Annotated in this window: 57 protein-coding genes (1 of these 57 running past the window's edge); 34 read left to right on the top strand and 23 right to left on the bottom strand. The window is 32.5% G+C overall.

The genetic code is table 11. The features are described 5' to 3' along the window. The 4 genes in view from QZU75_RS01415 to QZU75_RS01400 are tightly spaced (at most 41 nt apart) and all read left to right on the top strand, a layout consistent with a single transcriptional unit that may run on beyond the window. On the top strand, positions 1–411 hold the end of the coding sequence (locus QZU75_RS01415; RefSeq protein WP_296881163.1) for an amidohydrolase family protein. The gene continues 744 nt to the left of window position 1, outside the view; 411 of the gene's 1155 nt are visible here — the last part of the coding sequence; the start codon falls outside the window, past its left edge; its stop codon occupies positions 409–411. Positions 412–452: 41 nt separating this feature from the next. After that, positions 453–875, top strand: coding sequence for a universal stress protein (locus tag QZU75_RS01410; protein WP_296881195.1), 423 nt, complete (start codon positions 453–455; stop codon positions 873–875). Between the two features lie 41 nt (positions 876–916). After that, positions 917–1756, top strand: a complete 840-nt coding sequence (locus QZU75_RS01405; RefSeq protein ID WP_296881162.1) for a CBS domain-containing protein — start codon at positions 917–919, stop codon at positions 1754–1756. A 10-nt stretch (positions 1757–1766) separates the two neighbouring features. Then, positions 1767–2225, top strand: coding sequence for a hypothetical protein (locus QZU75_RS01400; protein ID WP_296881161.1), 459 nt, complete (start codon positions 1767–1769; stop codon positions 2223–2225). A gap of 139 nt (positions 2226–2364) precedes the next feature. Here QZU75_RS01400 and QZU75_RS01395 read toward each other — a convergent pair whose 3' ends face one another. Genes QZU75_RS01395 through QZU75_RS01385 form a run of 3 tightly spaced genes read right to left on the bottom strand, consistent with a single transcriptional unit; the run spans position 2365 to position 4876 of the window. Beyond that, positions 2365–3024: a TfuA-related McrA-glycine thioamidation protein gene (locus tag QZU75_RS01395; RefSeq protein ID WP_296881160.1), complete on the bottom strand. Its 660-nt coding sequence runs from the start codon at positions 3022–3024 to the stop codon at positions 2365–2367. Positions 3025–3028: 4 nt separating this feature from the next. After that, entirely contained in the window at positions 3029–4234 is a 1206-nt protein-coding gene (locus QZU75_RS01390) for a YcaO-related McrA-glycine thioamidation protein (protein WP_296881194.1), read from the bottom strand. Further along, complete coding sequence (locus tag QZU75_RS01385) at positions 4235–4876, bottom strand: site-2 protease family protein (protein ID WP_296881159.1); 642 nt, start codon at positions 4874–4876, stop codon at positions 4235–4237. It lies immediately after the preceding gene. Between the two features lie 116 nt (positions 4877–4992). On the opposite strand from QZU75_RS01385, the gene QZU75_RS01380 reads away from it, so the two are divergent. Beyond that, positions 4993–6009 (top strand): aminopeptidase P family protein, encoded by a 1017-nt coding sequence (locus QZU75_RS01380; RefSeq protein ID WP_296881158.1) that lies wholly within the window; start codon positions 4993–4995, stop codon positions 6007–6009. A 24-nt stretch (positions 6010–6033) separates the two neighbouring features. Here QZU75_RS01380 and QZU75_RS01375 read toward each other — a convergent pair whose 3' ends face one another. Continuing rightward, a complete protein-coding gene (locus QZU75_RS01375; protein ID WP_296881157.1) occupies positions 6034–6405 on the bottom strand; it encodes an ATP-binding protein in 372 nt (123 codons plus the stop codon). A gap of 144 nt (positions 6406–6549) precedes the next feature. Then, entirely contained in the window at positions 6550–6849 is a 300-nt protein-coding gene (locus QZU75_RS01370; protein WP_296881156.1) for an STAS domain-containing protein, read from the bottom strand. 89 nt (positions 6850–6938) lie between these two features. On the opposite strand from QZU75_RS01370, the gene QZU75_RS01365 reads away from it, so the two are divergent. Both QZU75_RS01365 and QZU75_RS01360 read left to right on the top strand, forming a co-directional pair. Further along, positions 6939–14759, top strand: a complete 7821-nt coding sequence (locus tag QZU75_RS01365; RefSeq protein WP_296881155.1) for a non-ribosomal peptide synthetase — start codon at positions 6939–6941, stop codon at positions 14757–14759. 11 nt (positions 14760–14770) lie between these two features. After that, entirely contained in the window at positions 14771–16501 is a 1731-nt protein-coding gene (locus QZU75_RS01360; protein WP_296881154.1) for an MATE family efflux transporter, read from the top strand. Between the two features lie 103 nt (positions 16502–16604). Here the strand turns inward: QZU75_RS01360 and QZU75_RS01355 are convergent, their stop codons facing one another. The 10 genes from QZU75_RS01355 to feoB form a co-directional block, all read right to left on the bottom strand. Beyond that, complete coding sequence (locus QZU75_RS01355; RefSeq protein WP_296881153.1) at positions 16605–17288, bottom strand: TIGR00266 family protein; 684 nt, start codon at positions 17286–17288, stop codon at positions 16605–16607. A 45-nt stretch (positions 17289–17333) separates the two neighbouring features. Further along, a complete protein-coding gene (locus QZU75_RS01350) occupies positions 17334–18137 on the bottom strand; it encodes a hypothetical protein (RefSeq protein ID WP_296881152.1) in 804 nt (267 codons plus the stop codon). Positions 18138–18150: 13 nt separating this feature from the next. Beyond that, positions 18151–18333 (bottom strand): hypothetical protein, encoded by a 183-nt coding sequence (locus QZU75_RS01345; protein ID WP_296881151.1) that lies wholly within the window; start codon positions 18331–18333, stop codon positions 18151–18153. Positions 18334–18942: 609 nt separating this feature from the next. Further along, positions 18943–21213 (bottom strand): ABC transporter permease, encoded by a 2271-nt coding sequence (locus QZU75_RS01340; protein WP_296881150.1) that lies wholly within the window; start codon positions 21211–21213, stop codon positions 18943–18945. A gap of 4 nt (positions 21214–21217) precedes the next feature. Beyond that, the gene (locus QZU75_RS01335) at positions 21218–21922 is read right to left on the bottom strand and encodes an ABC transporter ATP-binding protein (RefSeq protein WP_296881149.1); all 705 of its coding nucleotides are present in this window, start codon (positions 21920–21922) and stop codon (positions 21218–21220) included. Between the two features lie 109 nt (positions 21923–22031). Further along, positions 22032–24179 carry a heavy metal translocating P-type ATPase gene (locus QZU75_RS01330; protein ID WP_296881148.1) on the bottom strand — a complete coding sequence of 716 codons (2148 nt, stop codon included), beginning with the start codon at positions 24177–24179 and terminating at the stop codon, positions 22032–22034. A 24-nt stretch (positions 24180–24203) separates the two neighbouring features. Further along, on the bottom strand, positions 24204–24470 hold the full coding sequence (locus QZU75_RS01325; RefSeq protein ID WP_296881147.1) for a DUF6110 family protein: 267 nt from the start codon (positions 24468–24470) through the stop codon (positions 24204–24206). A 15-nt stretch (positions 24471–24485) separates the two neighbouring features. After that, positions 24486–24695 (bottom strand): hypothetical protein, encoded by a 210-nt coding sequence (locus tag QZU75_RS01320; protein ID WP_296881146.1) that lies wholly within the window; start codon positions 24693–24695, stop codon positions 24486–24488. Positions 24696–24735: 40 nt separating this feature from the next. Continuing rightward, positions 24736–24966, bottom strand: coding sequence for a FeoA family protein (locus QZU75_RS01315; protein WP_296881145.1), 231 nt, complete (start codon positions 24964–24966; stop codon positions 24736–24738). A 20-nt stretch (positions 24967–24986) separates the two neighbouring features. Beyond that, positions 24987–27005 carry a ferrous iron transport protein B gene (gene feoB, locus QZU75_RS01310; RefSeq protein WP_296881144.1) on the bottom strand — a complete coding sequence of 673 codons (2019 nt, stop codon included), beginning with the start codon at positions 27003–27005 and terminating at the stop codon, positions 24987–24989. 555 nt (positions 27006–27560) lie between these two features. Here feoB and QZU75_RS01305 point away from each other — a divergent pair. From QZU75_RS01305 to QZU75_RS01290, 4 genes are all read left to right on the top strand, one after another. Beyond that, positions 27561–28991, top strand: coding sequence for a TrkH family potassium uptake protein (locus tag QZU75_RS01305; protein WP_296881143.1), 1431 nt, complete (start codon positions 27561–27563; stop codon positions 28989–28991). A 123-nt stretch (positions 28992–29114) separates the two neighbouring features. Then, entirely contained in the window at positions 29115–29873 is a 759-nt protein-coding gene (locus QZU75_RS01300) for a DUF4013 domain-containing protein (RefSeq protein WP_296881142.1), read from the top strand. Positions 29874–30056: 183 nt separating this feature from the next. Beyond that, positions 30057–30983, top strand: coding sequence for a type II secretion system F family protein (locus QZU75_RS01295; protein WP_296881141.1), 927 nt, complete (start codon positions 30057–30059; stop codon positions 30981–30983). Continuing rightward, positions 30983–31165 (top strand): class III signal peptide-containing protein, encoded by a 183-nt coding sequence (locus tag QZU75_RS01290; RefSeq protein ID WP_296881140.1) that lies wholly within the window; start codon positions 30983–30985, stop codon positions 31163–31165. Before QZU75_RS01295 ends, QZU75_RS01290 begins: the two co-directional genes overlap by 1 nt. Before the next feature lie 276 nt (positions 31166–31441). Here QZU75_RS01290 and QZU75_RS01285 read toward each other — a convergent pair whose 3' ends face one another. After that, positions 31442–32485 carry an acyltransferase gene (locus QZU75_RS01285; protein WP_296881139.1) on the bottom strand — a complete coding sequence of 348 codons (1044 nt, stop codon included), beginning with the start codon at positions 32483–32485 and terminating at the stop codon, positions 31442–31444. Between the two features lie 192 nt (positions 32486–32677). On the opposite strand from QZU75_RS01285, the gene QZU75_RS01280 reads away from it, so the two are divergent. Next, the gene (locus tag QZU75_RS01280) at positions 32678–33388 is read left to right on the top strand and encodes a DUF4013 domain-containing protein (RefSeq protein WP_296881138.1); all 711 of its coding nucleotides are present in this window, start codon (positions 32678–32680) and stop codon (positions 33386–33388) included. A 465-nt stretch (positions 33389–33853) separates the two neighbouring features. Here the strand turns inward: QZU75_RS01280 and QZU75_RS01275 are convergent, their stop codons facing one another. Both QZU75_RS01275 and QZU75_RS01270 read right to left on the bottom strand, forming a co-directional pair. Further along, positions 33854–34423: a TMEM175 family protein gene (locus tag QZU75_RS01275; RefSeq protein WP_296881137.1), complete on the bottom strand. Its 570-nt coding sequence runs from the start codon at positions 34421–34423 to the stop codon at positions 33854–33856. Next, the gene (locus QZU75_RS01270; RefSeq protein ID WP_296881136.1) at positions 34413–34994 is read right to left on the bottom strand and encodes a TMEM175 family protein; all 582 of its coding nucleotides are present in this window, start codon (positions 34992–34994) and stop codon (positions 34413–34415) included. The genes QZU75_RS01275 and QZU75_RS01270 overlap by 11 nt, the downstream gene beginning before the upstream one ends. Before the next feature lie 51 nt (positions 34995–35045). On the opposite strand from QZU75_RS01270, the gene QZU75_RS01265 reads away from it, so the two are divergent. Continuing rightward, the gene (locus tag QZU75_RS01265) at positions 35046–36458 is read left to right on the top strand and encodes a lactaldehyde dehydrogenase (protein WP_296881135.1); all 1413 of its coding nucleotides are present in this window, start codon (positions 35046–35048) and stop codon (positions 36456–36458) included. 147 nt (positions 36459–36605) lie between these two features. On the opposite strand, the gene QZU75_RS01260 is transcribed toward QZU75_RS01265, so the two are convergent. After that, a complete protein-coding gene (locus tag QZU75_RS01260; RefSeq protein WP_296881134.1) occupies positions 36606–37328 on the bottom strand; it encodes a tRNA-binding protein in 723 nt (240 codons plus the stop codon). Between the two features lie 153 nt (positions 37329–37481). Here QZU75_RS01260 and QZU75_RS01255 point away from each other — a divergent pair, with 153 nt between their 5' ends. The 4 genes from QZU75_RS01255 (at position 37482) to QZU75_RS01240 (ending at position 40125) form a co-directional block, all read left to right on the top strand. Then, complete coding sequence (locus QZU75_RS01255) at positions 37482–37874, top strand: PRC-barrel domain-containing protein (RefSeq protein ID WP_296881133.1); 393 nt, start codon at positions 37482–37484, stop codon at positions 37872–37874. A 70-nt stretch (positions 37875–37944) separates the two neighbouring features. Next, entirely contained in the window at positions 37945–38709 is a 765-nt protein-coding gene (locus QZU75_RS01250; protein ID WP_296881132.1) for an aspartate dehydrogenase, read from the top strand. Continuing rightward, positions 38709–39422 (top strand): tRNA(His) guanylyltransferase Thg1 family protein, encoded by a 714-nt coding sequence (locus QZU75_RS01245; RefSeq protein ID WP_296881131.1) that lies wholly within the window; start codon positions 38709–38711, stop codon positions 39420–39422. Before QZU75_RS01250 ends, QZU75_RS01245 begins: the two co-directional genes overlap by 1 nt. Positions 39423–39426: 4 nt before the next feature. Further along, a complete protein-coding gene (locus QZU75_RS01240) occupies positions 39427–40125 on the top strand; it encodes a Mov34/MPN/PAD-1 family protein (RefSeq protein WP_296881130.1) in 699 nt (232 codons plus the stop codon). A 55-nt stretch (positions 40126–40180) separates the two neighbouring features. Here the strand turns inward: QZU75_RS01240 and serA are convergent, their stop codons facing one another. Next, positions 40181–41755: a phosphoglycerate dehydrogenase gene (gene serA, locus QZU75_RS01235; protein WP_296881129.1), complete on the bottom strand. Its 1575-nt coding sequence runs from the start codon at positions 41753–41755 to the stop codon at positions 40181–40183. Positions 41756–41933: 178 nt separating this feature from the next. On the opposite strand from serA, the gene QZU75_RS01230 reads away from it, so the two are divergent. Beyond that, positions 41934–42272: a heavy metal-binding domain-containing protein gene (locus QZU75_RS01230; RefSeq protein ID WP_296881128.1), complete on the top strand. Its 339-nt coding sequence runs from the start codon at positions 41934–41936 to the stop codon at positions 42270–42272. Beyond that, entirely contained in the window at positions 42259–43074 is an 816-nt protein-coding gene (locus QZU75_RS01225; protein ID WP_296881127.1) for a hypothetical protein, read from the top strand. The genes QZU75_RS01230 and QZU75_RS01225 overlap by 14 nt, the downstream gene beginning before the upstream one ends. Here QZU75_RS01225 and QZU75_RS01220 read toward each other — a convergent pair. Both QZU75_RS01220 and QZU75_RS01215 read right to left on the bottom strand, forming a co-directional pair. After that, on the bottom strand, positions 43071–43457 hold the full coding sequence (locus tag QZU75_RS01220; protein WP_296881126.1) for a hypothetical protein: 387 nt from the start codon (positions 43455–43457) through the stop codon (positions 43071–43073). The genes QZU75_RS01225 and QZU75_RS01220 overlap by 4 nt on opposite strands. 9 nt (positions 43458–43466) lie before the next feature. After that, positions 43467–44399 (bottom strand): transcriptional regulator, encoded by a 933-nt coding sequence (locus QZU75_RS01215; protein ID WP_296881125.1) that lies wholly within the window; start codon positions 44397–44399, stop codon positions 43467–43469. A gap of 72 nt (positions 44400–44471) precedes the next feature. Here QZU75_RS01215 and QZU75_RS01210 point away from each other — a divergent pair, with 72 nt between their 5' ends. The 11 genes from QZU75_RS01210 to QZU75_RS01160 all read left to right on the top strand — a co-directional run bounded on the left by QZU75_RS01210 (position 44472) and on the right by QZU75_RS01160 (position 53870). Next, entirely contained in the window at positions 44472–45731 is a 1260-nt protein-coding gene (locus QZU75_RS01210) for a DUF1743 domain-containing protein (protein WP_394350223.1), read from the top strand. A gap of 216 nt (positions 45732–45947) precedes the next feature. Then, the gene (locus QZU75_RS01205; RefSeq protein ID WP_363139628.1) at positions 45948–46862 is read left to right on the top strand and encodes a DUF3100 domain-containing protein; all 915 of its coding nucleotides are present in this window, start codon (positions 45948–45950) and stop codon (positions 46860–46862) included. After that, positions 46863–47354 (top strand): hypothetical protein, encoded by a 492-nt coding sequence (locus QZU75_RS01200; protein ID WP_296881123.1) that lies wholly within the window; start codon positions 46863–46865, stop codon positions 47352–47354. Positions 47355–47506: 152 nt separating this feature from the next. After that, positions 47507–48403: a DUF3100 domain-containing protein gene (locus tag QZU75_RS01195; RefSeq protein WP_296881122.1), complete on the top strand. Its 897-nt coding sequence runs from the start codon at positions 47507–47509 to the stop codon at positions 48401–48403. Continuing rightward, positions 48403–48894: a hypothetical protein gene (locus tag QZU75_RS01190; RefSeq protein WP_296881121.1), complete on the top strand. Its 492-nt coding sequence runs from the start codon at positions 48403–48405 to the stop codon at positions 48892–48894. The genes QZU75_RS01195 and QZU75_RS01190 overlap by 1 nt, the downstream gene beginning before the upstream one ends. Before the next feature lie 89 nt (positions 48895–48983). Beyond that, positions 48984–50390, top strand: a complete 1407-nt coding sequence (locus QZU75_RS01185) for an MmgE/PrpD family protein (protein ID WP_296881120.1) — start codon at positions 48984–48986, stop codon at positions 50388–50390. A gap of 5 nt (positions 50391–50395) precedes the next feature. Continuing rightward, positions 50396–51298, top strand: a complete 903-nt coding sequence (locus QZU75_RS01180; RefSeq protein ID WP_296881119.1) for a peptidase — start codon at positions 50396–50398, stop codon at positions 51296–51298. A 4-nt stretch (positions 51299–51302) separates the two neighbouring features. Next, positions 51303–52175: a fumarate hydratase gene (locus QZU75_RS01175; RefSeq protein ID WP_296881118.1), complete on the top strand. Its 873-nt coding sequence runs from the start codon at positions 51303–51305 to the stop codon at positions 52173–52175. A gap of 43 nt (positions 52176–52218) precedes the next feature. Then, positions 52219–53019 carry a citryl-CoA lyase gene (locus tag QZU75_RS01170; protein WP_296881117.1) on the top strand — a complete coding sequence of 267 codons (801 nt, stop codon included), beginning with the start codon at positions 52219–52221 and terminating at the stop codon, positions 53017–53019. A 1-nt stretch (position 53020) separates the two neighbouring features. Further along, entirely contained in the window at positions 53021–53530 is a 510-nt protein-coding gene (locus QZU75_RS01165) for a nitroreductase family protein (protein ID WP_296881192.1), read from the top strand. Positions 53531–53570: 40 nt separating this feature from the next. Continuing rightward, complete coding sequence (locus tag QZU75_RS01160; RefSeq protein WP_296881116.1) at positions 53571–53870, top strand: hypothetical protein; 300 nt, start codon at positions 53571–53573, stop codon at positions 53868–53870. Here QZU75_RS01160 and QZU75_RS01155 read toward each other — a convergent pair. Then, entirely contained in the window at positions 53860–54189 is a 330-nt protein-coding gene (locus tag QZU75_RS01155; RefSeq protein WP_296881115.1) for a hypothetical protein, read from the bottom strand. The two genes, QZU75_RS01160 and QZU75_RS01155, sit on opposite strands and share 11 nt — an antisense overlap. A 64-nt stretch (positions 54190–54253) precedes the next feature. Between QZU75_RS01155 and QZU75_RS01150 the strand changes: the two genes are divergently transcribed. The 4 genes from QZU75_RS01150 to QZU75_RS01135 form a co-directional block, all read left to right on the top strand. Further along, positions 54254–54604, top strand: a complete 351-nt coding sequence (locus QZU75_RS01150; RefSeq protein WP_296881114.1) for a hypothetical protein — start codon at positions 54254–54256, stop codon at positions 54602–54604. 165 nt (positions 54605–54769) lie between these two features. Then, the gene (gene ahaH / locus QZU75_RS01145) at positions 54770–55084 is read left to right on the top strand and encodes an ATP synthase archaeal subunit H (protein ID WP_296881113.1); all 315 of its coding nucleotides are present in this window, start codon (positions 54770–54772) and stop codon (positions 55082–55084) included. A gap of 12 nt (positions 55085–55096) precedes the next feature. Further along, the gene (locus QZU75_RS01140; protein WP_296881112.1) at positions 55097–57124 is read left to right on the top strand and encodes a V-type ATP synthase subunit I; all 2028 of its coding nucleotides are present in this window, start codon (positions 55097–55099) and stop codon (positions 57122–57124) included. Between the two features lie 64 nt (positions 57125–57188). Then, positions 57189–57671 (top strand): V-type ATP synthase subunit K (locus QZU75_RS01135; protein ID WP_296881111.1); only part of this gene is annotated, 483 nt, incomplete at its 3' end.

Below are 57671 nucleotides of genomic sequence, written 5' to 3'. Positions count from 1 at the left end.
ATTTTGAAATCTAATTCAAACGTTGTTGTCTGCCCTAGAGCCAATGCAACATTGAATGTCGGTGTTTGCAGGTTAAATGAAATGTTAAAGCTTGGCATAAAGCCATTGCTTGGAACTGATAATGTAATGCTCAACTCTCCAAATATGCTTAGGGAATTGGAATTTACTTTAAAATTAATGTCTGTATATTATAGGGATTATATTAGTCCAAAAGACCTATTAAAAATGGCTACTACAAATGTGTGCAGTTTTAATGTGAATAATATCATACAAAAAACCTCTATAAGTGAGGGTAATTTTGCTGAATTTGTTATTTTCAAATCTTTTTCTAAAAATCCATATCTTAATATATGTAATCGTTGTGAAACGAAAAATATATTATATATCATTAATAAAAAATGTATTGTATAATATCATGGATATAAATCTATATATTATGGGAGATGTTAATGATGTATAAAAAAATATTGGTCCCCACTGATGGATCAGAATTCGCAAAAAAAGCTCAAAAACATGCACTGTTTCTTGCAAATGTTACTGGAGCTGAATTAATTGCTGTGAGTGTCACAGAAAATAATTTTGTTAACGGGCTTCCATTGGATGATGAAGTATACCAGTTAAATCAATTATTAAAAGAAAGATCTGAAGAAAATCTTGAAGAGTTCGATAAATTAAATGAAAATGATTTAAAGATAACTCATATAATTAAAGAAGGTTCTCCTGCTAGTTGTATTTTGGAAGTTGCAGCAGAAGAAGATGTTGATTTAATAGTTATGGGTAGTTCTGGTAAATCTGGTTTTGATAGATTTATAATGGGTAGTGTAGCAGATAAAGTTGTAAACTCAGCTAAATGTGCAGTACTCGTAATTCATTAAATATTATCATTTAATTATTATATTTGTTATAAGGTGTTTATATGTTAGTTAAAAGAACAATGTCTAAAAATGTAGTTAGTGTTTCCGTTCCTGGGAACAGGGAAAAAGTTTTAGACTTAATGAGAAAAGAAAATAAGGCAGTACTTCCTGTTGTTAAAGAAGATACTGATATTTTAGTAGGACTAGTAACTCGTTCTGATTTAATTAATAATCCTGATGAAGAACAAATTGCAATGTTGATGAGCAGAGATTTAGTTACTGTTAATCCTGGTGATGATGTAGTTGTTGCCGCTCGCAAAATGATGGAAAATAATGTGAGAAGGGTTCCTGTCGTTAATGATGATGGTGAATTAGTAGGTATTATTACTTCATTTGATTTAGTATCCAAAGCTTTAACAAAAATTGAAATAAACGATGCTGTTGAAGAATATATGATTACTACTGTTCCAACTACTTGGGAAAAAGCTCCTTTAAATGTTGCTTTCGAATCTATGAATCAATTTGGTTTAAAATCAATTTTAGCTTTAGATGATGATGCTAAACTTTCAGGTATTTTAACTGAAACTGATTTCATTTCTGAAATTGAAATTATTTCTGAAAGAAGTGAACACAGTTCCACTGTTGGTACTGAAGGTGATAAATGGTCATGGGATAGTACTTCTGTACTGTACATCGAGAAGAACTTAATAAAATTCACAGACAAAGTAGTAAGTGATGTTGCAGTTGGAAATGTTGAAGTAGCTAACTCCAAAACTAAAGTTTCAGACTGCGCTAAAAAAATGAAATCCTTAAACATTGAACAAATTCCAGTAATTGGTGTTGAAGGAGATTTAGTGGGTCTTGTCAGAGCTAGTGATTTAATTAAAGCATTAGTGGACTAATTGTGATATAATGGCTGTTAGTCCGGTATTAGTAATTAAAGTAGATGATAGTACGGTTTGTGTTCGTGCAAGATTATATGATGATTTTTCAGAACATGTAATTGTCCTAAACTCTGTTATTACTTACTGGTGGGCTAATAACCTGCCCCCAGCTACTAAATTTTTAGAACTTTTTGATTCAGTAATCAAAAGAACTATCAATGAAATAATGCCTCATAAGTCCCTTGAATTAAAATATGATGTTCGAGCCAATCATGTTCTTGATGAGGCTTCTGAAATTGAAATTACTCTGAATAGTGTTGTAGCTGATGATACTGGCTTTAAAATCGATGGAGATACAATTTCTTTAACTGGAATTCGAAAAGTTGATAGTGATTTTGAAGAAAATGAATTTACAACCAGTTTTGATTTGAAACTTGAAACTCCTGATATTGTTTTGAAAAAATATCTTGAAATGAAGGATGATTAAACCTTCATTATTCTAATTTTATGATTATTTAAAATGATGGTTAATCTAAAAACTATTATTTTAATTTATCATTACTTTATTTTAATAACATTTAACACTTAATTCTTTGTTTAATTTTCGATTAGTGTATATGAATTTCTTAAGATTTGATAAGTTCATCTTGTATGAAGTGAAGCAGCTCTTTTGCATCTTCTTTTTTAATGTCCGGTGATGTGCGAATAAAATCAATGAGTTTGTCTTTTTTATCGGGACTTAAACTGGATTGTGCTAAAGTTTGAGAATAGTTTCTGTGAGGATAATATGTCTTTTTGGCAATTTCACGCAGTTCTGCTTTTTCTTCTGTGGTGATGATGTTTTTATCTGCTGCATTTTCAAAAACATAATTCATGTTAATTAGTGGTTCTGATAATGCTTCCAATGTTTCGCAATCAAGCATCACAGCAACATCATCATCGGAATCAACTTTTCCGCTTGCATATTGTTCATAAACATAGCCTATTCCAACCATACCTAAACTGTCAAGCTCTGATGCTCTAAGTGCTCCCATACTTGATGCACCATAAACTTTAATTCCTCTTTTTAAGACATTTAAAATTTCCTTATGTCCTACAGCAGAGTTTTGGTGAAAAACTCCGTCGATTATTGCAATGATATCTGGATTTTCTTTTAAAGCTAAACTTAATTCTCCTCTTTTAATAGGTCTTTTGTAAATTACTTCAATGTCCTCGTGTGAATCTAAAATTTCTTTTGCTTCGCTGAAAGGAAGTGATAATCCTGTATAAACAATAATCTTTATCATTTTATCATATTTTTAAAAATCTGTATCCTGCTCTTGACTGGTCAATAGCATAAATTTCCATTTCAGGAATTATGACTCTAACAACACTGATGTCCAATTCAGGTCTTGTCAAATCAGTGTAGAGAATCTTTTCAATGTCATTTGCCATCAGTTCATCTTTAACAATTTCAATGTCTTCAGTAATTGATGTTGTTGATTTGTTTTCGATATCTGATAGATTTATTTTATCCTCTTCCTGCCTGAAATAATATTTATTGATGCGCTTCATTCGTTCATAACCGGCTTCACGTGCAAAATCAGCTCTAACGGTATCTTCTCTGGCTCCGTTGATTTGTGTTGCTCTGCTTTGTGCAACTTCAGTAAGCGCCCTTAAAATTGCAACTTCAGGATCAAGATGTGTTCCCATTCCCAATGTGAGAAGTCCTGCATCTTTAGTCACGGTGTCATCGGCAGAAGCAGCTATTGTTGGAACATTAATGTCAGCAGTAAAATCCATTAATTTGATTTTAATTCCTTTACTTTCAAATTTATCAAGAGTATCATTAACAACATTGCTTTCAATACTGTTTAAATCAATTTGAGCATAGTTTTTATGGGTTAACTCAAAAATGCTCCATGCGTCCCTTTCAATAACTTCAAATATTCCATGTAAAATGGCTTCTTCCAAAATGTTTCCGGATGCCAGACCATTGGTATTTGATTTGAATAGGCTCCGGGTGGATGCATCGTTAATGTATGGATGATAAATTGCATTGGTTGGAATAAAATAATCTTTATCTGAAATTATATCATGTGAAATGCTCCATTCCAAATTCAAATTAGAGAGGTCTTCCTTTTCAAATTCTTTGGGAAGATTCAGGGATTTGGGATCAATATATTCTCCTTTTTCAGAAATTTCTTCTATGGTTGCATTCACAGTTTCGTCGGATTCCTGCCTTTCGGCGGAATATCTCTCAAAACCTTCCATCATTGCTGATGCTTTAGCATGGTCTTTTGAAATTCCTTTCCCTCCATAAATACTGACTGCACCATCTTCGGCAGTAGGTCTGATAGCAGTATATATGGGAAGTCCAATCCTGTCCAAATCTGTAATATCTGCAATACGGGTAATTCCTGCTATTTTTAATTTATCTTCTGTATTTTCAATGGTTTTTTTGGGAGCAATTACTCTGTGAGTTCCCTTAAAGTATGTAAGTTCTTCATTCATAATTTAGAATCCTATAATTAATCTAATAATATTTTCAACACCTATTGTCATTGACATATATGTCATTATTCCTGCAATAGCGATTGTAATAAGCCAAATTCCGATATTCCATCGCAATACTTTTGATCCATCAAGGTTTCCAATTGGAAGCAAGTTAAATACCGCAAGAAAACTGTTGATGTTGAAACCTAAAGCACAAATATTTAAGATTAACACTGAAGTCTGTGAGTGAAATGCGGACGGGTAAACTGCAATGCATATTGCTAAAAATATTATTGCAAGAATTATATTGACAACCGGACCTGCAACGGATATTTTACCGTTAATCTCATCAGTCATGTAATTTGCATATGTGTAAACTGCACCTGGTGCTGCAAAAACAAATCCGAAAAATGATGTGATGAGCGCAAAAATTAACCCTTGAGGCCATAATTTAAATTCAGCCCAATAACCATATTTCATTGACACAAATTTATGTCCTAGCTCGTGCAATATGAAACCTGCACCTACACCAACCATAATCATAGGCAATAAGTGAAGTATTGCATTCACATTTCTTCCAGCATTCGCTATTGCAAAACAAAGTGAAATAACAATAAATGCAATTATTAAATCTCTTACTTCGCTACTAGTAAATTTAATCATAATGTTAAAATATCTAATTTGACTTTAATAAAATTATCTTTTTTGAATAATATTTTGTATTTGAACTTTCATGATATTGCTTATTTTTTTATAATACTTTTTCTAAATATTTAAACATGGATTTGCATATTAATAATATTTTAAAAGATTTGGAAAAAGATGATTTTCAAGCTTATCTGCTTACAAAATTTACAAATGTTGAATATATTTCAGGGTATCGACCTACCAGTTTTGCTTTTTGTATTATAAAAGAAAATCCAATAATTTATGCATCCGGAATGGATATGGAACTGGCAGAAAAAAATTCATCGATTGAAGTAAAGGAATATGAGTCTTTTGAAGTTATTGTTAATGAACTAAAAAAAGAAGGAATCAAAAGCTTAGCTATCGAGCCTAGTCTGCCGTTCAGCACATATGTTAGATTTAGGGATGATTTTGATGTAGATTCCAAAACATACATAGACAAACAAAGAATGATTAAAACACCTTACGAGATTGAAAAAATCACAAAAGCAACTGAAATTGCTCAAAAATCATTCCTGCAACTTGACATTTTAAACAATAACTGCACTGAAAAAGAGGTAGCATTTGACCTTGTAAGACATATGATTGAAAATGGTGCTTCAAAGGAATCATTTGACACAATTGTTACAAGTGGTGCTAATTCAAGTCTTCCTCATGCGGTTCCTCAGGATAAAAAATTGTCACAGCCAATTTTAATTGATTGGGGTGCTATTTTTGAAGGTTATTGTTCAGATAATACTCGTACAATAGTGTATACGGAACGCCAGCATGAAATTTGGAACATTGTTGCTGAAGCTCATGACAAAGCAATAAAAGCAGTTAAACCTGGCCTTAAATGTTGTCAAATCGATAAAGTTGCACGTGACATTATTAAGGATTATGGTTATGCAGATAAATTTATCCATTCAACAGGTCACAGTTTAGGTTTGGATATTCATGAAACTCCTGGATTTTCTCTACGCGATGAAACAATAATTGAAAAGGGCATGGTCATTACTGTTGAACCCGGAATCTATCTGGAAGGGGAATTCGGAGTTCGTCTTGAAGACACGGTGGAAGTTTCTAGCAAAGCTAATGTGATTGGAAATCTTCCTTTGAGAATAGATTAAGCAAACTGTTAAGCTATACGGTGTTTATGAATCCACTTTTTTGATAATTTTTAAATGATTTTCACCGTTTATATACTGATAATCAATATTGTCCGCCAGTTCTTTTGTTAAAAAAATTCCCAGTCCTCCAATTTGGGCTTCTTCAACAGTATTTGGAAGTTCAGGATCTTCTTTTAATAGAGGATTGAAAGGAATTCCGTTGTCGATAAATTTCACTGTTAATATTGAATCATTAAATTCAGCATTAACAATTATAAATTCGCTATTGGAATATTCGACAATATTTGCAAAGACTTCTTCAATTATTAGGTTTACTTGGAGATCTTCTTTTTGAATTACTCCAATTATATAATCATTCAAATTATATAATTCGTTGATATCTCGATTTAATTTCATTGATTTCATCTCTATTTGGCAAAATCTTTGACTTCTTTAGGTCTAAAATGAATTGTCATATTAATGCATTAATTAATTTTTTTACTCCATTAATAGTGTTTATGGAAATTCTATAAATTCATGGCTTCTACGAGTCAGAATAGTTTATTCTATGTTAAGGATTTTATCAAAACCTGACATTTTAAATATTCCTTTAACAGTTTCATTGGTATTTTTAATGACAAGAGGAATATTGTTTGGCTTTAATTTTTTTTGAGTTGCAATTACTACTCTTAATCCTGCACTTGAGATATATTCTAAATCCGCAAAATCCAATATTAATGAATCAAAATTTCCCATTTCCTCATTGATTGTATTATCTAAATCTTTTGAAGTTATTGTGTCTATACGTCCTTCAATAGACAATGTTAATTCTTTTCCATTATAATTTTTTTCAATATTCATAATAATCCCTTACAATTAATATTAAATAATACATTTTTATATATTTTGGGTTACATATATTTTACTAATATAAATATTTTGGTGAACTTATGGTATTATTTGATTTATCTTCTAGTCAGAAAATGTTATTATTTTCTGAAATGAACAATCCTCAAAATGATTCATTCTATCTAAAATTCAGAAAGGATTATGATTTAAATGATTTTGAGTATGTAAAATCTTCAATTGAAATTATTTCGCGGAATTATCTTAATTTACAGATAAAATTTGATGAAAGCGGCGATTTCAAGCAATATTATGAAGATGTTGTTGAAACAAATGTTGAAAGTTTTGAAGTGACTGAAGACATCGGTGAATTTATTAAGGATTATCTGGAAGATCCTTTTGATGATATTTTCGATGCTCCTTTATATAAATGGGCAGTTTTAAAAACCGATTCCTCAACTGTTCTCATTGGTGTTGTTCAGCATATTTTGCTTGATGGAACTTCCTTGTTTTCAGTTGTTCCGCAGGAAATTGAAAAATGTATGAATTGCCTTAAGAATAATGAGCAGTACATTCCAATTGATTATTCATATGAGACTTATGTAAATGCTGAAAAGGATTATCTTGAATCTGCTGAAGCTGATGACGATAAAAAATATTGGTTGGATTCATTAAAAGATTATTCTCAGGACTGGTATTCATTCGATGAATCTCAATTTGGGTTCTTTGAGGTGCTTCTTGAAAAGATTCCAGAATTTGATTATTCCCCATTTGTTACTGCACTGGCACTGAATTTCTTATACATTGCAAAATCCAAAAAAGATAATGCACAGTTTGCTGATATGGTTTTCAACACTTCAGTTCATGGCAGATACTTTGGTCAGGAAGAAGCATTGGGAATGTTTGTAAATACTATTCCTTTAAGGTTAAAATATGATGAAGAATTGACCTTTGATGAATTGCTTGCTTATTCCAAATCAGTTTTAAAAGAAGGTTTGGGACATGCAAAATTACAATTCAGTGAATATACAACCGATTTAAGAAATGAGGGTATTGATCCTGATTGTATTTCAATGATTTCAATCGTTTCAAACTCAACCAATTTCGACTCAAAATTCCTGACACTTCAAAAAGATATCAAATTCCCATTGCATTTTAGAATAAATAAAAATTATTCTGATAAAGATGGTTTGCAGTCTATATTCATAGAATATGATAAATCTTGTTTTGTAGAAATGGAAATACGCGAAATTGCAAGTGGCCTTAATGATTTGGCAAAACAGGTCAGTGAAGATTCTTCTATAAAATGTAAAGATTATCATGTCAATGTAATTGACTTTTTCAAAGGAGAAAATTACTATAATAATTTAATTAATTCCTTTGATAATCCAACTGCAATTTCTCCTGATGTTAATGATGATGAAGTAATTTTCAATAAAATTTCCAAAGCAATTGATATTGAAAAATTAAAGGACCTGGCTAATAAATATCATTTATCAAAAGATAAAGTGCTGCTGGCAACTTTCTTGTATAATTTAACTAAATTTTCATTTTCAAAAGACATTCTGATTGCTTTTAATCGTACTGCTGCAGGATATCATTTCAACACAGATTTGACTGTTAAAGAATATTTTGAAGATTTCAAAACTTATTTCAAAAATTACAGTAATTATCCATTATTGAATAATAAAAAACTGAACTTTGAAAGCGAAATTTTATTCTTTGTTGATGATTATTCCAAATCCAGAGATTATAAATTAATCTTTAATTTTGAAAGCGGAAAAATCAATATCCGCTATGATGAATCATTTTATTCAAAAGAATTAATGGAAGCATTCCTTGATGCAATGGATGTTTTAATCGACAGATTTGCTTTCACAGATTCATTGCTTAAAAACATTTCTATTAAAAGAGAACTTGAATTGGATGAAGGATTTGAAATTGAGCTTGCAAATGAAGGAATTGTAAATAAGGTATTTGAAAATATCGCAGCTGAAAATCCTCAAAAGACAATCCTTTATGCTGAAGACTGCGAACTCACATATGATGAATTAAATAAAAAAGCCAATAAAATCGCCAATGCTTTAATCAAAAGAGGAGTTAACATTGAAGACAGAGTAATGTTCATGATGAGGAGGAACAGTGATTTGATTGCTGCAGTTTTAGGTATTGTTAAAGCGGGAGCAGCATTCATTCCGATTGATCCGAATTATCCAAAAAACAGGATTGAACAAATTCTTGACGACAGTGACTCCAAATTTGTCATAACCAGTTCTGAAATTGACTATGAAGGTGAAAATCGGATAGATGTTGATGAACTCCTCAAAGAAGATGATGATTCCAATCCTCAAATTGAATTAACTCCTGATAATTTATGTTTCCTGATTTATACTTCAGGTTCAACAGGAAAACCAAAAGGGGTAATGATTACTCACAGAGGAATTACAAACTATGTTGCCAATGTTGAGGAAAATGTTCCGATTTATGAGCTGAATCACAAATGCAGTAAGTTCATATCCATTTCCACAGTTTCATTTATCGTATTCCTAAGGGAAATATTCGGTACAATTTTAAATGGTCTGCCTGTTGTATTTGCTAATGATGAACAGGCAATGGATCCGTTGGAATTAGTTGAATTATTCAATGCAACTGATGCTGAAGGATTCGGTTCCACACCTACCAGATTACTTGAATATCTTCAAATTGAAGAAATCCAGGATGTTGTTGGAAAATGTAATGTGATTATTGTAGGTGGGGAAGGATTCCCTCCAGTGTTATATGACAGACTTACAAAATACACTGATGCGGATATTTACAATTCATACGGACCAACTGAAGTTACAATTGCATCACATTATAAGCTGATGGATTCCAATAAGGTCACTGCAGGTTGGAAAATGCTTAATGTAGTTGATAAGATAATGGATATCGATGGAAATCAATTGCCTGCTCATGTGACTGGAGAAATTTATGTTGGTGGAGCTGGAATTGCAAGAGGCTATTTGGGCAATGATGAACAGACTCAAAAGGTCTTTTTAACCTTAAATGATATTCCATATTATAATACTGGAGATTTAGGTAAACGGGATGATAATGGAGAATTGTATGTTTCAGGACGTAATGATACTCAAATTAAACTTAGAGGTTTGAGAATTGAGCTGTCTGAAATCGAAGGAGCTATTGCGAATTATGAAAATGTCACTCTTTCAAAAGTTGTTGTTAAAAAGATTAATTCTATTGAACATCTCTGTGCTTATTTCACAGCTTCATGTGATATTGACATTGATGATTTAAAACAGCATTTAATAGATTCTTTACCTGAATACATGGTTCCGTCATATTTCACACAGCTTGAAGCGTTTCCTAAAACACCTAATGGTAAAACTGACTTTAAGAATTTACCTGACCCTGAAATTAATGTTGATGAATTCATAAAACCTAGAACAGATATAGAAAAAGAATTATTTGATATTGTCTCTGAAATTTTAGGAATTGATGAATTTGGTGTAAACACTGATTTATTTAACATAGGTCTGACTTCTTTATCTGTAATTAAATTAACTTCTGCAATTTATAACAATTTCAATGCACAGTTGAATGTTACAGAAATATTGAGATACAAAACCATCGAAAAAATTGCATCTGAAATTAAAATTGAAGATGACGTTGCTGGTGAAGTTCAGGAATTGTATCCGTTAACTTCAAATCAGCTTGGTGTTTACTTTGACTGTATTAAAGATCCTGAAAATACTGCTTACAACCTTCCAAAGAAAATGGAATTCAGTGAAGGTATTGACGTGGATAAACTCAAATCTTCAATAGTCAAAGCTATTGAAAATCACCCATACTTAAAAACAAGGATAGTAATGGAGAAAGGTGAAGTTTATCAGCAAAGAAGAGATAATCTCAAAGTCGATGATTTAATTGAAACAGTCGATGAAATTAATTTGGATGAATTTGTCACCCCATTTAAACTTGATGAGGGACCATTATTCAGATTCAAGATAGTTGGAAATTCAATGCTGCTTGCTGATTTCCACCATATTATTGTTGATGGAACATCTCTCAATATTTTGTTCGATGAAATATCCAAAATATATGATGGAAAAGACTATGATTTAGAAGAACTTGACGGATTTGAATATTCATTAAATGAGATAAAAACAGAACAGTCCAGTTTATATGAGGAAGCAAAATTGTTCTTTTCAAATAAAATTAAAGAGTTTGATGATGCAACAGTAATTACACAGGACATTAACGGTGATGAATCACAGGGTAAGGCTGCAATGAAAGATATTTTCCTTGATAAACAGTCCATTGATGAATTCTGTTCTGAGTCAAACATGAGTCAGAATAATTTATTCCTGGCAGCAACCTCCTTTGTTTTAAACAAGTTTGTTTATAACCGTAATGTATTGATTGCAACTATTACTAATGGTAGATTCAATCCGAACCAGCAAAAAACCTTGGCCATGATGGTTAAAACATTACCTTTAGCATTAAAATTAAATTCTGATTCAAGTCTTAGGGAATACATGGAATATATTAATGGAGAATGGTTAAATGTATTAACTTATTCTTCATATCCTTTAACAGAAATTTCAAATGAATTCGATATCACTCCTGAAATATTATATGCATATCATGGAAAAATCATTGAAGACATTGAAATCGGGGGGATGAAGGTTGAAAGAGAATCTTTGGATTACGAAGGCTTGAAATTCAAAATAAATATTAATGTGGTTGAAGTTGATGGCCAATACAGAATTTTCTGTGAATACAATGACCAGTTATACTCTGAAACCTTAATTAATACATTCCTCGATTGTATTAGAATTGTTTTAAATAAATTCCAAACATTCGATAAAAATACATTAATGAAAGATATTTCCATCATTGAAAATGATGATTGGGGTGTAGATGATTTGGAATATGATGAAATTCCTGAAGAGAGGTTGAATAAGATATTTGAAAAACAAGTTGAACTGCATCCTGATAGAGTAATATTATATGCTACCGACGGTGAATTTACTTACTCTCAATTAAATGAAAAAGCTAATAGAATTGCTCACAGTCTTATTAAAAAGGGTGTTGGTCCTGAAGACAGGATAATGTTTATCTTAAATAGAGATAGTAATGTAATGGCATCAGTATTTGGTATTTTAAAATCAGGTGCTGCCTTTATTCCTGTTGATTCAGAATATCCTTCTGAAAGAATTGAGCATGTTCTAACTGACAGTGAATCTAAATTCATCATTGTTGATGATGTAATTGACAGAAAAGGCATTGATTTAAGCGATTACAGTGAAAACTTATTGGATATTAATGAATTGCTTAAAGAGGCGGATATTTCCAATCCTGATCCTGATGTGCATCCAAACAATATGGCATATCTTATTTACACTTCCGGTTCAACAGGACTTCCAAAAGGAGTTATTCTGGAACATGGAAATATTGCAAACTTTGCATATCCTGATCCGAGAAATGTATGTACATATGAATTGGTGCACAATCTTGAAAAAGAGGATTATAAAGTATTGTCCACAACAACTGTTGCTTTCGATGTATTCCAGCAAGAGTTAATGGGATCTCTTTTAAATGGAGTTCCTATGGTATTTGCAAATGATACTGAATACAAAGATCCAATTGAGATGATGGATTTAATCAACAGGACTGGAGCAAATGTTTATGTTGCTACTCCTTCACGTTTACTCCAATATTTGGATATTGAAGCAATGCAGGAAACTATGTATGGATTTAAAGTTTATATTCATGCGGGAGAACCGTTCTCACCAAGATTATATGATTTGCTTTCCAAAAATTCCAATGGTAAAATCTTTAATATGTATGGTCCAACTGAAACAACAGTTTACTGTAACGGTCAGTTGCTTGAAAGCTCAGACATCCACATTGGAAAAGAATTATTTAATGTTCATGAAATGGTTATGGACTTCGACTCCAATCCATTACCTCCAAATGTTATTGGAGAATTGTATATTGGTGGAAAAGGAGTTTCAAGAGAGTACTTGAACCGTCCTGAGAAAAATGCTGAAAGTTATGAAGTGATTAATGGAATACGGTTTTATCATTCCGGAGACTTTGTTAAAGTCACTGAAAATGGGGATTATTATGTATTCGGAAGAATGGATAATCAGATTAAACTCAGAGGATTAAGAATCGAAATAGGTGAAATTGAAGTGGGACTTTCAAAATATCCTGGAATTAAATCTGTTGCAGTTGTTGTAAAGAAAATTAAAGGCAATGACCACTTATGTGCTTATTTCACAGTTCATGATGATATTAAAGATGAAAATCGTGAAGAAAACGAATATTCCATTGATATTGATGATTTAAAAGCTTCACTTGCTGAAAAACTGGTATATTATATGGTTCCTACTGTCTATATGGAGCTTGATGAAATGCCTCAGACGGTTAATGGTAAAACAGACTTGAGAAACTTGCCTGAGCCTGTCTTAATAACTGAGTATGTTGCTCCTGAAAATGAAATTGAAGCATTCTTTGCTGAGTTATTTGCAGAAATTTTAGGACTTGATGAAGTAAGTGTCACTGACAGCTTCTTTGAGATAGGTGGAACATCACTTTTAGTAACTAAAATCACTATGGAAGCATTAAACAGGAATTATAATCTAAATTATGGGGATGTTTTCTCAAATCCTACTCCAAGAGCATTGTCTGAATTCATCTTATCTGATGAGACAGTTGAGAAAAAATCAGAAATGTCTTATGATTACACTAAAATCAATAATTTGCTTAAGAAAAACAACATTGAATCATTAGTCAATGGTGAATTTGAAGATGATTTGGGCAATATTTTGCTTACAGGTGCTACTGGATTTTTAGGAATACATGTGCTGCATGAAATTTTAGAAAATGAAACTGATGAGATTTACTGTTTCATAAGGGCAAATAAAGTTCTTAGTGGTGCAGAAAGGTTAAAATCATTACTATTCTATTACTTCTCCGATGAATATGCAGAATTATTCGATGAGAGGTTACATGTTATTGAGGGGGACATTACAAGCTTTGAAGACTTTGAAAAGCTTATGCCTGAAAGAATAGATACAATTATAAACTGTGCGGCTAATGTAAAACATTTCTCATCAGGAACAGATATAGAAGACATTAACTTCGGAGGAGTTATCAACGGATTGAAATTTGCGAAAATGAAAAATGCTAAATATGTCCAAGTATCCACATACAGTATTGCTGGTGAAAGTGTTAATAACTATCCTCCTGTTGATGTTAAATTTAAAGAAGATGATTTGTTTATTGGCCAAAAAGTAGATAACCAATATCTCAGCAGTAAATTTTTAGCTGAACGTGCTGTTTTAGAAGCTGCTGTTGATGATGATTTAGATGTTAAAATCATGAGGGTGGGTAACCTGATGGCCAGAAGTTCAGACAGTGAGTTCCAGATTAACTTTGAGTCAAATGGTTTCATCAATCGTTTAAAAGCATTTGTAACCATTGGTAAAATGCCTTATTCAATGTTGATGAATAACGTTGAATTCTCACCAATTGATACAACTGCAAAAGCTATTTTGAATCTGTCCAAAACTCCAAAGGACTGTAGAGTATTCCATCCATATGATTATCATAGTGTAAGCTTCGGTGATATTATTGAAATTATCAGACCTTTAGGATTGGATATTCAGCCTGTTGAGGATGATGAATATCAAAAAGCTTTGGATGAAGCTCTTGCGGATAAAACAAAACAGGAAGGAGTCTCCGGTCTTATTACTTCGATAGGTTCCGGAAAGGTTAAAAAGATTTGGCTTCCTGTTGATAATGTTTATACTATACAGTCTATGTATCGTTTAGGCATTAAATGGCCATTTGTTTCTGAGGAATATATCTATAATTTCATTAAATATCTGGTTGACTTGGATTTCTTCAGTGTTTAGGAGTATAAACGATGTATGAGAGAAATTATAATTTATTGAGAAGTAAATTTTCAGAATTTTTCCTGCCGACTTTATTCACATCAATGGCAGGAAACATCTGTCTTTTTGTTGACGGATTGATTGTTAGTTTTTTAATCGGTGCAGGAAATCTGTCAGCAATTCAAAGTGTGGCTCCGGTAATTACATTTGTTAATTTAATTTATTGGATGATTGGGTTGGGAGGCAGTGTACTGTGTTCTGTTGCAAAAGCGGAATTTGATGAAGAAGGATCCAACAGTTACTTTTCGGTTTCAATTATTTCACTTTTAACTATTGGAATTCTAATCATGATTGTAGGATTGCTGTTTTCAGGACCTATCTCTCAAATGCTATGTGCTTCACAGCCAGAGTTAGTTCCGGATGTAAATCTGTTTTTCAAAGCATTAATCATAGGTATGCCTTTCTTATGTTATATGATGAGTTTATCTTATTTTATAAGGGCGGATGGTATTCCTTCTTTACCATTCAGGGCAATACTATTAGCAAATATTGTTAATATTTGTTTTGACTTTGTTTATATTAAATTTTTAAATTTTGGTCTGTCTGGTGCTGCACTTGCAACTTCAACAGGGTATATTGTGGGTTCTATCATTATATCCTATTATTTCTTTAAACCAGAGCGCACACTGCAATTTATCAAATTGAAAGTTAAACCATTATTAAGTTATCTTAAAAAGATTGTAACATCAGGATTTTCATCCGCATCAACACAATTATATTTGACATTAAAATTGTACATCATAAACTTTTTATTAGGTCTTTATTTTGGGAAATTCGGTTTGGTAGCTTTTGGAATTTGTTATAACAGTTTATTTATATTATACATTTTCTTAATTGGAACGGCACAGACCATGTCTCCGATTGTATCTGTTTACTTCAAGGAAGAGGATTATTCAGGAGTTAATTATGTTATCCACAGAGCATTGAAGATTGTTTTAATTTCAAGTTTGGCATTGTCAGTTTTATTCATTGTTTATCCTCAATCATTATTGTTGTTGTATAGTGTTAAAGACTCTGCACAGGTTCCTGTTGTTTTAAATGCGCTTAGAATATTTGCAATATCTTATGTTGGTACTGCAATTACATTTTTATATACTTTCTACTCTCAGGCAATACAAAAGAATCAGTTGTCAACAATAATCTCATTACTTGAGGGGCTTGTGTTGCCGATTTCTCTTGCAATAATACTTGCATTAGCAATAGGTGGTGATGGAATTTGGATTTCATTTGCAATAGCGGAAGCCATAACAATAATGTTCATCTTTGTTTATTCAAGATACATCAGTAAAAAAACTGATGGTGAGTATTCAGGATTCTTTATCAATAAACATAATGATGACCAATCAGTATTTGAGCATACTATTAGTGGGGATGTTAAAGAAGCTGTTGAATTATCTAGCGATGTTCAAAACTATTTGTCTGAGAACAAATCTGCCACTTTGGTCAGTATGGCTATTGAGGAAATGCTTGTCAATATAATTAACACTAATGAAACTGTAGAAAATATTGACGTAATTGTTAGAGATAATGATGAAAATATTCTAATTTCTATTAAGGACACAGGTGTTGAATTCAATCCGGTTGTTGAAAATGAAGATTTGAAATTTGACAATATCAGCATTTTAAATAAAATATCTGACAATATTGATTACTCGAGAGTACTGGGATTAAACAGTACTGTAATTACAATTAAGAATAATTAATTTTATTCTTTTTTCTTTTTTTAAAATTATTTAGTAAAAAAAGTTTATAAAAGATTTATTTTTAAAATAAACCTTTAATAATTAATATTTGGACTAATATGTCTTATTTACTGTCTGGTTTTGGTAAATAAGGTATCAATGATTCAGCTAATCTGCTGATTGGCATGGTTTGTATCCATACTTTTCCAGGACCTTGTATTCTTGCAAAAAAGAGTCCTTCACCGAACATTATATTTTTGGCTCCTTTAACTCTTTCAATGTCAAAATCAACGCTTTCTTCCATTGCTGCAATGTGTCCAGGGTCAACTAATAATTTTTCTCCAGGTTGCAGGTCATGCTCTATTACTTCTCCGTCAATTTCTAAAAATACTATTCCTGTGTTGCTGAACTTTTGGAGAATGAATCCTTCACCACCAAATATTCCTGCTCCGAGTCTGGTTCTTATATGAATGTCAATGTCCACACTTTTTTCTGCTGCCAAAAATGCATTTTTCTGGCCTATGATTGTATTGGTTCCATCTAATTTGATTGCCATGATTTTTCCAGGGGTACAGGATGAAAATCCAATCTGCTGGTTATCTGATTGTGCTGTGAAAAAATTAAAAAACAATGTATCTCCGGATAGTGCTCTTCCAAGTCCTTTTAAAAGCCCTCCATCGGTATTTGTATCCATTTCCATATCGGAGGTCATAAAAGCCATAGCTCCAGTTTCATTTTTCATTGTTTCTCCTTTTTGTAATGTGCATATTACCATAGGGAATGCTCCGCCGCGTATTTCATATTCCATTTTATATCACCTTTTTTTTAATAACTATTATTGTAGTGGTGGAGATTATCCTCCACCGGGAATGGTATATTTATCATTTACTCCGTAAAATATCCCATCTCCTCGTCTTTTTTCAGTCACATTTAATAATGCATTATTGAAAATTATGTTCAATAATTTATACCCGTCCTTATCAACAAAATTGGTTAAAGAAGTGTTATTTTCCCTTATTTTCAATGTATCTTTTTCAATGTCAAAACATGCACCGTAAAGGATTTGCATTGAATTTTCTTCTGCTGATTGCGGAGGGTATTTTTCAGTTAAATTCTGTGATTTTAAGTAATTTTGGTAATTTTGCCATTCTTTTTTAAGTTCTTTTCCTTTTTTTGTTAATTTGCCGTTTTCCAGTATGTCCTTGTAGTTTTTGCCATCATAATTATTTTCATTTTCAATGGCTTTGACATATTCGGCAAGGTCTTTTTCAAATTTGTTGGCATTTGCAGCATTATGGGTTTGTTTTGCCATTGCCTTCAAGTTGAATTTTTTATTTTTATTCAAATTTTTAAGTAAGTTAATTGCTAGGGTTTCTGATGTTTTTAATTCTCCTTTATTTGCAATTCTAAGTGTTATTTTTTTCATGACTTCCATGTCTTCAGGGGTTAATTTTTTACCTACTTCATATGTATCATCCAAATCAATATCGCATTTGATTTGATCTTTGTTAATTAAATCGAGTATTGTGAGTGATAATGTTTTGATGCTTATTTCATTGTTTTTTGCAAATATGGTGGAAATCATAGAATATGAATCGCTGCTTGGAGGTTTTATGATTGCTTCATTTTCCTGATTTCTATTATTTAATCCTAACATATTTCTCACGTCCTTATTCTTTGTCTTTTAAAGATTCTAAGTATGCTTCATGGATTTCCTCTGCAAGTTCATCATTTCCTTCAATGATTGGTCCTGTGTAGTCACAGTCCTTACAACAGCATTGTGACCAGTTTTGAGGGATAATCCAGTCAACATTTTTAGATCCGCATCTTGGACAAATTTTATGCATTTTCATTTTAATTCCTCGTTAGTTTTTTTGTAGTCTTTTTAGATATTAAACTTAATAATTTGTTTCTAATAAATAATATATAAAATTTTTTGAATGTAAGTACAATCTTACATGTTTATATCTTTTTTAAAGTATTATTTGCTGATTAAATTAATAAATTGAAATTTTTGATGATTTGTCGGTAATTAGTGTTTAACATTTATATTCTACAAGTCTTATTTTGACCTATAAAATAATTAATTTCAACGTTAATTAAATGAAGTAATATCTTTTTTCTTTCAATATTATGAGTCAACTTTTACATTAACAGCAAATGTATTAAAAATCAATTCTATTTCGACTATTTGATGTATAAGCAAACATTTATAAGTTATCAAGTTAAATATATTAACATAAAATATTTAGGTTTTCCTAAAAATTTAATTTAAAAAGTGGAGGGATTTTATGGCAAACACTGCAGATTGTTGTTCTGTTGAAAAAAGTAAAGATTCCAAAAAGAAAAAAGGAATCTTGCAAAAGCTCTGGTGTTTCTTTTTTGGCTGCAATTGCCATTAAACACCTTTTAATAAAATAATTCTTTTTTTTTTAAATCACAAATATATGGGAATAGTTTAACTATTCGCCACTTTTAAGTGATTCCACCATGTCTAATTTTTTAATTTTACGTGAAAACATCAGATTTACAAGTATGGATAATGTAAATGTTATTATTGCAGTAAGTATTAAATTTGTAAGTGATATGGAAGGCAGAATATAAAATGAATCTCCTGAAGACTCCCACATGACTTTTAATATGTAATAACCTACTGGAATGCCTAATATAAATCCGATAGTTGTAAACCATAGATTTTGTGTTAAAAGTAATTTTCTCAAAGCCTTTGTTTTAAAACCTAAAACTTTAAGTGTTGCTATTTCACGTTCGATTTCTGTAAATGACAACAATCCTAAATTATATAATACTACAACTGCTAAAAGTGATGCAAAGAATATTAAAATGTATATTAATAGCCACATCGCTTCTGTAAGTTCATCCCAACTGGAAGTTATATCGTTCATTGAATTTGCTGTTTTGATAGCAGTATAGTTTTTGTCAACATGTTCAGTTGTTAAAATACTTGTCGGTGTGTAATTCAAATCCAAATCTTCAAGTTTGTCTGTTGACATGATGAATCCTTGTGAAGTTGGATCTGCATGGATTTTGTTAATTTTTGTATTAATCCATTTGTCTGAACCCATAATATGCCATTTTACACTGTCCCCTACATTAACACCAAGCATATCAGCCATTTTTTGTGAAATTGAAATCTCGTCATCCTCAATCTTGATTTTATTCCAGTTATAATCTGTTGGAGTTACCAAATCTGTATGGTTTAAAACCAGCAGTGAACCAGACTTCTTGGCCGAATCGGATTCAATTTCAATGGCGGATTCCATTATTTTATCTCCATTGACTTCATCAGCCACATCATCAATCTCTGATGTGCTTGCATTATCGTCAATTACTAATTTTGAATCATAGTGGTTAATTTGATTGAATTCCCATTCTTTCAGGTCATTCATTCCATCATACATTCCGAATGCAGATACCAGAAGTGCTGTACATCCTATAACTCCTACAATTGTCATCAATGCTCTAAACTTATTTCTTTTTGCATCTCTGTAATTCCATCGGGTATTGAATGATAAGTGTTTGAAAAATCCCAATTTTTCAATCAGGCCTGATGAAGAAACTTTAGGAACTTTTGGTCTTATTGTGTCTGCAGGATTTTCATTAAAAATGCTTTTAACCGCATAATATGAAACCAGAACTGACATTGCAACCATGGCTAATGCAACGTAGACAAAATCCATGCTCCATTTTGGGTCCCATGAAGGCAATATGTATGTGGAGCTCATTGATGGATAGAATAGCTGCGGCAGTGTCATAGGACCTATGATTAAACCTAAAATGGAACCGACCAGTACCAGCCAGAACCCGTAGGATATGTAGTGAAACATTATTGACTTGTCTTTAAATCCGCATGCTTTTAAAATACCAATTTGTGTTCTCTGATGTGTAATTATCCTTGTCATTGTTGTTAAAAGAATTAACATTGCAATTAAAATGAAGACTACTGGAAAAATTCCTGCCATCATTTGATGCTGGTCCATTTCTTCTGAAAACTGACTTACGCTTGTGTGTTCTGATCTTTCAACAAATGAATTATATTTTCCGTCCATTTTCTCAGACAGTAAGCTGTTGAAAGTTTCAGCAGTTTCATCGAATTTCACATTTAAAACATTATAAGGGACAATTTGTGAGGGGAATGCCTTATAGCTCATATATGCAAAACCTATTTTGGAAAAATCAGGAATTACAGATGATTTTGAAGCGTGATAAACATATTCTGGTGAATAACCTGTCCCCTTGACTTCTTTTTCTATTTTCATTCCGTTAAACTCAAAAGTTATATTGTCTCCAACATTAACGTTTTTTGCATCTGCAAAACTTTTATCAAGCCATACGCCTTCACTGTCATTAATGTCCAATGCTTTTCCTTCAACTAAATAGAATTTTGATATTGTATTGTTTTCTACAAAATGCAGAGTAATCTCGGGGTCATTCGAATAATCTGCAACCGAATCAACAACCAGCTGCCTTTCCATTTGGGTTGTCGGACCTAAACAGTATATCTGGTCCAAAAATCTTTCATTTAGATTAGCTGAGTAAATCCAACCGTCCGCCAGATTAGTATTGCTGTAATAGTCATTGCTGTTAACTTCAAGACCTACAGATTCACCTCCAACACCTGCAAAGACAAATACTCCTAAAAATGCCATTAAAAAAATAGATATAAATTGGGCTTTGTGTTTAAGTATGTCTCTTAACATCTTTTTAAAAAGCATTGAATCACCATTCTAAATCTGTAATGTTTTTGGGATTTTCATTAACAACAATGCTTTCTATCTGACCGTTTTTAATTCTGATTACTTTGTCTGCGGCTTCTGCTAAAATTGCATTGTGTGTTACAATAACGACGGTGGTTCCTTTGTTGTTGCTCATATCCTGAAGCAAATTCAGAATCAAAACGCCTGTTTTAGAGTCAAGCGCTCCTGTTGGCTCATCACATAAAAGCATTGTAGGTTGTTTAGCTACTGCTCTTGCAATGGATACTCTTTGCTGTTCTCCACCGGATAACTGTGCAGGAAATTGATTGGCATGATCTTTAAGCCCTACTGAATCTAGAACTTCCATGCCGTTTATATTCACCTTGACAATGTCCTTCATAAGTTCTACATTTTCAAGAGCGGTTAAATTTGGTATGAGATTATAAAACTGAAAAATAAAGCCCACATTTTCTGCCCGGTAGGATGTAAGCTGATTATCTGAAAAATTTTCTATATGATTTCCATTAACGATAATTTCGCCGGATGTAAGTGTATCAAGACCGCCTAAAAGGTTCAGTAATGTTGATTTACCTGCGCCTGAAGGTCCTAAAATAATAACAAATTCACCTTCATCGATTGTAAAATTGACATTGTCCATAGCTTTTAAAATATGCTCTCCGGACTTATAAATCTTGTTAACATTTTTAAATTCAATAATTGTACTCATGAACAGTACCTTCCTAAATAATTGATTTAAATAGTCATATATAAGAGATATTTTTTACTAAATATTCTTATACTCGCAGATGTACTCTTAATTTAAAAAAAAGAAAAGATTAAGAAATATCAGCTACTTCAATAGCTTCTACTTCTATATCTCTTGAAAAATCTTTATCAGTTAAAACTGATTTAGTGCTCATTACTCCAAACAACATGGTAGATAGGTTATGTATCATTGATGAAGTTGATGGAGGAATTATGCCTAAAACACCTAAAACAAGAAGGCTGCCATTTACTGCAACAATATTGTGGTAATTTTTGTTGATTTTATCCAACATTCCAACACTTAGTTTCCTGAGTGTTACGAGGTCATATAAATCGTCGGACAGTAATGATATGTCTGCTACTTCACGTGCAATATCTGATGAATGTTTCATTGAAACAGATACATCAGCTGCTGCAAGTGCCGGGGAATCATTGATTCCGTCTCCGACCATAATGACGGTTTTTCCGTCTTGTTTTAACTCTTCTACAATTCTTGATTTATCTTCTGGAAGAACTTGTGATTTATAATCTGTGATGCCTAATGCTTTAGCACTAGCTTTTGCACCGCTTTCACTGTCTCCTGTAAGCATTATGACATTTTCAATGCCTAACTCTTTTAGTTCTTCTATTACATATTTTGCTTCTTCACGTACGGGATCATCAATGCAGATTAAGCCTTCAAGTTTTCCGTCTATGCCCAGATAAACTACAGAGTGTTCTGCTGCTTTTTTAGCCATTTTCTTTTCCTGGGCTTTGGTTGCTTTCACTTTCTCATCATCAAATAAGAAGTGTTTTGATCCTATTACTGCACGTTTTCCGTCATATTCGGTTACAATGCCATGTGCTACAATGTATTCCACTTCACTGTGGTCTTCTTCATGTTTGAGGCCTTCCTTCTCAGCCTGTTTTACTATGGCAGTTGCAATACTGTGTGCGAAATGCTCTTCAATACATGCGGCCATTCTTAGAATGTCATCACGTTTGTATCGTCTGGACATAGGAACTACTTCAACAACCTTTGGAGTTGCTTTTGTTAGTGTTCCTGTTTTATCGAATATGATGGTGTCTGCATTTGCATAGTTTTCTAAAAATTTACCTCCTTTTACCATCATTCTATTGTCTGATGCTTCTCGCATTGCAGATATGATGGATAATGGGGTTGTTAGCTTAATGGCACATGAAAAATCAACCATCAATACGGATAATGCTTTTGTTGAATTTCCGGTAATTAAGTAGGTTAAAGCTGTTGCAAGGAAACTGTATGGAACAATTGAATCGGCAAGTTTTTCAGCTTTGCTTTGTGTATCTGCCTTCAACTCTTCTGAATTTTCAATTAAATCGATTATTTTATTTAAACGGGTTTCCTTGTTCATTGAATAAACTTCAACTATCAGATTACCTTCTTCTATAACAGTTCCTGCATGAACTGTTTTTCCAGGTCTTTTATGGGTTGCTAATGGCTCTCCAGTCATGGAAGCTTCATTAACCATTGCTTCTCCTTCAATTACTTTTCCATCAACCGGTATCACATCGCCCATGTGGACTTTAATTTTATCTCCCTTATCTATATCAACAGCAGGGCATTGTTTTTCTTCACCGTCTTCTCCTACTACCCATACAGTATCTATATTTAAAGCCAAACTGTCTTTAAGTGTACTTTTAGCTTTTTGTATTGTGTAGTCTTCAAGCGCATCGGAGATTGACAATAAGAACATCATTGAACTTGCTGGTTTGTACTGTTTTTGCAGTAGTGCTCCGGTTACTGCCGCACCGTCGAGAAGTGCAACATCAACTCTAAAGCTGGTCAAACTGTCCAAACCATTCCAGATATATTCTGCTGCATTATAAATTGTCAATGCATTTCTAATAGGCATCGGTAGGAATATTCTATAAAGAACTCTATTAAAAATCATTTTGGATAATTTGAGATAAAACTCGTCGGTGATTTCCCTTGAAGTTTGAGCTTGAGTCGGCTCTGCTTCAAACAAATCATCTAATGTAATACCATCAAGGATATTGAAAATCTTCTTTTTGCTTTCAATATCTCCGTCGTAGTATATTAAAATACTTCCGTTTCTATGGGAAGTGTATACTTCATGGATAAAACTTTGATTTAAAAGTAATGAAGCGAGGCCATAACCTTCTTCTTTGGTGAAAGCCCATTGGCCTGAACGAACTCTTAATCGAGTTTTGTTATCATACATTACTTTGTATTTCATTTCTTTATACCTGAAAAAATAAGCTTATTCTTTTGCTTCTATATAAATCTCTTTTTTAGTTTCTGCGTTTGCATCAACCACAATGTCTTCTGCATTTTCTTTCATGTCTTGGAAACATTCTTCAGCATCTTTTTTAGCAGACATTACGGATGCCATGCCTTGTGTTGCAGCATCTTTCACGGTTTTTGATTCTAATATTTTTTTACCGACAATTGCAGTAGCGATTCCTGCTGCAAAAATTAACGCATGTTTGTGCTCATAACATTTATTAATAATTTCATCACGATTCATTTTAACAATCTCCCTTTAAAAAAATGATTTGTTTTCTTTTTTTCTATTTATTTTATTTTTCAATTTGTTAATAAATTCAAATTCTTCTTCAAGTTCCGGATGGTTTCCAAATCCGCAATTTGGACAATGAACCTGTTTGCATCCGGAATGTTTTCCACAGCCAACGCACCCACGGTTTTTCAATTTTTTCTCATCAAATTCAAAACCACAAATACGACATTTCATATTTTACCTCATAATAAAAAAAATATTGAAATATTGAAGTTTATTCCACTTCAATATTTTTTGCTTCATCTTTTCGAAGACAAACATCATATCCTTTGATGTTCATTTCAATGGGATCGCCTAAGGTAGCAACTTTTTTAACAGTAATTTTTGCTCCTTTAACAAAACCCATTCCCAGCAGGTGTCTTCTTAAATCCACATCTCCGTCATTATGGTATTTTACCAATGTGACTGTTTCACCAGGTTTTACATCCTTTAAAGTTTTTGTCATTTATATCACCTTACCAATGTTTATCCGAATCCTGCAAGTAAACCAACATTGTAGATTAGGAATGCTACAATATAAGCAGTCACTAATGTAATGGCTGACATTGTCAATGGCCATTTCCAGCTGTTGGTTTCTTGTTTGATTGCTCCAATAGCTGCAAAACAAGGCACGTATAATAAACAGAATGCCATGAATGAATATGCAGATAGTGGTGTGAACAAGTCTTGAACTAATGCGACAGTTCCTTCCTCATCATCTTCTTCAAGTCCACCTAATGTGGTAAATGTTGATACTACAACTTCTTTTGCAACTAAACCTGTAAGGATTGCAATACCTGCTTGCCAGGTTGAAAAACCAAGCGGAGCAAAAATAGGGGCTATTGCACTACCTATCATACCAAGTATACTTTCCTGTGATCCGTATTCCACACCAAATGGCAAGTAACTTAAAATCCAGATTATGATTGCAGAAACAAGAATGATAGTACCTGCTTTTCTTAAGAAACCTTTAGTTTTATCCCAAGTGTGTAATAAAACACCTTTTAGAGATGGGATCTTGTATGTTGGAAGTTCCATAACAAATGGTGCGGACATTCCTTTAAACATTGTTCTTTTAAGGATACCTGCAACAATAAGTGCCACAACTATACCTAATATATAGATTGATAATAAAATTAGACTTTTGTTTGCTGTAAAGAATGCTGCGATAAAAATTGAGTAAATTGGCAGTCTTGCTGTACATGACATGAATGGAATAAGCATCATTGCAAGCAGACGGTCAGATTCATTTTCCATGGTTCTTGTTGCCATAACTGCAGGCACTCCACAACCGAATCCTAAAATCATTGGAATGAAAGCTTTTCCGTGAAGACCTACAATTGCGTGCATGACTTTATCTAAAGTGAAAGCGGCTCTTGCTAGATAACCACTGTCTTCCAGTATGCTTAAGAATAAAAACATAAGAATAATTTGCGGTAAGAATACAAGAACTCCTCCTACACCTCCGATAAGTCCGTTTTGGAGGAATGAACCTAACATTTCATTTCCAACAGAGGCTACCAGATATTCTCCTAACCATCCAAACCATTCATCAATAAAATCACAAAATGGTGTTGCTATTGTAAATGTCAAATGGAATAAGAGAAACATTACTCCTAAGAATATAAATGGGGCGAGAAGCCTATTTGTTACAATTTTATCTATTCTGTCAGTTACGGTTTCTTTTTCAACACTCGGTTTTTTTACAGCTTCGGCCATCAAACCGTCGATAAATGCATATCTTGCATTTGCAATAACTTCCTCTGCACCTTCATTATATACTGATTGGAGGTGGCCTGCTACACGGTCTGTTTCAGCCATTATAGCGGAACTTTGAGGAGAGCTTTGAACTTTTTGGATAACTATTGAATCCCTTTCAAGTAACTTTATTGCAGTCCAGACTGAAGGCACATCCAACAGATTTTTATCTTTTTCAATTAATTCCTGTAATTCACCAAGATGCTCTCTTAGTTCATCACCATAGGATAATTTTTCACTGGAATTGATTGGATTTTTGGATTGTTTTTCAACGGTGTTTAACAGTTCGTCAAATCCGTCTCCAGTTTTAGCATTGATTTCAATTACTGGAAATCCTAAAAGTTCACTCATCAAATCAATGTCTATGATATGATCTTTTTTCTTTGCAAAATCGTTCATGTTAAGGGCTAATACAAGGTTAGCACCTAATTCCATCATTTGTACTGTTAAATATAAATTTCGTTCTAAATTAGCAGCATCTACTACATTCACGATTGCATCTGAGGAGTCATCTACGATGAAATCTCTTGATACGATTTCTTCCATAGAATGTGCGCTCAATGCGTAATTTCCCGGCAAATCTATAACGTCATAGTTATAGTTTCCGTGGGAAAAGTGACCCTCTGCTTTTTCCACGGTTTTTCCGGGCCAGTTACCTACATGCTGGCGCATTCCAGTCAATCGATTGAAGACAGTAGTTTTACCCACATTGGGGTTTCCTGCTAATCCTACAATTAATTCTGTCATTAACCATTCTCCCGTTTTAATTAAAAAATTTGGAATAATATTTTTTTGAAATATTATATTCCTCGAAAATTTAGCCATATTCGTTCGTTAAAAATACATGACTATAATTTAGGTAAACCTAAACATTTATATAATTGTCTTTAATACTATTTAAATTTTTAGGCATTCCTAATATATTTCAATCAACAACTGTTTTTGGTAATTTTAAATGGATATTGTTATAATTTTAATAATTATGCTGGTTAAAAATGTTATTCGAAAGTAAAATAATTTGTTTTTAGTATAATAATTAATATTTTCATAGATTGCTTTTAAAAAATACTTAAAAAATATGTTTAAATCTTTTGATGTAATTTCAAATTTTAATTATAGTTTCTGGCAATAGTTAATTGAGGGTTTGGTTTTTTGGTTTTTTAGATTCAATATTATATGGGGGTTTTACTCTAAAAATTAATTGATGAAATTTTTTTTTAGCCAATTGTTTTTTCATCATCATTAAAATTCATTGTTTAAAATTTATATAGTAATTTGTTTAATATTTTAAGTGGGAAGCATATGAGGTTTGTAAATAAAAGTGATATGTTTATCATCGCTAGGAATTCCGGAATGATAATGATTGGAATAGGGCTGATGTGTCTGGTTCCGATTATTGTCGATTTTGTATTTCTTGAATTCAATGTAATGGGATATGTTATACCTGCATTAATATCGATTGTTGCGGGTTTAATCTGCATAAAAGTTTTTGATAAATATTCTACAAGTAAAACTCGTCTAAAACATGGAATGATTACGTCAGCTTTAGTTTGGCTCTGGGCATCCATTATTTGTGGGCTGGTGTTTTATTTTGTAACTGGTATAAACTTCATAGACTGTATTTTTGAAAGCATGTCTGCTTTAACTGGAAGTGGAATTACAATTTATAGTGATGTTGAAGTATTACCTTATAGTATATTGTTTTTCAGAGCATTTCAGCAATGGATTGGTGGTTTGGGAATCATTGTTTTGATAATTTCTTTTTTATCAAAACCGGGAACTACATCATCCAGATTATATCAGTCTGAAGCCCGTGAAGACCGTATTAAACCATCTATCAAAGCCACTATCCAGGAAACCTTAAAAATATATGCGATTTATACTGTTGCCGGAATTATATTATATGTATATGCGGGGATGCCTGTTTTTGATTCGATTTGCCATACATTCAGTACTATTTCGACAGGAGGTATGAGCGTAAAAAATGCCAACATTGGATTTTACCACAGTGATTTGATTTATTTTATTACAATCATTTTAATGATACTGGGGGCAACAAGCTTTCTGGTGCAATATAAAGTTATTAAAACACGGGGAAAATCATTAATTAGGGATTTGCAATTTCAGGTATTGATTTCAATCATTGCTGGAGTCTCTTTATTGATATATTTCATATCCAATATAGTTCCTATGGAGGTTTTATTCCATGTTGTCTCTGCAATAACAACAACGGGTGCAAGCATTCAAAGTGCTACTGTAATGGCGGGCTGGCCGTCAAATGTAATTATCATTATAATGACATTAATGCTTATTGGAGGTTCTAATGGATCTACTGTAGGTGCTCTTAAGTTAATGAGGGTTATTACCTTTTTTAAGGGAATATATAAGAATTTACGTGGAATATTGTCTCCAAATAGTGTTATCAATCTTGAAATTTCAGGTAAAAAAATCACTGATGAACTGGTTGCGGAAAGCGGAAACTACATAACTCTCTATTTAATCTGCATTCTTATTACATGGATATTGATGTGTTCATATGGTCATGACCCGTTCCAGTCATTATTCTTTACTATTTCAATGCAGGGCAATGTCGGTCTGGAAATCGGACAGATGTCCCAGGCAATAGAATTGCCGCTAAAAGCCGTTGGTATATTTAACATGTGGATTGGAAGACTGGAAATTTATCCTGTTCTGATTACATTTAGGGCATTTTTTGAAATATTTAAAAGATAGTTATTGTTTAATTCAATTGAGATGGTTGAATACTATCTGAATAGCATTGACAAAATTAAATCATATTTAATATCGTTAACTTTATTTGTAATTTTTCTTAAATATTAATATTGAGGAGTATTCATGCCACTGTTTAAAATGAAAAAAGTATGGGATTATTGCACATATGATAAAGCATTCTTTTTTGTTATTCTATTATTATTTTGTGTATGGAATGCTCTTCAGCAATATGCATCTTCGAAAAATATAGTAATATATTTATTTATTTTTTTAATTAATTGTATGGTATTAGGTTATGGATTGACAATTACTCGTGATGTGATAAATGGAGGTATCAGATTACCTAAAATAATGATTAAAAATGTTGTAGTTTTGGGAATCAAATCAATTATTGTTTATCTTATTTATTTTTTTGTTCAGGCAATAATTTTAGGGGTCATATCTAATCCGCTAAATTTTCCTGAGTTTGATTTGGAGGATTTGTTATTGCAACTTCCAGAAACAATTAAGTTATTTTTTTCACATAGTCCTGCAGATGCATTTATATTTATTGTTCTAGGTGCAATTGTATTTTATATTACTACATTTTTCATGGAAATCGCACTGGCCAGACTTGCTGATACAGGTGATGTCAAATCTGCTTTTAATCTGAAGGGTATAAAAAGAGATATAGATTTGCTTGGATGGAAGCATTATGTAAAAGACTTTACTTTAATCATTTTAGCAATAGTTATTTTTTCATATTTCACAGCTCTCTATTTTGAAATTGATATTATAAATTATATATGGGATGTTTTTTGGATGGTATTAGTTTTTGTAACTCAATACTGGGGTATTGGTGTGATTTATAGGGAAATTAAAGAAAAAAAATCATTTAGTTGAATCCTAATTTTTAAATCAGGAACCATAGATAATATTTCTTAATTGTCTGTGTAACTTAATATTTTAATGCATTGTATTGCAGGTGTAATTTTGTTTACTGCAAAATCAAAATTGTTTTCACATTTTAAAATTGATTTAAACCAAAACCATTCATTTATATGTTATAATATTCTATATTAATTTATGAAATTTAAAATAATAAATGATTTGGCGTCAGTTATTGACAATATTGTTTCTGAAAAGTATTTATCTAAATTCCAGGAATTTTTATTAAGTGGAGCCATTTTTACAGAAGCGAGTAAAGTTTTAGCTATTATAATAATTTTCATTTTAGTAGCTGAAATTGTTTTGGCATTAACAGTTACAATTTTTGCACTGCAGGTATCTGTATTGATTTTACCATTTTTTGTAGTTCCTGGTCTTTTCACATATGTTGTGGTTCAACAGGAAAAGAGGGCACAGGAAATAGAACGAACGGCCCCGGACTTTTTAAGACAGCTTTCAAGTATGCTTCAGGTCGGACTCAGTTTTGAAAACGCAATGGAAGACATGTCACAGTATGGTGAAGGTCCGCTCTACGATGAAATGAGGAGGACAATCATTGAGATTCGTATGGGTCGTAATTTTGATGATGCCTGGAGAGCAATGTCTAAACGCTTGAAATCCAGGGAATTGGAAAGAATTTTCGGAATTATTCTTGATGGGCGTAAATCTGGATCCAGTATTTCAACAGTATTGTCTGATGTTTCAGATGATTTACGGGATTTGATGGCTCTTAAACGTGAGAGAAAATCTGCAGTTATGATGTCTGTAATGTTTCTGTTAATTTCAGCGATAATTGCAACCCCATTTGCTGTTGGTATGGTTGGCGTTTATTCGGAATTTATGCAAAACTATGGGATGGAATCCGAAATTATTATGACGGCTCCAATTGCTGGGGAGGTTTACTTAATAATTCACTCACTTTTGGTGAGTTTTATTGTCAGTCTCATTATGTATGGAGATATTAAAAAAGGATTTAAGTTTTCTATACCATTAGTTGCCTCATCTTTTGGAATATTCTATTTTATTTCAACATTTGGGGGAAGTTTGCTTATGGGGGGATTTTGATGGACAGTAAAGGACAGGCATCTGCCGAATTCATATTGCTTTTTGGAGGAATAATTGTGGTTGTATTGCTGGCTATTTATATGTATAATCGATATATTGGTGATTTAAGTGGACAAATTAATTCAAAAGAAGTTAATGAGTTTAAAAATCAGTTAAATGTACTGGGAACATATTTTAAATAAGTAAATTAGAAATTATGCCAATAACAATCAGTAATGTCTCTAAAAAAATATTATGATGTTTCTGTTAATCTCTTCTGCATGATGGTGGTTCAATATATTATGTTATTCAAAAACTTAAAAAAGGCAAAACCTATACTGTACAGGTTATCTATCCTAAAAATACTGTTAAAACAACTTTAAAAGTTAAAGGCTAGTTCCTTTAACATGTTCTTTTTTTATAAGATGTTAATGAGTTTAAAAATAAGTTTTTAAAGAAATAAGGAGATAATTTGATAATTATCTCATGTACAATATAAATTTTCCAAATTTCGGGATTCTATAAATTATCACTACTGCAATGTAACTCAGTATTATTAATAAAATCCAAAGAATTATGGCTTTTACAGGTTCTGTGAATGGCAAATCAACAATTACTGGAAGTAAAGGCAATCTGAATATGTTGTGCACTAAAAACACTGCAAATGAATATTTGGCCAGGAAGGAAACAAATGGATATGCTCTTACTTTTCCCACTCTTGAACATAATTCAAATAATGCAAATGATCCTGTTAGGATGAATGGGAATTCATACCATAGGAAAAAGTCGTAGCCTTTTATAAATGCATAATACTGGAATAAAACACATATCAGGAATGATATGAATGCAAGCAATCCTAATAATGAACTTTTAATATTTTTAAATTGTCCTTTTTTAACCAGATATCCAAGAATTATATAAATTCCGTAAATTCCTCCACTGAATCCGAGACAATATTGGATATTTACATTTTTAATGCCGTGCATATCTAATACGGTTGTAATAAACGGAAGCAGAAATGCTAAAAGTGTAAATATGACTGTTGCTTGCCAAATGATTTTATCATCAAAATGTTTAAGTGCACTTGCAACAAAAGGCATTGAAAGATACATTCCAATAATCATTGGCATATACCACATATGGCTAAAAAATAGGTTTCCGGCTTCGCTGAAATTAACCTGCTCATATCCAAAACTAATATATTGCAGACTAAGGGCATATATTATTGCCCAGATAACAGTGACAATGATTAATCCTCTACAGTTCTTTTCCCAAAACTTACGGACACGATCATTATCATAAGATCTGTCAAGCAGCAGATATCCTGTAATCATTAAAAAGAATGGAACTCCTATACGACCAATAAACAGTGAAGCAAAATTAAATATTCTGGAGTATATTGTATAATTCAGTATAGCATCAGATGAGATAATATAAATTCCATCGGTAGCGTGAATGTACAATACAGTTAAAATAGCTATTGCACGTACAAGATCAATCCACTCAACTCTATTTTTTCCCATTGATTTTTTCTCCATATAATCAATATATAATATTTTGTCAATGTAAGTTAAATAGTTATTTTTGTTTTAGATTTTTTTTAACAGTATTAAATTTTTTTCATTTTTTTAATCAAATTTAAATATGTCTGCCAATAAAGTTATATAATAATCTCATTTAATGAGTTTTTTTAAATTAAATAAAAGGTGAACAAAATGGAAATAAGCGATATATTTAGCGATGCTTTGGTTTATCCATTTAATAATCTTAAAGCATTAGTGTTATATTTAATCTTAGGTATAATTTTAGGAATAGCTATTGCTGGTACTCTTGGTGCAGTAATGGCAGGTGCTTTAGCTAATAATGCATTAGCAGTTATAGGATCAGGAATTATTGGAATTATCATTGCTTTTGTAATTGGTTTTATCATTACAGGTTATGAATTGGATATTATCACATTTGGTATTGAAAGAAACAATGATGCACCAGGAATTGACATTGTAAATCAATTTATCAATGGTATAAAAGTATTTGTAGTAAACATTGTCTACTTTATTATCCCTCTTATTATTGCTGCTATTTTGGCTGTAATCTTCCAGCACTGGTTATCTGTAATATTAACTTTGGTATTATTTATTGTATTTGGTTTAGCAGCATTTATGGGGAACTGCAGACTAGCTAAAACCCATGATTTAGGTTATGCTTTAGATATTGGTGAGGCAATAGGGGATATTTCAAAAGTTGGAATTGTACAATTAATTTTATTCCTTGTAATTGTTTTTGTAATAGCTTTTGTTTTATATTTCATTGGAGGTGTTCTTTCTAACTGGAATTCTACTGTTGGAGGTATTTTCACAGGCATTATTGGGGTTTACATTACTTTCTTCAGCAGTAGAGCTATGGGTTTATTATACTCAGACGTATAATCTACCTTCTTTTTTTATTTTTTTTCATTTCTGTAATTTTTGTTTTAATCTTTTTTTTTAAGTGTTTAAAAGCTTTTTCTTGAATTGAATTTTTTTCTAGAAATACTGTCCTATCATTTAATTTTTTCACAGGCAAAATATCTTTGAAGATTGACTAAAATATCTGAAAAATCATTATATTTATTATAATTATTTATCTACTTTTTGTTTTGCATTTGACTCTAATTTATTTTTATTTAATTGATTTAATGGTTTTTATGATAGTTATTGTAATTATTTTTCCAAGCAGTAACTCGATATTTTCCTCATGTTTTTAAATTAAAAAAATGTGGTGATGTTTTTTCAGGATTGAATTATCGGAATTTAAAATAATTGTAATAACTCGATTAAAATATAAAAAAAGAAAATATTTCACTTCATTTAAAAAAATTTGCCATTTCAAGTTGTTACACTTGAAATGCACATCTAAATTACATTAATTAGTTTGGGTATGAACCATACTCCTACTATTGAAATCAGACAGCATATGATAATTGCAGGAGGAAATATGAAATAGCCTATTACCATCCCAATCAGAACAATAATTATTGTCCAGTATAATGGATAATGATTACTTAAAGCAAGCTGCAGCGCAATATTTCCAGGGTCTGTTTCTTTTAGGAATTTTCCAATCAGCATTGAAAGAATTGCCGTAACCAAAAACAATAATCCATACATGAACTGAGGGAAAAACAGATAGAAATTTTCACCAACAAAGATTGTAAAGTATGGAAGCAGTGAAAATACAAACAGTGTGATTCCCATCGTCCAAATCACATTTGGATCAATTTTGTTCACAATATTGAATAGGTTATTGTTATAGTTCCAGAAGTTAAAGCACACAATAAAGCTGATTGCATAAATAAAAAAGTCGTATCTTAGTTCATAAAGTGATTCCCAGCTTCCAAGACTTGCAAGAGGTATTTCCAAAACAATAACGGTAATTATAATTGCCAATATTGCATCAATCAATGCTTCAAATCTTTCAGTTTCCATAAGCTTTCCTCCTCAATAATCTGCCTAATAAAATCCATAGAACAACAGATATCAGGCAGCAAATGAAAATTCCGGGTACGTATACTGTATATGTTAAAATGAACCCGAGAACCAGTATGATGATTGGAATGTTCATATAGTAGGAATTGAAATTCAAATCATGCAGCTGCTGATTATATGGGTTGCTTCTGTAAATTGCTCTATTGGCTAATGTATTCAAAATATGTGTTACGATAAAAATTAATCCGAACATTGTCTCTGCAGGGACGGAATAAACATGATTTGCAAGCCAAATTGTAAAATAGGGTAGCAGTGAAATAACAAAGGTCATTGTTCCATAAATCCACACACAGCTGTTGTCTATTGTATCAACGACCTGAAAGAGGTTATGATTTGCATACCAGATGTTATATAATATTAGAAAACTAAGGAAATAAGCAGCATAAATATAGTTTAGTTCAAGAATTCCATTTAATGTAGGCGTTGCAGGCTGCGGAATTTTCAAAACCAGAACGGTTATTATGATTGCAATTATTGCATCGAAAAATGTTTCAAATCTTGTAGTTTCCATAAGTGAATATTTATTAGTATTAGTATAAAATACTTAATCAAGGTGATAAAAATGGATATGCTGATTGGAGGAAAACACATTTCAAGTGATGATTTGGCTGAAGTAAAAAATCCATATAATGGTGAAATAATTGATACAGTTCCTATTGCCCATAGACAAACTGCAGATTTGGCAATAACTGAAGCAAACAGTGCAAAGGAAAGTCTGCAGGAAATGTCTGCTTTCAAGGTTTCAAATAAACTGTTCAATGTAGTTGAAAAACTCAAGGATAATCGGGAAAATTTTGCAAGGCTATTGTCTATGGAAGTTGGAAAACCGATTAATGAATCTTTAGTTGAGCTTGATAGGTCAATTGAAACTCTTAAGCTGGCTGCTGAAGAGGCAAAAAGAATCTACGGCGAAAGTGTCCCATTGGATGCCGGTTTAAATGGAAAAGGATTTTTTGCATTTACACAACGTTTGCCTTTAGGCGTTGTTGCAGCTATTACTCCATTTAACTATCCTTTAAACTTGACAATTCACAAAATTGCACCTGCAATTGCATGTAAAAATACTGTAATCATAAAACCTCCAACAGAAGCGCCCTTGACTGTTATGAAATTTGCAGAACTGTTAAATGAGGAATTTCCCGAAGGTGTTGTAAATACAGTTACAGGATTCGGTTCTGAAGTTGGAGACTATCTAGTCACATCATCCAATGTTGATAAAATTTCATTTACTGGAAGCGTTACAACAGGACTGATGATATCTCAAAAAGCAGGAATGAAAAAAGTTACATTGGAACTTGGCGGAAATGATCCTATGGTGGTGTTGAAAGATGCAGACATTGATAAGGCAGTACGCGGAGTAATCAATGGGGCTTTTTTAAATGCTGGCCAGGTCTGCATGGGCGTTAAAAGAATCATCATTGAAGATGATATTGCTGATGAATTTGCAGATAAATTGGTAAGTAAAACTGAAGAACTGGTAATGGGCAATCCGTTGGACAAATCAACTACTCTTGGAACATTAATATCTGAAAAAGCGGCAATTCAAGTTGAAGAAACTGTAAGTAATGCTGTAAGTGATGGGGCTAAAATCCTTACTGGAGGAATTCGTGATGGCGCATTTTATCAGGCTACAGTAATTGATAATGTTACACCAGATATGGATTTGGTGATAAATGAGACATTTGGCCCTGTAGCACCGATTATTCGTGTAAATAATATTGATGAAGCAATAAATGTAGCTAATGATACAGAATACGGCCTTCAGGCAGGGGTATTTACAAACAATTATCAAAATGCAATGAGATGTGTTGGTGAAATTGAAGCTGGAACAGTATTTATAAACAAACAGTCAACTTTTAGAACTGATAACATGCCGTTTGGTGGGTTTAAAAATAGTGGAGTTGGTAAGGAAGGCATTAAATATGCTGTAGAAGAGATGACAAAAACTAAGCTAATTGGATTGAATTTAAGATAGATTTCTATCTTAATATCATTTTACTCTAAGTATCAATACTAATTTAATCTTTATTTTGGCAAGGATGCCTTGACTTCTTAAGGACGAGGATGAATTGCCCTTTTTGTTTAGCGCGTAAAATACATGAAAATAAGTTTTATAAAAAACTTATTTTAGGTAATTTTCAACTAAATTACGGGTTTCATTAAGGGATTCCATTGGGATTCCTTTAGGCATTTGGCCAAGTTCCCCATCAACATCTTTAAGGATGCTTCCGTTCATTCCTAAAAACATTCCTTCACTGACGATGTCACTGAATGATTGTGGTGGAAGTAAGGAGACTCCAACTTTATTGTCATCTTTAACATTCAAATCGTTGGTAACAACAGTGATTGCACGTTTTCCCAAATTTACATTACAAAGCATTAGGTTTTCATTTTTCGGATGTTGTGTAACGCTCATTACCTCTCCGACTTTAATGTCAACACCCATAATAGGGTCATTGATTGGACCTAATGCCAATCTGTCTTTTAGGCCGATTATTGTATCTAGGAAAAATCTCACTTTTGCAATGTTTTCCTGGGTTTTTTCTCTATCTTCCTTTGGAGCATTGTTTAAAAACTTTTTATTCCAGTCATCTCCACCTAAATATTCAATAATTTTTAAAGCTTTTTGTTTTAATGCTTCAACATCGGGAGAGTTTACCAATTCATCTCCTTCCAAATAAGAATAAGTCAATGATTGAAAATCACTATTCATTTGTTTTCCCAAGTTGACTGCTTGCTTTTTATTCCAGCTACCTCGAAATGAAGCTGTTGGAATGAGATTCAAGTAATTTTCTCTTGCTTTGCTTGCTACTAAAATTCTATAATCTTTTGTTGTATCCCACAATTTAACGTCTCCTTTTAATCTAAATAATATTTTAATTTTATAATTTAATAAATTTTTGCAATAAAAACTTTTTAAAAACATAAATTATTTATATTAACAATTAAATAAATTTATACATATTTATTAAATTTATTATTTGTTTGTGGTGTAAGAATGGTAGAAGTTTCAAAATTACGCAGTTTAGATATTTATACCAACACAGGACATTATGTTGGTCGTGTAGAAGATGTTGTTCTTAATATTAGATTAGGAACTATTTCAAAATTACAAGTTAGAGCAATTGAACAAGAAAGAAGGCCTACTGGTTTTGTTAATCAATTTTTAGGAAGTATTCGTGGTGAAACTCCGGAGGATAATGATATGAGATCCTTCCAAAATGATGTATTGTCAGTTGATTTTGATAAAGTTCAAGCTATTGGGGATATTATGTTAATTAACCCTAGGGACATGAAAAAAATAAACCATGAACCTCAAATCCCTGATGCACCAACTCCAAGACAACCTGAAACTCAGCCACAAAATGAAACTCAAGTTCAATTCGACTAAAAGATTAGAAATAATCTTTTAAATTCTTTTTTTATTTAATATTTTTTAATAACTTACTTTAGGTGATACTATGAAGGTAGGTATTATAGGATGTGGAGCTATCGCTAACATTATTACAACCAGCATGGTTCCCGAAGATAATGGTATTGAAATTGCATATTTTTTTGATAAAGATATAGAAAGAGCTGAAAATCTGGCAAGTTTGGCCGGTGGAGTAGCTGTGCTTGATTTTAACGATATGTTGAATAATGTAGATTTGGTTTTGGAATGTGCTTCACCGGACTCTGTTAAGGAACTTGCTCCAAAAATATTAAAACATGGAAAAGACATGATTATAATGAGTATTGGAGCATTTATGGATATGGATTTTTATACAGAGGTATTGGAAATTGCCAAAAAGAACAATGCCAAAATACATTTGCCGTCTGGTGCGGTTGTTGGTTTGGATGGAATAAAGGCAGTAGCCAAATTCGGACTTGAGGAAGTTAATCTCGTCACACGCAAATCTCCTAAATCTCTTGGAAAGGAAATTGATAAAGAGGAAATCCTTTTTGAAGGAAAAGCTTCAGAAGCAGTTAAGGAATTCCCGTTAAACATTAATGTTGCAGCAACTATTAGTATGGCATGTAACAGGGATATTGATGTTAAAATTATTGTCGATCCGAATGTTGACAGGAATGTTCATGAGATTACTGCAAAAGGTGATTTTGGTGAATTTAAAACTATAACTATGAATTATCCGTGTGCAGCCAATCCTAAAACAAGTATGCTAGCAGCACTTTCAGCAATCAGGTTGCTTAAAAGTTTTAATGAAACTATCAGTGTGGGAATGTAATGAAGGAATTTGAAGTTTATTCATCACTTAGAGTTCCGAAAAACTCTAAGATTATCATGCGTTTGGATGGAAGAAGCTTCCATTCTCTGGCTCGTGATTTGAAACTGGTTAAACCATATGATGAAAATTTTTATAAAGTAATCTCTGAAGTCTGCAAAGACCTGTTTGAAGAATTTTCACCGATTTTTGTTTACACCTTTTCTGATGAAATAAGCTTGCTTTTTGATAAGGTTCCTTTTGACGGCAGGGTTGAAAAACTCAATTCTGTTGTTGCGAGTTTCACAGCCAGTTCCTTCGTCATGCATTATGGCGTCCAGTTTAAAAAGCCTCCTGCTTTTGATTCAAGGATTATTCCTGTAACTGATGGTGATATCTATAACTATTTCAAATGGAGACAGGATGAGTGCTGGAGAAATTGTGTCAATTCACATGGAATTTCGTACCTCAAATCGAGGTATTCAAATTCTGAAGCGAACGATAAAATAAAAGGCATGAACTTAAGTGATGTTCAGGAATTATTGTTTGAAAATGGCATTAACATTAACCATGTTGAAACCTATAAGAAAAGAGGAATTGGAATATATAGGAAAAATAAAAAAGTGGTCGGTTTTAACAAAAAAGAAAATAAAAATCAGACATCATACAGAAGCTATGTTTGTGCAGACTGGGAAATCCCTATATTCAGTGAGGAATTTTTTAATCAGTTAAGGTGATTAAATGAGTTTTATATCAAAATTATTAGGCAATGATGATGAAGAGTTTAGAGAAGTGAGAGTTGATAGGGAAGTTTTGGAATCTGTAATTTATTATTCAAAAAAAGCTTATCCGAATGAATTTCTGGCATTTTTTGACGGTGAAATTAAAGATAAAATTCTTTATATTACTAGTTTATTATTCGTACCTGGCGAAACCTGTGAGACCGGTGCTGTTGTTCACACTGAACTGATTCCGATGACTACTAAATATTTAGGATCTGTTCACTGCCATCCTGGACCTAGTGCAATGCCGTCTGATGCTGATTTAACAACTTTTTCCAGATATGGATATTTTCACATGATTGTTTGTCTTCCTTATTCCCTTGAAACATTTAAGGCCTATGACAGGTATGGTCAGCCTATGGATTATAGCATTGGCGATTATGGTTATATGGTTGAGGATAATCCTGATGATTTTTTCGATGAAAGTGACGTTGTAACTGATGATGATGAATTTAAACCTGGTTTTTTCGATGAAAAAGATGATGAATTCTTTAAAAATCTAAATGATGAAGAAATGCATCCAAATCATTATGAGGAATTCGAAAAGAGAAATCAGATTAATGTAATTTCCAATACTCAAATGCCAAATCATGTAATTAAAATAGAACTTAATCCCGACGGCAGTATTAAAAGAGTTTCCAGGGATTTCAAAGACTAATTTTTAATGGTTGAAAAAAATAAAAAATAAAAAACAATATGGTGAAAATTGTTTTTTATAGTTCTAATCCGTTAGCTTCATAAACATTGTCTAAAGCTTGGATTTCTTTTATAACATCTTTTGGAATTTCTTTATCTAAAGTCAGAACCATGATGGCTCTTCCACCTTTTTCATCTCTTCCAACTTGCATAATTCCGATGTTTACATTATGTTCTCCTAATTTTGTACCTATTTTACCAATGCTTCCAGGAACATCCTCATATTTTGCAATAAACATGTGTCCTTCAGGAATAACATCGACCCAATAGTCATTTACTTTTAGGATTCTTGATTCGTGTAAGTGTGTTCCGATAGCTGAAAACTCGTCATTTGCACTTCTAGCAATAATTTTAATTAATGAGTCATATCCTCTGGAATTGCTTTTTCTACCTTCTGTAATGCTTATTCCTCTATCTTTAGCAACAAGAGGAGCATTTACTGCATTGACAGGTGAACTTAGGAATGGATTTACTGCACCTTGAATAACAGTTCTTGTTAATAATTCAAGATTGCTGATTTCTGCTATTTCACCACTGTAAATGATTTCAATTTCTTTAATTTTACCGTTAACACCTTGTGAGATAAAGCTACCTAATTTGTCACATAATTCCATATATGGAGCTAACTCTTGGTAGGTAGCACTGTCAATACGTGGCATGTTTAATACATTTGCAGGTGATTTGCCTTTAGCAAGTTCAATAATTTCTTCAGCCACGATAATAGCAGCATCTCTTTGAGCTTCCTTAGTTGAAGCTGCAATGTGGGGGGTTAATACAATATTGTCAAGTTCAAATAATTTTGAATCTTCAGCAGGTGGCTCTTCTTCGTATACGTCTAAAGCAGCTCCGCCAATTTTATTATTAACTAAAGCATCATATAATGCGTCTTCATCAATGATTCCTCCACGAGCACAATTTACAATAAATGCAGTATCTTTCATTAATTCAAATTGTTCTGCAGATATTGAGTGTTTGGTTTCAGGAGTAAGTGGCACGTGAATTGTAATAAAGTCGGCATTTTTCAATACGGTGTCCAAATCGGTTAATTCTACACCCATCTGTTTTGCAACTTCTTCAGGTAAATATGGATCATAAGCCATTGCATCCATTTCAAATGCTTTACATCTGTTTACTACCTGTGAACCGATTCTTCCCATACCGATTACACCAAGAGTTTTATTTCTAAGTTCTACGCCCATAAATTTTTTCTTTTCCCATTTACCTTCTTTAACAGATTTGTCTGCAATAGAAATCTTACGAGCCATACTGAGAATTAATCCCATTGTGTGTTCAGCTACGGTAACGGAAGTGGATTCTGGTGAGTTAACGACCATAATACCTTTTTCAGTTGCAGCTTCTAAATCGATGTTATCTACTCCGACACCGGCTCTTGCGATTATTTTTAAGTTGTCTGCTTTTTTAATAATGTCTGCAGTAAGTTTTGTCCGACTTCTAACGATGATTCCATCGTATTCATGAATGGTATTTTCTAATTCTTCAGGAGTAATGCTGGTATCTACAACAACTTCAGAATACTCCCGTAAAATTTCAATACCCTTCTCATTAATTGAATCAGCTATGAGTACTTTCATATTTTCACCATAATTTTAAAATGAATATTTAATAATAAATATTATATAAAAATATATTTTTTATTATATTTATAATTTAATTAAATATTTGTCTTGAACAATATTTTAATATGATAAATTAAATAATAAGTATTAAAGTGGATGTTTTATCTACTTTATAATTAAAGGAGAAAATATTATGGTATCTGTAGAACAATTTCCAATATCAACTGCAAATGATATTCCGGGATTTAAAATAGTGGAAACAAAAGGATTCATTTATGGTTTAACTGTTAGAAGTAGAGGTGCCGGTGGACAAATTGGTGCTGGAATAAAATCTATATTCGGTGGTGAAATCAAACAGTATGTAACCATGATGGAAGAATCAAGGGATGAAGCATTAGAAAGAGCAATTCAACATGCACAGGAGTTAGGTGCTAACGCTATTGTTGCTATCAGATTTGACTCAAATGAAATATCTGATGTAATGCAAGAGATTCTTGTTTATGGAACTGCTGTTGTAGTTGAAAAAGAATAGTGATACTGTGTTTTTTGAGGATTTAAATTTTAAAGGTAAATCAATTCCGCAAACAATTTTGGGTTCAGCTCCATTTCTTGCGGAACTTTACTTTGGACACAGATCAAGACTGTATCAATTGGATTTATATGATAATCCTCAGAATATGGCTGACGTTATTGAAGAGTCATATAATCAGGGAATCAGAGCTATAAATCTTGTCAATGATCCAAATTTGCTTGAAGCATATGACATTGCTTTGGAAAGGGGCTGCAATATGAAAGTCATTGCAACCATTGGTAAATCTGACATTGATTACTTGAATCCCAATTATGAAATTGCAAAAGAAGTTGATTGGGACGAAGACATTGAGCTCTTTTCAGGCTATGACTGTCCGTTAATGTTAATTGATGAATTTATTGTTGACGGATATGACTGGAAATTGACTTCTAAAATTTTATCTGAAATTAATCTCACGGGTTCACTTTCAGGTTTGATTACTGCTTTTCCATCACGCACCGCCGATTTGATTCCTCAAAATCTGGATATGGATTTGTTTGATTTTTATATGATTCCTTTCAATTCACTTTCTTATATGATGGACATTAGTGCATTTAATGCTTCTCAAAGGGAAGAGTTTAAACAAAAACTGCTGGGTCTTAATAAGAAGATTATAGCTTCAAAAGTATTGGCTGCAGGCGTATTGAATCCAAAAGAAGCATTTACTTTTTTAAGCAATATTGATTATGTAGATTTAATCACATTGGGTGTTGCTAAAGTTGAAGAGGCCAGTGAAGACTTTTCAATTCTAAAAGAATTTTAGAATTTGACTATTTCATATTCTTCAAATGGAACAATGCCTTCAGCTTTCATAGAATCATTTAAGTCTTTTAATCCATTGATTAAATCTTTTATATTTTTATTTGATGGTTTTTTACCTGTAATCTGCAGGTATTGTCTTGGAGAAATTTCACACAGTTCACATTCAAAGTTACAGCATCTGTTTTTTTCTTCACATCCGTATCCTTCTTGAGCTTCATCTGTTCCAATTACAATATCATCAAGAATTTTTGATACTCTTTCATCAGATGCAAACATAGCTATTTTTTGTGTTTTTCCACATATTCCAATTGCATTTTGTCCTTTGTAATTGCAAACCCATTTAATGGGATGGTTTTCCATATCTGTAATTTGTAAGTTTTCCATATTATCACTTTAATTTTCTTTTCTCTCTTTTATTAACTTTAATAATTCCTTTGAATTTTCAAATTCTTTCAATTCCCAGGATTTTATAACTGGGATTGTACCAATGGACTCTTTTATTTTTTTATTGTTTATTATAAAAACAGGTTCTGATGTTGTAACCATTGACAGGTCTTTCAGTGGAACTGCCATTCTTTTTAAGGTTTTTTCGGTTCTGTTTTTTTCAACATTAGTAAGCAATGGTGAATGCTTGTCCGAACTTTTCATTTTTGCAACTGCATCAAAAGGACCTTTATTTGTAGATAATACTCCATATCCTAGTTTGGATAAATCATTAACATCATTACTATATTCAATATCCTCTTTTTGAGGTTGTTTTAACAGGTCAATGTCTAATGTTACTTTTGTATTCAGTATTTCTTCTAAAATCATGGCAGTCTCAGTATTTGCACGGACAATCCCATTTTCATATTTATACATTGTAGCACGTGAAACATGTGCAAGATTGGCCAAATCTTTAAGTGACATTGAATATTCTTCACGGTATTGCTTTATGACATTTCCATCTATCTTTACAAAATATCCTCCTCTGTCAGCTAGAATTTCAGGATATTCATTATAGACAATCATATTTTTAAATGTGTCCAGGCCGATTGTTGGAATATCATACCTTTCATAAATAACTCCTTCTTCAAGAAGGCCATTTCTTGATTTTTCTCCAATGATTATTGGTGAAGCAAGAAAAATATTGGCCAATTGCTTCATTTCATGAGCATTATGTTCATTGATACTGTCAATGTTTAAAAAAGTTTTTAAAAGTAAAATTAACAGGTTTTTTCTTGCTACGATATCAAATGATCCCTGATCATAAATGTCTGAGGTTTTATAGCCCTGTGATTTTAGTAAATTTTCGATTTGCTGTAACAAGTTTGCACGAGTTAACATTGGATTACCTCTATATAATTAAACTATTTATTGTTATAATTCTAATATTTTAAATACTTAAAGGTGATTTAAATTAATGTTTTACATATTGGAATAGATGACACTGACTCTCCCGATGGAATGTGCACAACATTTCTGGCCAGTCAGATAATCAATAAACTCAAAGAAAATGAAATTGATATTTTGGATTATCCAAGATTAATAAGATTAAATCCTTTTGCCAGATTTAAAACCCGGGGAAATGGAGGAGTCAGTTTTAAAATTGAAAATGATGAAAAGGCAGATCTGGCTCGTAGAATCGTATTGGAAGAAGTGGAAAAATTATCAATGTTTGATTGTGACAATACAAATCCTGGTGTAATCTTTTATGAAGGCGAAATTACAGGTGAAATGGAGGATTATGCATTCAGAGCTATTTATGAATTCATTACTATTGGGGAAGCGGAAGAATTTGGAAAATCCGTAGGATGTGAGATTCATAAATTCAAAAAAGGAAGGGGGATTATAGGTTCAATTGCCGCAATTAGTCTGCCGTTGTCTGATTTTACATTTGAACTGCTCACTTACAGATCATCTGAAAATTATGGAACTAAACGCCAAATAGATTATGAATCAGTTTATGAAATGGATAAAAAAACATTTCCAGATACATTTGAAAATATTGATTATGGAGAAAATTACATTGCAATAGAACCCAAAACTCCATGTCCTGTATTATATGGGATAAGGTCAAATACTGTTGAGGCATTGAAAACCGCTAAAGGCATTGTCAGTGTAGGTGAGCCTGTTGTGGACTGGTGTATTTTTAAAACCAATCAGCATACTGATATGCATATTCAAAAAGTGGACAATATTGATTCAATGAAACAGTTCGGATGTTATGAAGTAGTTGGGGAGGTTAAAAATAAACCTAAAATCATTGATGGCGGGCATATGTTCTTTTATATCTTTGATGAATCTGGTGAAATTGAATGCGGAGCATATGAGCCAACAAAATCATTCAGAAATACTGTTTCTGATTTACGTCCGGGCGATATCATCAGGGTATTTGGAGGAATCGGTGAGCAAAATACTTTTAACATTGAAAAGTTTCAGGTTATTAGTTTGAACGATGTTGAGTATAAAAATCCTGTTTGTGAATGTGGAAAAAGGATGACTTCTGCCGGAAAAAATAAAGGATTTAAATGTAAAAAATGCGGAAAAAAAATTGAATCTAGCAAAAAAGTTCCTATTATTATCAATCGAAATTTAAAAAATTCAAAATTTTATGAAACGCCGGTTTCTGCAAGACGACATTTATCAAAACCCCTTTGTAGAATGGATATTAATTAAAATATCCATTAATTATCTTTTAATGCTATTTTAAAACTTTTATACTATTTATTTTTATATTTTTTTTGTTCACTTTTTGAGAATTATTTATCTTTTTTTTATTATTTTAATACACTTTTTTAGAACTTTTGAGAACTAAATAGTATGTATTTAAATAGTAGTTTTTTTAAGAGATAATTGTAATTAGCATATTTTTTATGCTGGGCGGGAGAGGGTATTATTTCAAATAATGATGATACGAATGAAATTCAACATATTTATCGTGAAAAAACGGATAAACGTATTCTAAAGAAAAATCCCTGGAAAGATTATGGGTTACATTTAACTGTACTGCTTTTAGTAATTATTGCTGAGTTAATCGGGCCGATAAAGATACCGATTACACAAGGAGTCGAAGTCAGCATAATGCCTTTGCTTTATACTATGGTTCTTGGTTTGGTATTTTACCTTGCAAAACCAATCACATGGATTCAAAGAAAACAATCCAGAGTTGCTGAAGGGGCGATGATGCTTTTTATTGGTGTTTTAATAGCAAAATTAGCTGTTTCAAGTGGTCAATCAATTCATTTAATCTTTGAAATGGGTCCTGCATTGCTGTTGCAGGAATTAGGGCATTTGGCCACAATTTTCATTGCACTTCCGGTCGCTATACTTTTAGGATTTAAACGTGAAACAATAGGTATGACCAATTCAATTGGCCGTGAACCTGAAGTAGCAGTGGTTGTAGATAAATATGGATTCAATTCTCCGGAATCTAGGGGAATATTTGCTCTGTTTATTGTTGGAACAATTATAGGTACAGTATTTATTAGTTTTTTAACAAGCATTTCTGTTTCAGTTTTACCTTTACATCCTTTTGCATTTGCTATGGCTAGTGGTGTAGGTAGTGCAAGTATGAATGCGGCATCTCTTGGACCTACTCTTGCAGCATTTCCTGGATTGGAAACTCAAATTGAAGCATTTGCAGGGTTCAGTAATCTGCTGTCATTTTCTATAGGAATATATATTGTAATTTTCATTGCACTTCCTTTAACTGAAAAATTATATGAATTTTTAGAGCCTAAATTAGGTAAAAAAGCTATATTCACTCAGGAAGATGAATCAGATATTAATCAGGAAGGGGGAGAATAAATGACAGAATTCATTGACGGATCTGAAAATATTTCTGTTCATGGTGTTTTTAACTGGATATTGCTTTTGACAATATTTTCTGTTATTACTGTTGTAGGCAATTATGTTGGATATAAACACCCTATTGCTGATTCATTAGTTGGAATGGCAATTTTATCTTTAATCACATTGGCTGGCGTGTGGATGGAAAGAAAACTTCCGTTTAACATTTCTTCTATTATCTATATCAGTGTGATGGGAATAGTATTGGCATTTCCGGGAATGCCTACTTCAGCTACTTTGATTCATTATGTTTCTCAAGTTGAACTTTTATCAATTGTTACTGTATTTTTAGCTTATGTTGGAATTGGTATGGGTAAAAGCTGGAATGAATTCAAAGTATTAGGTTGGAGAGCCATAATTATTACAATTCTAGTTATTGCATCCACTTATCTTGGGTCTGCTATTGTAGCCCATATTATTCTTGTTTTAACAGGCGTTCCGGCTGCTTAAAACTATTTTTTCTCTTTTTGTGAAATAGTATTACTATTTTTGAATTATTTTGTTCTTATTTTGTGAATTTTTAAAGTTTAAAACTTATTAATTTAAATATTAGATTTTAAAAAATTAATAATTATAACTGTAAAATATTTTTATTTTCATGTTTGGAGAGGATTATTATTCCTGATGAAGATGGGCAAATAGAGCATATATATCGTGAAAAAACCGATAAAAGAATTTTAAAGAAAAATCCTTGGAGGGATTATAGATTACATGTTACAGTACTTATTTTGGTAGTTATTGCAGAATTAATAGGTACAATTAAAATTCCTCTGACTAAAGATGTTGCTATTACTATAATGCCCTTAATCTATACAATTATTTTAGGTCTTGTTTTTTATCTTGCAAAACCAATTAAATGGATTCAAAGAAAGCAGGCCCGTATTGCTGAAGGGGCTATGATGCTTTTTATTGGTGTTTTAATTGCAAAATTGGCGGTTTCCAGTGGTCAATCAATCAGTTTAATTTTTACTATGGGTCCTGCATTGATATTGCAGGAATTAGGACACTTGGCTACAATTTTGGTTCTTCCAATAGCGCTTCTTTTAGGATTTAAAAAAGAATCTATTGGTATGACAAATTCAATAGGAAGGGAACCGAATGTAGCAGTTGTTGTTGATAAATACGGTTTTAATTCTCCTGAATCCAGAGGAGTTTTTGCAATATTTATTATTGGGACAGTTATCGGTACAATATTCATTAGTTTCCTTGTTACTTTTTCACTGTCATTCCTGCCGCTGCATCCATATGCATTTGCAATGGCTAGTGGTGTTGGAAGTGCAAGTATGAATGCGGCAGCTATTGGACCTACTCTTGCAGCATTTCCTGGATTGGAAACTCAAATTGAAGCATTTGCAGGATTCAGTAATTTACTTTCATTTTGTGTTGGGATTTATATAGTAATATTTGTTGCTCTTCCATTAACAGAAAGAATGTATAACTGGCTGGAGCCTAAAATTGGAAGAGAATCAATAATTCCTGAAAAGGGGGATGATGAATAATGCCTGATTTAATCGACGGATCTGAAAATGTTTCTGTTCACGGTATTTTCAATTGGATTTTATTATTGGCAATATTTTCAATAATTACTGTAATCGGAAATTATCTGGGTTATCAACATCCTATGTCCAGCTCATTGGTGGGAATGGGCATATTGTCTCTCATCACTCTTATTGGGGTGTGGCTTGAAAGGGAACTTCCATTCAACATTTCATCTATTTTATACATAAGTGTAATAGGTATTGTAATTGCATTTCCTGGAATGCCTACATCTGAATTCGTACTTTATCACGTTTCTCAAGTTGAGCTTTTATCTATTGTAACTGTATTTTTAGCTTATGTGGGTATTGGTATGGGTAAAAGCTGGGATGAATTCAAGGCTTTAGGTTGGAGAGCAATTGTCATAACTATTTTGGTTATTGCAGCTACATATTATGGTGCAGCTATTGTAGCTCACATAGTATTGGTCTTATCAGGCGTTCCTGCAGTTTAAACGCTTTTTTTATTTGTTTTTAAAAAATTGTTTTTCATTAAAAGTTAAATTTTTAATCTACTTTGTACATATATTATTCTAGGTGTTTTATGTTTTTAAAAAATATTTCTAAATTTATTTCAAATTATCGTTATGAACAGGCAACTGTGGAATCCATCACCACTGTAAAAGCTGCGTTTTTAGATTTTTTTGGAGTGACCTATCGGGGATCAGACGAAGACGCTTCAAAAATAGCTTTTAATACTGTTGAAGAAATATTTTCTGGAAACCTTAATCTAAATTTAAATGCTTCAATTATCGGGAAAAATCTAAAAGCAGATATGCTGAGTGCTGCTTTTTTAAATGGTGTTTCAGCACATGTGCTTGAATTGGATGATGGTCATAGGGGTGCTCAGATTCATTTGGGAGCAGTGATATTTCCAACAGCATTGGCAATCTCCGAGGCTCATGATTTAAGCGGAAGGGAGTTTATTGAAGGTGTTATTGTTGGTTATGAAGTGGGGATATTGCTTGGAAAGATTGTAAATCCCAATCATAGAAATAAGGGATTTCATACAACCGGAACAATAGGTACTTTTGTTGCAGGGGCGGTAGCTTCAAAACTATTAAAACTTGATGAAAATCAAATCCTGAATGCATTGGGATTGTGCGGAACTCAGGCTGCAGGACTTTTGGAATCCGACCATGGAGGTTCTATGGGCAAATCTCTGCATGCAGGAAAAGCTATTTATAATGGAATTTTATCATCCGTTCTTGCAAGAAACGGTTTTACAGGTAGCGGAACCATATTTGAAGGTAATGAAGGATTTTTGAAAACCATGGTCTATGATGATGACTATACAATTGAAGATTTCTCACTGGAAAGTGTCTTAAAAGAGATAGGCAAGGTAAGAATAAGGGATATTTACTTTAAGAAATATCCGTTCTGCAGACACATTCACTCTTCAATCGATACTGCATTAAAATTAAAGGCAAGTATTGGGGATGAATATGACCATATTCAAAATATTGCCGTTAAAACTTATTCTGTTGCAGCAGAGCATAACAATTTCAATCCTAAAAATATTGAAGAATTAAGACAATCCCTGCCGTATGCAGTTGCTATTGCACTTGTGGTTGGTGAAGTTACTGTTGATGATATAAATCAGTTATTGGAATTTGGTCTTTTGGAGAACTATTCCACTGTTGATAAAATTAACAGTATTAAAAATCTTGTAAACAGGATGGTAATTCTGTCTGATGATAAGTTAAATGATTTATATCCTGAAAAAAGGCCATCGAATGTAATTATTAAATTGGATGAAGTATTCAGAAACGGTGTATTTCAAAATATTACCATGCTTCCAAAAGGGGATTTTGAAAATCCATATCCGTTAACAGAGCTGATTGACAAGTTCAAATCAAATAATCCTCTTTATGATATAAGAAACCTCACTGTAATTGATTCTCTTGAAGATTATTCCATGAAATATGTTGTTCAAAAATTAAATGGGTAGATAGTATGGATGAAACAAAAGAATTTTTAAAAAAGATTGGGATTAAAGAAACTTTTGACGAATTCAAATCCTATAAACGATTTAATGATAGTGGACAATATCGTTTTGAAGTTCCCGGAATTCAATCTCCAAAGACCATGGATGCTCTTTTAAAGGAATCTGTTAAAAACAATGTTTTTATCCATCGAGTTACTCAGACAAAGGGAATCATGCTCTTAAGTGATGAAGATATTATAGAAATGGTTAATCTGGCAAAAGAGTATGGCTGTGAATTATTTTTATCAGTAGGTCCAAGGGCAACATATGATACCTCTGCTACAGTTCATACAAAAGAGGGCAGCAGAATAGGTTACAGGCTAAGAGGTTATGATAATCTGGTTTATGCAATTGAGGATGTAAAAAGAGCATGCAAATTTGGTGTCCGTGGAATCTTATTATATGATGAGGGCTTACTTTGGGTGTTAAATAAGATGAGAAAAGATGGTGAAATTCCTGAAAATACTCATTTTAAATTATCTGCACATGCAGGTCATTCAAATCCTGCATCTGCAAAATTACTGGAAGAAAATGGGTTGGATTCATTAAATCCTGTACGTGATTTGCAGATACCAATGATTGCAGCCATTAGAAATGCTTGTGATATGGCTATTGATTTGCATACTGAAAATCCTAAATCCACTGGAGGTTTTATAAGACATTATGAAGTTCCTAAATTCATTGATGTGGCAGCTCCTGTCTATTTAAAAACTGGAGGTTCAGTTGCGGCAACTCATAACTGGGACACCACAGAAAAAGAGGCAATAGCTCGCATAAAACAGGTAATGCTTGTTAAAAGAGTCATTGATACTTACTGTCCTCAAGCTATTGTGTCACCTGCAAAATCCGATGATTTATCAGTTCCTGAGTGATTTTATGGATATTATTAATGAAATTTCCAAATCAATTATTTCAGCATCAACAGCTGTCAGTGATGATAAATTGAAGGCGTTGGAAAATTCCATCGACAGCGAGGTAAATGAAAATGCAAAATGGGCATTGTCCCAAATGCTTGAAAATTATCATGTTGCGGGCAAAACCAAATTTCCATTATGTGATGATACTGGTATTCCTCATGTTATTGTTGAGATAGGCTCCAAAAGGGAAATAACAGGGGAATTGTTGAATCAGATTCATGAAGGTATTGCTCTGGGTTTAAATAATCTTCCTGCAAGGCCAATGGCAGTTAAAGGAAATGAAATTGAAAGAATCGAACAGAGCAAGGGTTTATATGAAAAACCGGGAATGTTGAAGCCGGCTTCTATTTTAATTGATTCAGTTAATGATGAATCCACATATAAAAGGGACACAGAACCTGATGTGCTAAATCTACATTTTATCCTTGAAGGTGGAGGTCCGGAAATAAGAGCAAAAACATACCGGGTATATCATAAAAGGTCTTTTTTTAATGTAATTGATACTGCTGTGGACTGGTTAAAGGAATCTCTTAATTTACTTGGATGCACACCATCAATTCCATCAATAGGTATTGGAAGGACACACTACGAAGCAAATGCACTTCTTTTGAAATCAATTGTATATGGTAATTTGAACAGTCAAAGCGAAGTGGAAAATTACGTTACTGGTGAATTAAATAAAACAGGAATTGGACCAATGGGGTTTGGTGGAAAAACAACTGTTTTGGGTTCTTTTGTAAATATTGGTAATCAAAGAGCAAGTGGTGTTAGAATTGTTGCCATCAGACCATCTTGTTTTGTGGAGCCAAGAGTAGCAACATTAAAATTATAATTATGATAATAGTTAATATTAACAAACATAAAGGTACATAAAAATGCAAGAAAATAATTTTAGAGTTAATCCTCATTCCTTAAAAACAGCCATATCTCGTGTGGAAACCGATAAGATAGTAACAAGAGGTTATAACCAGCGGGACTTGATAGATAAAATCAGATATAGTGACATGGTCTTTTTATTGTTAAGGGGAAGATTGCCTACCATTGAGGAAGGCAAAATTTTCAATCATGTTCTGGTTTCATTTTGTGATCATGGAGCAACCCCTCCAAGCACTCAGACTGCAAGGCTTGTTGCTTCATCAGGATCACCCTTAAATTCAGCAGTCGCAGGAGCGCTTTTGTCATTTGGACACAAGCACGCAGGAGCTATTGAACAAACAATGGAACTTTTCCAGTCAAAAATTGCTTCAATATACTCAACAGGCGATTCTGATATTGACAATAAACAGATAGCAAGTTTGGCCATTGAATTATACAGTGATTATGTCCTTAAAGGTAAAAAACTTCCAGGTTTTGGTCACCGGTACCATAATGTGGATCCTAGAGCTGATGAACTGATGAAAATTATCATTCAGAGAGGTTTTATCGGACCTCATATAAAACTTGCTTTGGCACTTGAGGATCTGGTATATGAAAAAAAGCAAATCAGACTTAATGTCGACGGTGCAAATGCAGCAATTTTGTCTGATTTGGGATTCAGTCCTGATTTGGGATTGGGAGTTTTTATGATTGGAAGAATTCCTGGAATAATTGCACATATTCATGAAGAAAAAATGGATGAAGAAGAATTCAGGCGTTTTTGTGACCTTGACGATATAATATACGATGCAGGTAGATAAAATGGAATTTATTGATGTAATTAAACAAAGATATAGTGTAAGAGGATACTTGGACAAGGAAGTTGAAAAGGAAAAACTTGAATATGTTTTAAAGGCAGCTACAATTGCTCCGACAGGCGTTAATGCACAGCCTTTTAAGGTATATGTTATTGACACCAAAAAGCATAAAGAAGCTTTATCTAAAATTTATGCCGCTAAATGGTTTGTTGAAGCTCCTTATGTGCTGTGTGTTGTTGCTCTAAAAGATAAAGCATGGACAAGACCGTGGGACAGTAAAAACATTGCTGATATAGATGCTACTATCGTAATGGACCATATGATTTTAGCAGCTCAGGATGTTGGTCTTGGAACATGTTATATTGGTGCATTTAAAAAATATGAAGCACATAAATTCCTGAACTTGGATGAAAATGAAGAAGCAGTATTATTCACTCCATTGGGATATGGTAATGCTGAACCTCGTGAAACTCCTAGAAAGGAATTGGATGAATTTGTAGTTTATATAGATTAAAATGCAGCTATTGATACTTAGTGCAGGTAATTCCAAGGAAATGGAAAGCATCTCTGAGGAATTATCTCAAAAAAAATTTAAAGTTACCCAACAGGAAGAAAATTATATTCTAATGACAAAAAAAAGATACGGCAATATTTTAATCCAGGTAGTTTGCCTGATAATTGCTTTAAGCATTTTTTGGCCGTGTATTATTATTAATGTATTGTATTTTTCATATTCCTATTTATGGGCATCACCTAATGTGCTTATAACAACTGAAACCCTTTCAGATAAGGGTGAACCTTTAGAATTTAATAGTATGGATGAAGTGTTAAACAAGGCTAACGCTATTTTATAATCTCATCTACACTATATTCTTCTATTTTTCTGATTATAAGCGGATTTTCACTGTTAAGATATTCTGATTCTTCGCCTATTTTTGCTTCAATGAATACCAAATCCGCACTGGGTTCTGTAAATAAGGTCATTATGTCCGATAAGAAATCATCATAGTCCTTTTGGACATTTTCATCACTGAATCCTAATCTGGGAAGTTCGTTTGTCCAGATGTCTTCTCCAGGGGAGAATTTTTTATCATAAATCTTATCTTTTTTTATTGCGCTGTCCATAGTAATTGAAAAATTTTTGTTAAGAATTATCCAAACTGCTCGTTCCATATATATTCATTAAACTATAATGATATAAATAATATGAAGTAAAGATAGAAAAGTAAGTGTTATTATGGCAAATATAAAAATGTTTAAATTATTAGGTGTAATGTTAGCAGTAATGTTAATTGTCTGGGCTGTTTCTCCATTTTTAAGACACCAGCCAATAACCAATGATGTTATGGCTACAGCAATAATTTTTATTTTAATAGCTATTGCCTACTTTATAATTCTGTATAACCCTAGTTGGACCAAGGCGGTTTTCTTTTTTGAAGGGATTGTTATTGGTGTAAGCGGGTATATGTTATTGGGTCATCCCTACAATATTGAATTTGCTGTCGTGGGTTTGATTATCATTTTAATAGCAATTTTAGCTTATTTACAAAAACTGCCACCTAGTATTTTAAAATGGTTCTATAGATAAATTATTTATCTTTTATTCTTTTTTTTATTTAATATTTTCATGTAATTATTATTTTTTGAATGCTTTTTTTTAATTTATTTTAAATTTTACGAATTCTTATCAATATTAAATAGTAAAAGATATATATATTGCACAATAAAAATAAATACACCATGGTGATTTATTATGGCAGAGATATCAGACGCAATCGCAATGATAAAAAAAGCGGAATCTGACGCTCAACAACTTATTGTTGATTCAGAAGCTCAATCAAAAGATTTGATTGCTGAATCAAAAGTAAAAGCTGAGGAAATTATTTCTCAAGCTAAAGGTGAAGCTGAAGAGGAAGCGAAAAATACTGTTTTTGATGCAGAAGATAAAGCTAAAAAAGAAGCGGAGGACATTGTCAAAAAGTCTGCTGAGGACGTTGCAGCCTTAAAAGACAAAGCTATGGCAAATGTTGATGAAGCTGCTTCTATAATTGTCAAAAATATTATGTAGTGTGAGGATTATATGTTCAAGACAGCTAGAATGCAGAAAATTAGAATAGTTACACTTGATAAGTATGTGGCTCCTACAGTGGACGCTCTCCACGAATCAGGGCTAATACAAGTCAGTGATATTTCTGATAGCATTCAGCAAGATCCTGAATTAGCGGAATTAGTTGCTCCTGCTAAAGCTACTCCATATACTGGAAAGCTATCTTCTCTTCTTATGAAAACAAATGGTATATCTGAACTATTAGGAAATTCTTTATCAGAAGGCCATGGGTTAAAAGACACATTGATGTCTTTTATTAGTCCTGATATGCCGGTTCAAAAAGAAGTAGAAAAATTAGATACTGAAGCTTTTATTGCAAAAGCTGAAGACACTTTAGCCCAGGTGGAAAGTAAAACAAGTGTTATTGAGCATAAACTAGCCGCACTCGACGCTGAAACAAGTGAACTTAACTCTAATAAAAGTTTAGCTAATCACTTATCTAATTTTGACATGGATTTAGCACTTTTAAAAGATTCTGAGTACACTTCTACTACTGTTGGTAGGATTAATGCTGAATCTACTTCAGAAATCAAAAATGAATTGAGTAAATTGACAGATGAATTAGACATATTCTTTGTTCCTACAGAAGATAAGCAAAGTAACATTGTCACTGTAGTAACATTAAAGGAATATAGTGACGAAGTTTATTCTACACTTCGTAAATATGACTTTGAGAAAATTGAAATAGGTAATGTTGAAGGAACTCCTCAAAAGATTATTTCAAATGCTGATTCTAGATTATTGACCATTGAATCAGAACGTGCTTCTGTTAAATCAGAATTAAAAGCAGTTGCTGAACAATGGGATGATGATATATTGGCTCTCAAAGAACAGTTAGAAAATGAAAAAGAAAAGAACGAAATTCTTTCATCTTTTGTTCGAACTGACGATGCATACATTCTTGAAGCATGGGTGCCTGTAAAAGACACTGAAAAGGTTGAACAATTGGTTGAAAAAAGTTCTGATGGACATTGTGCCTTTGAAACAATAGAGGTTGAAGGTACAGATGATGAAGATGTTCCTATTTTACAACAAAACGGATGGTATGCTAAACCTTTCGAATACCTTGTTGATATGTACTCTCCGGTACGTTATAATGCAATCGATCCAACAATATTTGTTGCAATCACATTCCCATTCTTCTTCGGTTTCTGTTTAACCGATGCAATATATGGTTTATTCGTATCTCTCATAGGAGTAGTATTATTAAAAGGAATGGGTAAAATTAAAGAATCCATGAAGGCATTTGGTTGGATTTTAATCTGGTCCGGTCTGTGGGCGTTTATACTGGGTATGATAACTAATGGTTTCCTTGGAAACTTCCCGGACAAGTTCTTTAAATATAAATTGCCAACTGTAATTAATGCTGTTGATGCTTTTAAACATCCTGATACAATATTAATTATCGCAATCGCAATTGGTCTTATTTACACAAACATCGGTTTCATCTTAGGTGCGATTAACAACTTAAGATACGGTAATGTTAAAGAGGCTATCGGTTCTCAAATTTGTTGGTTTGTTTTTGAAGCAGGAATTATTCTACTTGCTTTAGGATTAAATATACATGCAAGGTTCGGAATCCCACTTCCTTCATTAGGTTTAGTAGGAACTGTAATAGGTGCAATATTAATCGTTGCAACTATTGGAATGCTAGTCTGGGCTAACGGAGCATACGGTGTAATGGATATTTTCGGTTTCTTGGGAGATGTTTTATCCTACGCTCGTCTTTTAGCATTATGTTTAGCAACTGGTGGTATTGCTATGACAGTAAACATTTTAACTGGATTAGTCAATGATATGGTTCCTTTTGTTGGTATTATTCTTGCTATCATAGTATTTATTGGCGGTCATATAGCAAACTTCATGTTCCAAGTATTGGGTGCATTTATTAACGCTTTACGTCTTAACTATGTGGAATTTTTCTCACAATTCTTTATGGAAGGTAAGGGTAAATTCGAAGCTTTCAAAGCAAAAAGGACATTTACAAAAATTAAAAATTAAAAATTTTTCATTTATATCTTAAATTAAATTTAAAAAATCAATATTATTTCAAAGGTGAAAAAATATGGCAGAAATAGGATTAGGTGCTGCTTTAGCTGCTATTGGTGCTGGAGTAGCAATAGGTTTTGCTGGATTAGGTTCCGGTTTAGGTCAAGGTATGGCAGCTGCTGGTTCTGTAGGTGCAGTTGCAGAAGATAACGACATGTTTGCAAGAGGTATTATTTTCTCAGCATTGCCAGAAACTCAGGCTATTTACGGTTTCTTGGTAGCAATCTTATTATTAGTATTCTCCGGTTTATTAGGTGGAGATAGTACTAAATTAACTTTACAAGCAGGTATTATTGCTATCGGTGTAGGAGCATCCATCGGATTTGCAGGTTTAGGTTCCGGTATGGGACAAGGTATTGCTGCAGCATCTTCCGTCGGTGCTATTGTAGAAGATAACGACATGTTTGCTCGTGGTATTATTTTCTCTGCATTACCAGAGACACAAGCTATTTACGGTTTCTTGATTGCTATTTTACTTATGGTATTCGGTGGAATCTTA

It is taken from the genome of uncultured Methanobrevibacter sp., assembly GCF_902764455.1.
Classification (GTDB): domain Archaea; phylum Methanobacteriota; class Methanobacteria; order Methanobacteriales; family Methanobacteriaceae; genus Methanocatella.
This window is presented reverse-complemented; position numbering and strand designations above follow the sequence as displayed.

Bases quoted from the DNA above. Each gene is read 5' to 3' on its own strand.
- QZU75_RS01375 (WP_296881157.1), bottom strand. From the start codon at position 6,405: ATGAAATTAAATCGAGATATCAACGAATTATATAATTTGAATGATTAT.
- QZU75_RS01350 (WP_296881152.1), bottom strand. From the start codon at position 18,137: ATGTTAGGATTAAATAATAGAAATCAGGAAAATGAAGCAATCATAAAA.
- QZU75_RS01345 (WP_296881151.1), bottom strand. From the start codon at position 18,333: ATGAAAATGCATAAAATTTGTCCAAGATGCGGATCTAAAAATGTTGAC.
- QZU75_RS01365 (WP_296881155.1), top strand. From the start codon at position 6,939: ATGGTATTATTTGATTTATCTTCTAGTCAGAAAATGTTATTATTTTCT.
- QZU75_RS01340 (WP_296881150.1), bottom strand. From the start codon at position 21,213: ATGCTTTTTAAAAAGATGTTAAGAGACATACTTAAACACAAAGCCCAA.
- QZU75_RS01250 (WP_296881132.1), top strand. From the start codon at position 37,945: ATGAAGGTAGGTATTATAGGATGTGGAGCTATCGCTAACATTATTACA.
- QZU75_RS01300 (WP_296881142.1), top strand. From the start codon at position 29,115: ATGCCACTGTTTAAAATGAAAAAAGTATGGGATTATTGCACATATGAT.
- QZU75_RS01140 (WP_296881112.1), top strand. From the start codon at position 55,097: ATGTTCAAGACAGCTAGAATGCAGAAAATTAGAATAGTTACACTTGAT.
- QZU75_RS01240 (WP_296881130.1), top strand. From the start codon at position 39,427: ATGAGTTTTATATCAAAATTATTAGGCAATGATGATGAAGAGTTTAGA.
- QZU75_RS01165 (WP_296881192.1), top strand. From the start codon at position 53,021: ATGGAATTTATTGATGTAATTAAACAAAGATATAGTGTAAGAGGATAC.
- QZU75_RS01380 (WP_296881158.1), top strand. From the start codon at position 4,993: ATGGATTTGCATATTAATAATATTTTAAAAGATTTGGAAAAAGATGAT.
- QZU75_RS01410 (WP_296881195.1), top strand. From the start codon at position 453: ATGTATAAAAAAATATTGGTCCCCACTGATGGATCAGAATTCGCAAAA.
- QZU75_RS01200 (WP_296881123.1), top strand. From the start codon at position 46,863: ATGACAGAATTCATTGACGGATCTGAAAATATTTCTGTTCATGGTGTT.
- QZU75_RS01355 (WP_296881153.1), bottom strand. From the start codon at position 17,288: ATGGAATATGAAATACGCGGCGGAGCATTCCCTATGGTAATATGCACA.
- QZU75_RS01360 (WP_296881154.1), top strand. From the start codon at position 14,771: ATGTATGAGAGAAATTATAATTTATTGAGAAGTAAATTTTCAGAATTT.
- QZU75_RS01215 (WP_296881125.1), bottom strand. From the start codon at position 44,399: ATGTTAACTCGTGCAAACTTGTTACAGCAAATCGAAAATTTACTAAAA.
- QZU75_RS01185 (WP_296881120.1), top strand. From the start codon at position 48,984: ATGTTTTTAAAAAATATTTCTAAATTTATTTCAAATTATCGTTATGAA.
- QZU75_RS01405 (WP_296881162.1), top strand. From the start codon at position 917: ATGTTAGTTAAAAGAACAATGTCTAAAAATGTAGTTAGTGTTTCCGTT.
- QZU75_RS01160 (WP_296881116.1), top strand. From the start codon at position 53,571: ATGGAAAGCATCTCTGAGGAATTATCTCAAAAAAAATTTAAAGTTACC.
- QZU75_RS01385 (WP_296881159.1), bottom strand. From the start codon at position 4,876: ATGATTAAATTTACTAGTAGCGAAGTAAGAGATTTAATAATTGCATTT.
- QZU75_RS01315 (WP_296881145.1), bottom strand. From the start codon at position 24,966: ATGACAAAAACTTTAAAGGATGTAAAACCTGGTGAAACAGTCACATTG.
- QZU75_RS01295 (WP_296881141.1), top strand. From the start codon at position 30,057: ATGAAATTTAAAATAATAAATGATTTGGCGTCAGTTATTGACAATATT.
- QZU75_RS01230 (WP_296881128.1), top strand. From the start codon at position 41,934: ATGGTATCTGTAGAACAATTTCCAATATCAACTGCAAATGATATTCCG.
- QZU75_RS01190 (WP_296881121.1), top strand. From the start codon at position 48,403: ATGCCTGATTTAATCGACGGATCTGAAAATGTTTCTGTTCACGGTATT.
- QZU75_RS01220 (WP_296881126.1), bottom strand. From the start codon at position 43,457: ATGGAAAACTTACAAATTACAGATATGGAAAACCATCCCATTAAATGG.
- serA (WP_296881129.1), bottom strand. From the start codon at position 41,755: ATGAAAGTACTCATAGCTGATTCAATTAATGAGAAGGGTATTGAAATT.
- QZU75_RS01320 (WP_296881146.1), bottom strand. From the start codon at position 24,695: ATGAAATGTCGTATTTGTGGTTTTGAATTTGATGAGAAAAAATTGAAA.
- QZU75_RS01335 (WP_296881149.1), bottom strand. From the start codon at position 21,922: ATGAGTACAATTATTGAATTTAAAAATGTTAACAAGATTTATAAGTCC.
- QZU75_RS01280 (WP_296881138.1), top strand. From the start codon at position 32,678: ATGGAAATAAGCGATATATTTAGCGATGCTTTGGTTTATCCATTTAAT.
- QZU75_RS01400 (WP_296881161.1), top strand. From the start codon at position 1,767: ATGGCTGTTAGTCCGGTATTAGTAATTAAAGTAGATGATAGTACGGTT.
- QZU75_RS01255 (WP_296881133.1), top strand. From the start codon at position 37,482: ATGGTAGAAGTTTCAAAATTACGCAGTTTAGATATTTATACCAACACA.
- QZU75_RS01175 (WP_296881118.1), top strand. From the start codon at position 51,303: ATGGATATTATTAATGAAATTTCCAAATCAATTATTTCAGCATCAACA.
- QZU75_RS01265 (WP_296881135.1), top strand. From the start codon at position 35,046: ATGGATATGCTGATTGGAGGAAAACACATTTCAAGTGATGATTTGGCT.
- QZU75_RS01325 (WP_296881147.1), bottom strand. From the start codon at position 24,470: ATGAATCGTGATGAAATTATTAATAAATGTTATGAGCACAAACATGCG.
- feoB (WP_296881144.1), bottom strand. From the start codon at position 27,005: ATGACAGAATTAATTGTAGGATTAGCAGGAAACCCCAATGTGGGTAAA.
- QZU75_RS01370 (WP_296881156.1), bottom strand. From the start codon at position 6,849: ATGAATATTGAAAAAAATTATAATGGAAAAGAATTAACATTGTCTATT.
- QZU75_RS01155 (WP_296881115.1), bottom strand. From the start codon at position 54,189: ATGGAACGAGCAGTTTGGATAATTCTTAACAAAAATTTTTCAATTACT.
- QZU75_RS01275 (WP_296881137.1), bottom strand. From the start codon at position 34,423: ATGGAAACTGAAAGATTTGAAGCATTGATTGATGCAATATTGGCAATT.
- QZU75_RS01290 (WP_296881140.1), top strand. From the start codon at position 30,983: ATGGACAGTAAAGGACAGGCATCTGCCGAATTCATATTGCTTTTTGGA.
- QZU75_RS01150 (WP_296881114.1), top strand. From the start codon at position 54,254: ATGGCAAATATAAAAATGTTTAAATTATTAGGTGTAATGTTAGCAGTA.
- QZU75_RS01395 (WP_296881160.1), bottom strand. From the start codon at position 3,024: ATGATAAAGATTATTGTTTATACAGGATTATCACTTCCTTTCAGCGAA.
- QZU75_RS01305 (WP_296881143.1), top strand. From the start codon at position 27,561: ATGAGGTTTGTAAATAAAAGTGATATGTTTATCATCGCTAGGAATTCC.
- QZU75_RS01270 (WP_296881136.1), bottom strand. From the start codon at position 34,994: ATGGAAACTACAAGATTTGAAACATTTTTCGATGCAATAATTGCAATC.
- QZU75_RS01245 (WP_296881131.1), top strand. From the start codon at position 38,709: ATGAAGGAATTTGAAGTTTATTCATCACTTAGAGTTCCGAAAAACTCT.
- QZU75_RS01330 (WP_296881148.1), bottom strand. From the start codon at position 24,179: ATGAAATACAAAGTAATGTATGATAACAAAACTCGATTAAGAGTTCGT.
- ahaH (WP_296881113.1), top strand. From the start codon at position 54,770: ATGGCAGAGATATCAGACGCAATCGCAATGATAAAAAAAGCGGAATCT.
- QZU75_RS01285 (WP_296881139.1), bottom strand. From the start codon at position 32,485: ATGGGAAAAAATAGAGTTGAGTGGATTGATCTTGTACGTGCAATAGCT.
- QZU75_RS01180 (WP_296881119.1), top strand. From the start codon at position 50,396: ATGGATGAAACAAAAGAATTTTTAAAAAAGATTGGGATTAAAGAAACT.
- QZU75_RS01170 (WP_296881117.1), top strand. From the start codon at position 52,219: ATGCAAGAAAATAATTTTAGAGTTAATCCTCATTCCTTAAAAACAGCC.